58 protein-coding genes and 5 tRNA genes (1 of these 63 only partly in view) are annotated in these 57,091 nt (G+C 63.6%); 46 read left to right on the top strand and 17 right to left on the bottom strand.

The genetic code is table 11. From position 1 onward, the window contains the following. Positions 1-64 precede the first annotated feature (64 nt). On the bottom strand, positions 65-349 hold the full coding sequence (locus QXK92_RS29745; protein WP_306247861.1) for a GlsB/YeaQ/YmgE family stress response membrane protein: 285 nt from the start codon (positions 347-349) through the stop codon (positions 65-67). Between the two features lie 651 nt (positions 350-1,000). Between QXK92_RS29745 and QXK92_RS29740 the strand changes: the two genes are divergently transcribed. After that, positions 1,001-2,689, top strand: a complete 1,689-nt coding sequence (locus QXK92_RS29740; protein WP_306247859.1) for a PE-PPE domain-containing protein — start codon at positions 1,001-1,003, stop codon at positions 2,687-2,689. 62 nt (positions 2,690-2,751) lie between these two features. Here QXK92_RS29740 and fetB read toward each other — a convergent pair whose 3' ends face one another. The 5 genes from fetB to QXK92_RS29715 all read right to left on the bottom strand — a co-directional run bounded on the left by fetB (position 2,752) and on the right by QXK92_RS29715 (position 7,789). Then, the gene (fetB, locus tag QXK92_RS29735; protein WP_306247857.1) at positions 2,752-3,570 is read right to left on the bottom strand and encodes an iron export ABC transporter permease subunit FetB; all 819 of its coding nucleotides are present in this window, start codon (positions 3,568-3,570) and stop codon (positions 2,752-2,754) included. Then, positions 3,567-4,247, bottom strand: a complete 681-nt coding sequence (locus QXK92_RS29730; protein ID WP_306247855.1) for a phosphate ABC transporter ATP-binding protein — start codon at positions 4,245-4,247, stop codon at positions 3,567-3,569. Before QXK92_RS29730 ends, fetB begins: the two co-directional genes overlap by 4 nt. Before the next feature lie 15 nt (positions 4,248-4,262). Beyond that, a complete protein-coding gene (locus tag QXK92_RS29725; protein WP_306247852.1) occupies positions 4,263-5,753 on the bottom strand; it encodes a multicopper oxidase family protein in 1,491 nt (496 codons plus the stop codon). 109 nt (positions 5,754-5,862) lie between these two features. Then, positions 5,863-6,639: a MarR family transcriptional regulator gene (locus QXK92_RS29720; protein ID WP_306247850.1), complete on the bottom strand. Its 777-nt coding sequence runs from the start codon at positions 6,637-6,639 to the stop codon at positions 5,863-5,865. A 1,082-nt stretch (positions 6,640-7,721) separates the two neighbouring features. Next, positions 7,722-7,789, bottom strand: a tRNA-Phe gene (locus QXK92_RS29715). A 174-nt stretch (positions 7,790-7,963) separates the two neighbouring features. Here QXK92_RS29715 and QXK92_RS34185 point away from each other — a divergent pair. After that, on the top strand, positions 7,964-9,511 hold the full coding sequence (locus QXK92_RS34185; RefSeq protein ID WP_371934614.1) for a hypothetical protein: 1,548 nt from the start codon (positions 7,964-7,966) through the stop codon (positions 9,509-9,511). A 665-nt stretch (positions 9,512-10,176) separates the two neighbouring features. Here QXK92_RS34185 and QXK92_RS29705 read toward each other — a convergent pair. The 5 genes from QXK92_RS29705 to QXK92_RS29685 all read right to left on the bottom strand — a co-directional run bounded on the left by QXK92_RS29705 (position 10,177) and on the right by QXK92_RS29685 (position 14,506). Beyond that, positions 10,177-10,962 (bottom strand): DUF1883 domain-containing protein, encoded by a 786-nt coding sequence (locus tag QXK92_RS29705; RefSeq protein WP_306247847.1) that lies wholly within the window; start codon positions 10,960-10,962, stop codon positions 10,177-10,179. A 14-nt stretch (positions 10,963-10,976) separates the two neighbouring features. Beyond that, complete coding sequence (locus QXK92_RS29700; protein ID WP_306247845.1) at positions 10,977-11,666, bottom strand: hypothetical protein; 690 nt, start codon at positions 11,664-11,666, stop codon at positions 10,977-10,979. A 15-nt stretch (positions 11,667-11,681) separates the two neighbouring features. Beyond that, entirely contained in the window at positions 11,682-12,323 is a 642-nt protein-coding gene (locus tag QXK92_RS29695) for a helix-turn-helix transcriptional regulator (RefSeq protein ID WP_306247844.1), read from the bottom strand. Next, entirely contained in the window at positions 12,320-13,135 is an 816-nt protein-coding gene (locus QXK92_RS29690) for a TIGR04255 family protein (RefSeq protein ID WP_306247842.1), read from the bottom strand. The genes QXK92_RS29695 and QXK92_RS29690 overlap by 4 nt, the downstream gene beginning before the upstream one ends. 84 nt (positions 13,136-13,219) lie before the next feature. Further along, positions 13,220-14,506 (bottom strand): hypothetical protein, encoded by a 1,287-nt coding sequence (locus QXK92_RS29685; protein ID WP_306247841.1) that lies wholly within the window; start codon positions 14,504-14,506, stop codon positions 13,220-13,222. 323 nt (positions 14,507-14,829) lie between these two features. Here QXK92_RS29685 and QXK92_RS29680 point away from each other — a divergent pair, with 323 nt between their 5' ends. The 7 genes from QXK92_RS29680 to QXK92_RS29650 all read left to right on the top strand — a co-directional run bounded on the left by QXK92_RS29680 (position 14,830) and on the right by QXK92_RS29650 (position 27,858). Further along, complete coding sequence (locus tag QXK92_RS29680; RefSeq protein ID WP_306248020.1) at positions 14,830-15,855, top strand: serine protease; 1,026 nt, start codon at positions 14,830-14,832, stop codon at positions 15,853-15,855. 80 nt (positions 15,856-15,935) lie between these two features. Further along, positions 15,936-19,346, top strand: coding sequence for a helicase-related protein (locus tag QXK92_RS29675; RefSeq protein ID WP_306247839.1), 3,411 nt, complete (start codon positions 15,936-15,938; stop codon positions 19,344-19,346). A gap of 56 nt (positions 19,347-19,402) precedes the next feature. Then, the gene (locus tag QXK92_RS29670; protein ID WP_306247838.1) at positions 19,403-20,209 is read left to right on the top strand and encodes a hypothetical protein; all 807 of its coding nucleotides are present in this window, start codon (positions 19,403-19,405) and stop codon (positions 20,207-20,209) included. Between the two features lie 49 nt (positions 20,210-20,258). After that, positions 20,259-23,048 carry a DUF1156 domain-containing protein gene (locus QXK92_RS29665; RefSeq protein ID WP_306247835.1) on the top strand — a complete coding sequence of 930 codons (2,790 nt, stop codon included), beginning with the start codon at positions 20,259-20,261 and terminating at the stop codon, positions 23,046-23,048. A gap of 1 nt (position 23,049) precedes the next feature. Further along, entirely contained in the window at positions 23,050-26,376 is a 3,327-nt protein-coding gene (locus QXK92_RS29660; protein ID WP_306247834.1) for a Swt1 family HEPN domain-containing protein, read from the top strand. Positions 26,377-26,443: 67 nt separating this feature from the next. Beyond that, positions 26,444-27,241 (top strand): nucleotidyltransferase domain-containing protein, encoded by a 798-nt coding sequence (locus QXK92_RS29655; RefSeq protein ID WP_306247831.1) that lies wholly within the window; start codon positions 26,444-26,446, stop codon positions 27,239-27,241. Then, on the top strand, positions 27,238-27,858 hold the full coding sequence (locus tag QXK92_RS29650; protein WP_306247829.1) for a metallophosphoesterase: 621 nt from the start codon (positions 27,238-27,240) through the stop codon (positions 27,856-27,858). Before QXK92_RS29655 ends, QXK92_RS29650 begins: the two co-directional genes overlap by 4 nt. Positions 27,859-27,870: 12 nt before the next feature. Here the strand turns inward: QXK92_RS29650 and QXK92_RS29645 are convergent, their stop codons facing one another. Further along, positions 27,871-29,301, bottom strand: coding sequence for a tetratricopeptide repeat protein (locus QXK92_RS29645; RefSeq protein WP_306247827.1), 1,431 nt, complete (start codon positions 29,299-29,301; stop codon positions 27,871-27,873). A 97-nt stretch (positions 29,302-29,398) separates the two neighbouring features. Beyond that, positions 29,399-29,827: an NUDIX hydrolase gene (locus tag QXK92_RS29640; RefSeq protein ID WP_306247825.1), complete on the bottom strand. Its 429-nt coding sequence runs from the start codon at positions 29,825-29,827 to the stop codon at positions 29,399-29,401. 94 nt (positions 29,828-29,921) lie between these two features. On the opposite strand from QXK92_RS29640, the gene QXK92_RS29635 reads away from it, so the two are divergent. The 5 genes from QXK92_RS29635 to xerC all read left to right on the top strand — a co-directional run bounded on the left by QXK92_RS29635 (position 29,922) and on the right by xerC (position 34,306). Then, positions 29,922-30,701 carry a GntR family transcriptional regulator gene (locus tag QXK92_RS29635; protein ID WP_306247823.1) on the top strand — a complete coding sequence of 260 codons (780 nt, stop codon included), beginning with the start codon at positions 29,922-29,924 and terminating at the stop codon, positions 30,699-30,701. A 100-nt stretch (positions 30,702-30,801) separates the two neighbouring features. Continuing rightward, positions 30,802-31,224 (top strand): plasmid replication, integration and excision activator, encoded by a 423-nt coding sequence (locus QXK92_RS29630; protein WP_306247821.1) that lies wholly within the window; start codon positions 30,802-30,804, stop codon positions 31,222-31,224. Beyond that, complete coding sequence (locus QXK92_RS29625) at positions 31,221-32,543, top strand: FtsK/SpoIIIE domain-containing protein (RefSeq protein WP_306247819.1); 1,323 nt, start codon at positions 31,221-31,223, stop codon at positions 32,541-32,543. Before QXK92_RS29630 ends, QXK92_RS29625 begins: the two co-directional genes overlap by 4 nt. A 357-nt stretch (positions 32,544-32,900) precedes the next feature. Further along, positions 32,901-33,137 carry an AlpA family transcriptional regulator gene (locus QXK92_RS29620; RefSeq protein ID WP_306247816.1) on the top strand — a complete coding sequence of 79 codons (237 nt, stop codon included), beginning with the start codon at positions 32,901-32,903 and terminating at the stop codon, positions 33,135-33,137. Then, positions 33,137-34,306, top strand: a complete 1,170-nt coding sequence (gene xerC / locus QXK92_RS29615) for a tyrosine recombinase XerC (RefSeq protein WP_306247815.1) — start codon at positions 33,137-33,139, stop codon at positions 34,304-34,306. The genes QXK92_RS29620 and xerC overlap by 1 nt, the downstream gene beginning before the upstream one ends. 23 nt (positions 34,307-34,329) lie before the next feature. On the opposite strand, the gene QXK92_RS29610 is transcribed toward xerC, so the two are convergent. The 3 genes from QXK92_RS29610 to QXK92_RS29600 form a co-directional block, all read right to left on the bottom strand. Continuing rightward, positions 34,330-34,406: transfer RNA gene (locus QXK92_RS29610), tRNA-Phe, on the bottom strand. Between the two features lie 33 nt (positions 34,407-34,439). Next, positions 34,440-34,516: transfer RNA gene (locus QXK92_RS29605), tRNA-Asp, on the bottom strand. Between the two features lie 39 nt (positions 34,517-34,555). After that, a tRNA-Glu gene (locus QXK92_RS29600) sits at positions 34,556-34,628 on the bottom strand. Between the two features lie 125 nt (positions 34,629-34,753). Between QXK92_RS29600 and QXK92_RS29595 the strand changes: the two genes are divergently transcribed. Both QXK92_RS29595 and QXK92_RS34180 read left to right on the top strand, forming a co-directional pair. After that, positions 34,754-34,826: transfer RNA gene (locus QXK92_RS29595), tRNA-Lys, on the top strand. A gap of 336 nt (positions 34,827-35,162) precedes the next feature. Continuing rightward, on the top strand, positions 35,163-35,372 hold the full coding sequence (locus QXK92_RS34180) for a helix-turn-helix domain-containing protein (RefSeq protein WP_371934613.1): 210 nt from the start codon (positions 35,163-35,165) through the stop codon (positions 35,370-35,372). Positions 35,373-35,395: 23 nt separating this feature from the next. Here the strand turns inward: QXK92_RS34180 and QXK92_RS29590 are convergent, their stop codons facing one another. Next, positions 35,396-35,650, bottom strand: coding sequence for a hypothetical protein (locus QXK92_RS29590; RefSeq protein WP_306247813.1), 255 nt, complete (start codon positions 35,648-35,650; stop codon positions 35,396-35,398). A 215-nt stretch (positions 35,651-35,865) separates the two neighbouring features. On the opposite strand from QXK92_RS29590, the gene QXK92_RS29585 reads away from it, so the two are divergent. From QXK92_RS29585 to QXK92_RS29440, 30 genes are all read left to right on the top strand, one after another. Further along, complete coding sequence (locus tag QXK92_RS29585; protein ID WP_306247811.1) at positions 35,866-36,183, top strand: hypothetical protein; 318 nt, start codon at positions 35,866-35,868, stop codon at positions 36,181-36,183. Further along, positions 36,180-36,530, top strand: a complete 351-nt coding sequence (locus QXK92_RS29580; protein ID WP_306247808.1) for a hypothetical protein — start codon at positions 36,180-36,182, stop codon at positions 36,528-36,530. Before QXK92_RS29585 ends, QXK92_RS29580 begins: the two co-directional genes overlap by 4 nt. A gap of 193 nt (positions 36,531-36,723) precedes the next feature. Next, positions 36,724-36,978 carry a hypothetical protein gene (locus QXK92_RS29575; RefSeq protein ID WP_306247806.1) on the top strand — a complete coding sequence of 85 codons (255 nt, stop codon included), beginning with the start codon at positions 36,724-36,726 and terminating at the stop codon, positions 36,976-36,978. Between the two features lie 76 nt (positions 36,979-37,054). Next, on the top strand, positions 37,055-37,282 hold the full coding sequence (locus QXK92_RS29570; RefSeq protein ID WP_306247804.1) for a hypothetical protein: 228 nt from the start codon (positions 37,055-37,057) through the stop codon (positions 37,280-37,282). Continuing rightward, entirely contained in the window at positions 37,279-37,854 is a 576-nt protein-coding gene (locus tag QXK92_RS29565; protein WP_306247802.1) for a DUF6283 family protein, read from the top strand. The genes QXK92_RS29570 and QXK92_RS29565 overlap by 4 nt, the downstream gene beginning before the upstream one ends. Further along, complete coding sequence (locus QXK92_RS29560; RefSeq protein WP_306247800.1) at positions 37,851-38,756, top strand: PD-(D/E)XK nuclease-like domain-containing protein; 906 nt, start codon at positions 37,851-37,853, stop codon at positions 38,754-38,756. The genes QXK92_RS29565 and QXK92_RS29560 overlap by 4 nt, the downstream gene beginning before the upstream one ends. Continuing rightward, complete coding sequence (locus tag QXK92_RS29555) at positions 38,753-40,054, top strand: hypothetical protein (RefSeq protein WP_306247799.1); 1,302 nt, start codon at positions 38,753-38,755, stop codon at positions 40,052-40,054. The genes QXK92_RS29560 and QXK92_RS29555 overlap by 4 nt, the downstream gene beginning before the upstream one ends. Then, entirely contained in the window at positions 40,051-40,449 is a 399-nt protein-coding gene (locus QXK92_RS29550; protein ID WP_306247797.1) for a hypothetical protein, read from the top strand. Before QXK92_RS29555 ends, QXK92_RS29550 begins: the two co-directional genes overlap by 4 nt. After that, on the top strand, positions 40,449-41,381 hold the full coding sequence (locus QXK92_RS29545; protein WP_306247795.1) for a hypothetical protein: 933 nt from the start codon (positions 40,449-40,451) through the stop codon (positions 41,379-41,381). Before QXK92_RS29550 ends, QXK92_RS29545 begins: the two co-directional genes overlap by 1 nt. Then, complete coding sequence (locus tag QXK92_RS29540) at positions 41,381-41,731, top strand: hypothetical protein (protein WP_306247793.1); 351 nt, start codon at positions 41,381-41,383, stop codon at positions 41,729-41,731. Before QXK92_RS29545 ends, QXK92_RS29540 begins: the two co-directional genes overlap by 1 nt. Next, on the top strand, positions 41,728-42,144 hold the full coding sequence (locus QXK92_RS29535; protein WP_306247791.1) for a hypothetical protein: 417 nt from the start codon (positions 41,728-41,730) through the stop codon (positions 42,142-42,144). The genes QXK92_RS29540 and QXK92_RS29535 overlap by 4 nt, the downstream gene beginning before the upstream one ends. Further along, complete coding sequence (locus QXK92_RS29530) at positions 42,141-42,338, top strand: DUF1778 domain-containing protein (RefSeq protein ID WP_306247781.1); 198 nt, start codon at positions 42,141-42,143, stop codon at positions 42,336-42,338. The genes QXK92_RS29535 and QXK92_RS29530 overlap by 4 nt, the downstream gene beginning before the upstream one ends. Next, on the top strand, positions 42,335-42,739 hold the full coding sequence (locus QXK92_RS29525) for a RusA family crossover junction endodeoxyribonuclease (protein ID WP_306247780.1): 405 nt from the start codon (positions 42,335-42,337) through the stop codon (positions 42,737-42,739). Before QXK92_RS29530 ends, QXK92_RS29525 begins: the two co-directional genes overlap by 4 nt. A gap of 145 nt (positions 42,740-42,884) precedes the next feature. Further along, positions 42,885-43,079: a hypothetical protein gene (locus QXK92_RS29520; RefSeq protein WP_306247778.1), complete on the top strand. Its 195-nt coding sequence runs from the start codon at positions 42,885-42,887 to the stop codon at positions 43,077-43,079. Next, positions 43,072-44,730, top strand: coding sequence for an AAA family ATPase (locus QXK92_RS29515; protein ID WP_306247776.1), 1,659 nt, complete (start codon positions 43,072-43,074; stop codon positions 44,728-44,730). Before QXK92_RS29520 ends, QXK92_RS29515 begins: the two co-directional genes overlap by 8 nt. 31 nt (positions 44,731-44,761) lie before the next feature. Next, complete coding sequence (locus tag QXK92_RS29510) at positions 44,762-45,646, top strand: hypothetical protein (RefSeq protein WP_306247775.1); 885 nt, start codon at positions 44,762-44,764, stop codon at positions 45,644-45,646. A 3-nt stretch (positions 45,647-45,649) separates the two neighbouring features. Continuing rightward, on the top strand, positions 45,650-46,078 hold the full coding sequence (locus tag QXK92_RS29505; RefSeq protein ID WP_306247773.1) for a hypothetical protein: 429 nt from the start codon (positions 45,650-45,652) through the stop codon (positions 46,076-46,078). Position 46,079: 1 nt separating this feature from the next. Then, positions 46,080-46,403: a hypothetical protein gene (locus QXK92_RS29500; RefSeq protein ID WP_306247772.1), complete on the top strand. Its 324-nt coding sequence runs from the start codon at positions 46,080-46,082 to the stop codon at positions 46,401-46,403. A 160-nt stretch (positions 46,404-46,563) separates the two neighbouring features. Then, positions 46,564-47,412 carry a DUF1922 domain-containing protein gene (locus tag QXK92_RS29495; RefSeq protein ID WP_306247770.1) on the top strand — a complete coding sequence of 283 codons (849 nt, stop codon included), beginning with the start codon at positions 46,564-46,566 and terminating at the stop codon, positions 47,410-47,412. A gap of 41 nt (positions 47,413-47,453) precedes the next feature. After that, positions 47,454-47,720: a hypothetical protein gene (locus tag QXK92_RS29490; protein WP_306247769.1), complete on the top strand. Its 267-nt coding sequence runs from the start codon at positions 47,454-47,456 to the stop codon at positions 47,718-47,720. Between the two features lie 286 nt (positions 47,721-48,006). Further along, positions 48,007-48,306 carry a hypothetical protein gene (locus QXK92_RS29485; protein ID WP_306247767.1) on the top strand — a complete coding sequence of 100 codons (300 nt, stop codon included), beginning with the start codon at positions 48,007-48,009 and terminating at the stop codon, positions 48,304-48,306. Positions 48,307-48,936: 630 nt separating this feature from the next. Continuing rightward, positions 48,937-49,281, top strand: a complete 345-nt coding sequence (locus QXK92_RS29480; RefSeq protein ID WP_306247765.1) for an HNH endonuclease signature motif containing protein — start codon at positions 48,937-48,939, stop codon at positions 49,279-49,281. A gap of 4 nt (positions 49,282-49,285) precedes the next feature. Then, positions 49,286-49,612 carry a hypothetical protein gene (locus QXK92_RS29475; protein WP_306247763.1) on the top strand — a complete coding sequence of 109 codons (327 nt, stop codon included), beginning with the start codon at positions 49,286-49,288 and terminating at the stop codon, positions 49,610-49,612. Continuing rightward, positions 49,609-49,845, top strand: coding sequence for a hypothetical protein (locus QXK92_RS29470; protein ID WP_306247761.1), 237 nt, complete (start codon positions 49,609-49,611; stop codon positions 49,843-49,845). The genes QXK92_RS29475 and QXK92_RS29470 overlap by 4 nt, the downstream gene beginning before the upstream one ends. A 558-nt stretch (positions 49,846-50,403) precedes the next feature. Then, positions 50,404-50,778: a phage terminase small subunit P27 family gene (locus tag QXK92_RS29465; RefSeq protein WP_371934612.1), complete on the top strand. Its 375-nt coding sequence runs from the start codon at positions 50,404-50,406 to the stop codon at positions 50,776-50,778. A 37-nt stretch (positions 50,779-50,815) separates the two neighbouring features. Next, on the top strand, positions 50,816-53,578 hold the full coding sequence (locus QXK92_RS29460) for a terminase TerL endonuclease subunit (RefSeq protein WP_306247756.1): 2,763 nt from the start codon (positions 50,816-50,818) through the stop codon (positions 53,576-53,578). Positions 53,579-53,594: 16 nt separating this feature from the next. Then, complete coding sequence (locus tag QXK92_RS29455; protein WP_306247754.1) at positions 53,595-53,789, top strand: hypothetical protein; 195 nt, start codon at positions 53,595-53,597, stop codon at positions 53,787-53,789. Continuing rightward, positions 53,789-55,078 (top strand): phage portal protein, encoded by a 1,290-nt coding sequence (locus tag QXK92_RS29450; protein WP_306247752.1) that lies wholly within the window; start codon positions 53,789-53,791, stop codon positions 55,076-55,078. Before QXK92_RS29455 ends, QXK92_RS29450 begins: the two co-directional genes overlap by 1 nt. Continuing rightward, positions 55,078-55,857: an HK97 family phage prohead protease gene (locus QXK92_RS29445; RefSeq protein WP_306247750.1), complete on the top strand. Its 780-nt coding sequence runs from the start codon at positions 55,078-55,080 to the stop codon at positions 55,855-55,857. Before QXK92_RS29450 ends, QXK92_RS29445 begins: the two co-directional genes overlap by 1 nt. A 7-nt stretch (positions 55,858-55,864) precedes the next feature. Beyond that, positions 55,865-57,091: the 5' portion of a phage major capsid protein gene (locus tag QXK92_RS29440; protein ID WP_306247748.1), read on the top strand. Its footprint extends 102 nt past the window's final position; the window shows 1,227 of its 1,329 coding nt (coding positions 1-1,227); its start codon is at positions 55,865-55,867; the stop codon falls past the right edge of the window.

Here is a 57,091-nt window from a genome sequence, read left to right as displayed (position 1 = left end):
GCGCAGGGCAGTGTTGTGCAGACCTGCCGGCCTGGTTGCACTGACCTGGTGGTGCAGCCCGGCCTCAGCGGAAGGTGCCGGTCCGGGTGCGGCGCCCGGTGACCGCCTCGTAAGCGGCAATGAAGAGGACCGCAAGCCCCACTCCGATGAAGAAGGGGATCCAGGCGATTCCACCGTTGGCGTTGGCGTATCCGAAATGGCTGGCGATAGCCGATCCGAGTAACCCGCCCGCAGCGCCGAGAAGGACCGTCATGATCATGCCCACGTTTTGCTTACCCGGCATGACAACACGCGCCACGACACCAATGATTGCGCCGACAACAAGAGCCAAGACAATTGTTCCGACCATTTCAGACTCCTGACCTGAGGGCGCCCCTGGCGGGCACCACTGCGTTGCGGGTTCCCGGATTCTGCAGGCTTATAACCACCCCTTTGGGTGTATTCGCGCGGACTCTTTGATGCGCGCCACAGCTGGTTTACCCGCCACCGGCCCGGGGTAGACCGCGCTTGGTCCGGCACACATCTCTCGAGGAGTCGCAGCACATGGTCACCAATATCTGCCCCGCGTGCGGCTACCCCACCCTGCACCCCACGCTGTGTGCCTTCTGCTGCCCCAGCGACTCACCGTCGACCGGCAATCACGGAATCGGGCGGATGTCCTTCACCCGAAACTTCGAACCGTCCTGGATCACGTGGCGCGACTCGGACTCCTATTCGCCCGCACGTGTTCGCGCATGGCCCGGCCCGATTGCCAGCTGACTGGTCTGTTGCAAACCCCGCCGACAAACTGCTGCAAAAATCAGGCATTTTCCGTGTGATTGAATGCCGGGATCCGAATCCACTGTCGCGAATCCGAAAAGACACAAAGCAGCGATATCCGGCGCAGCGGGTTGCTTTGTGCCAGCTGAGAATTGGCTGGACACAGCTTAAGTAACGGACAATCCCGCCGTCCCCTCCCGGTCTCACGTGGCAGTGTGTTTGTGGTGGGGGAGATGAGCGAGTGACATACGTGCTGACGCATCCGCAGCTCTTGGCGACCGCGGCAATGGATGTGACGTCCATTCAGACGTCGCTCAACGCGGCCACCGCGGCGGCAGTGCCCGCGACAACGGACCTGGCTGCCATGGCCGCCGACGAGGTATCCGAAGCGGTCGCCAGTCTGTTCAACACCTTTGCCCGCCAGGGTCAGGCGGCCATGGCGCAGGTCGCAGCCTTTCCGGACGACCTCACCAGGGCGCTGGCCGCGGCGGCATACTCCTACGAAAGTGCGGAGGCCGCCAATCTGAGCGGGCTCGCCGCTCCCCTGACCGGCGGCACGACTGCGCTGACCCAAGCCGTCGCGGCTGGGCCCTACGTCACCCTGGTGATGGGCGGCAGCGGAACACCCATCCCGCCAGCAGATTTCGTCGCCAACGTGGTGAGCCGGTACGTCACACCGAATCTCCCGGCCGGGCTCGTGCAAGCCCTCTACCTGCCTGCCGGCGAGTATCCGGACAGCGGCATCAAAGATCTGACTTCGGATGTGTCGATAGCCCGCGGCGTCGAAATTCTCACCACCACAATCCAACAGCAGCTCGCCGCCGGGAACACCGTCAACGTCGTCGGTTACTCGCAGAGCGCCAATATCGCCGCACTGGCGATGCAGCAGCTGAACCCGACCGGAACGCCGAGCTCACTGCCGATAAACTTTGTGCTGCTGGGGAATTCGATGAATCCCAATGGCGGCTGGGACGCCCGTTTTCCCGGTCTGAGTTTCCCGAGCCTGGGGTTCACAGCCCTGGGTGCGGCACCGAGCAATTCATTCCCCACGACCTCGTACACGATCGAATACGACGGCTGGGCCGACTTTCCTCGATACCCGATCAATATCCTGTCCGACCTGAACGCTCTTTTCGGCATGGTGACCGTGCACGGCGGCTACGACACTCTCACTGCAGCACAACTTGATTCCGCGATCCTCCTGCCCACCCAAGGACCGACCACCAGCACCTACTACATGATCCCGACCCAGGATCTGCCACTACTGGAGCCGCTGCGCTTCATCCCCTACATCGGCGACCCGGCCGCCGATGTCCTGCAACCGATCCTGAGACCCTTGATCAACTGGGGGTACGGCGACCCGAACTACGGTTGGTCTACCGGCCCCGCCAATGTGCCGACGCCGTTCGGATTCCTGCCGCCCCCTGAGGCCACCATCGCCCTGGGGCCGGCACTGCTCAACGGATTTCAGCAGGGGATCCTCGCCGGGACCACCCACCTGTCCACCATGACATCGCCGACTTTCCCACCGCTGCCGTCACTTTCGGATGCTGTCACGTCGATGTCCGCGGGCCCCGGCACCTTCACTCTGCCCAGCGTCACCGATCTACTGCGCAATATTCAGGCGGCGAACACACAGCTCGTCGGGTCGTCGACGATGGCCCTCTCTACCGCGTACTCGACACTGCTGCCTACTGCGGATATCGCCACTGCCGCGCTGATCTCGTTACCGTCCTATGACTACAACCTGTTCCTGGACGGGATGATTCAGATGTTCAACGGGCAGCCCGTCGAAGGACTGGTGAACGCGATCGGCAATCCGATCGCCGCGAACATGGGGTTGCTGCCATTCCTGTTGGGTCTGGAATTGGCCAGTGTCGCGCTGGCGGGCGATTCGATTCTGACGGGAACGCCTTTCCCGAGCACCTGATCGGAAAGTGGCGCAGCATGTTCCGCGGACGGCGCAACAGCGCACCTTGGGCACCGGTGAATTCAGGCCGCCGATCGGTTGTTTCGTTTGCGCGGCGGGGCGACTTCCGGCCGCCGGGGCAGCGGACGCAACCGGTGGTCCGGCGTGAAGATCTGGCGCAGCAGCCCGAGGGCGATGACCACGGTGGTGGTGGCCGTCGAGCCGAGCACGAGAAACATCACCACGGCTTGCACCAGAACGGCCTGCAGCGGTGGCACACCGGCCAGGATGAGTCCCGTCATCGCGCCGGGCAGGAAGACGAGCCCGGTGGCCTTGGTCGACTCGATCTGCGGCGTGAGCGCCGAGCGCAGGGCCGTTCGCACGTAAGGTGTGGCGGCTTGGCGGGAAGGCTGGCCGAGCGCGAGCCTGGCTTCGACCTCGTCGCGTTTGTCGCGCAGCTCATCGACAAGCCGGCGGGCCACCAGTACCACGGCGGTCATGGAGTTGCCGATCATCATGCCGACGATCGGTACCAGGGTGCGGCTCTGCAGCGGGAAGACCCGCAGTCCGAACACCACACCGAGGGTGACCACCGCGGCGGCCGCGAAGGCGACGACGGCCAGTCTGCCGAGCCGGGGCACCTCAGGAACGCGGCGGCGCGCGACGTCGCCGGCGTAGAGCACCATGCCTGCGGTCCAGGCCCATGACCACCACAGGGAACGGCCCGGCTGCAGGAGCCAGGCCAGCACCACCCCGACGATCAGCAGTTGCGTCAGGGCGCGCGCCGCGGCCCAGAGCACCTGCCGCTCCAGGCCCAGCCGCTGCCACAACGAGATCCCGGCGGCGAAGCCGACCAGCGCCAGTGACATGGCCAACCCGGCCCACGACACCGGCCCGTTCACTGCGACACCTGCCCGGGACCGGCGTGCACGGGCGTGATTCCCAGGCAGCGCCCGCGCTCGATACGCAGCACCCGGTCGGCGATCCGGGCCACCTGTTCGGCATCGTGGCTGACCCACAGCGCCGACAGCCCCGTCTCGGCCAAGTCCCGTACAGCCTGCTCGATCACCCGCGCGGCCACGGCGTCATCCGACGACGTGGGCTCATCCAACAGCAACACGTGTGGTCGGGCAATCAAGGTGCGGGCCAGGCACATTCGTTGCGCCTCTCCGCCCGACAGCGCGGTCGCGTCGCGGTCCAGCCACGAGCCGGTCAACGCCACCCGGGCCAGCATTTCTTTCATCTGCGCCTCGCTCGCGTCCGGCTCTGCGACGCGCAGGTTGTCGGCCACCGTGCCGGGAAACGGGGTCGGGCGCTGAAAACACATGCCGACCTCGCGGCGCAGCCGCAACGGATCGAGATCGGCGATGTCCGTTCCCCGGAACAGCACCCGTCCACCGGTGGGCACCTCGAGTCGATTACACAGCCGCAGCATCGTCGACTTGCCCGACCCTGACGGCCCGAAAACTGCAGTCACCCCACCGTCAGGCACCACGGCATCGAACCCATCGAGGGCTCGCACGCCGTCGCGCTCCACCACAACGCCCTCAAAGGCGAACAGGGCACCTTCGCGTCCCACCCACGTCACCTCCGTTCAGTTGACCTTCAGCAGTGTCATGAGGCCGTAGTCCATGTGGATCTGCTGGTGACAATGCAGTAGCGACAGGCCCGGCTGGTCGGCGACGAAGTCAACCTCCATGGTCTGGTAGCCGCCCAGCATGACCACGTCCTTGCACACGCCGCTCGTCGGGGTCCCGGCGAAGCGCGTGATCTCAAACGTGTGCCGGTGCAGGTGCATCGGGTGCATGTCGTCGGTGGCGTTACGAAAGCGCAGTCGGTACCGCTTGTTCATCTGCAGGTCCAACACCGGACCGTCCATGGAGAACGGCGTGCCGTTGAACGTCCAGACGTTGAAGCCGCTGTCGGCGGCGTTGCGTTTCTCGATCAGCAGGTCGAGGGTCTGATCCGGTGGCGCCACCGGCGCCGGGCGGGGCGGGGCGAAGAGTCGGTAGTCCCAGGTGAACTCGGGGGGTGGCAGCCACCGCGGATCCCCGCTCTGTCCGGCATACTCCACGACGATGCCCATTCCATGGCCGCGGTCGTCGTCGGACAGGTCACCGAGCACCCATACTCCGGGATTGGTCATCGTGACGATTGCCGAAATCCGCTCGGCCGCACCGAGCCACAGCACCGGCACCGTCGCGGGGTGGGGAACCGGGTTGCCGTCCAGGGCAATCACCTCGAAGCCGTGTCCGGGCAGCGCGAGGCTGCGGGTCTCGGTGGCGCTGCCATTGAGCACGTGCAACAGCACTCGCTGGCCGGTCCGCACCCGGATGGGGTCGCCGTGGCCGAGCATGCGTCCGTTGATAGCGAACGCGCCGTAGCTGACCTCGTATCCGTGCGGGTCACCGCGGTTCAGCGACGCGTTCATGGCGGATTCGCCTTTTTCATTGAGGTCGGGGTCTTCGTCACCGGCCAGAAATGAGGCGGCCATGTCGCCTCCGCGGCTGAAGACGGGCTGAAATTCCTTGAGTGTCAGAAAGATTTCCTGGTCGTAGCGTCCCGGGTTCTCTTTGGGTTCGATAAAGACCGGGCCGACCAGCCCGCTGTACTGCCCCCGCGAGAGATCGGCGCGCGGCACGACGTGGGTGTGATAGAAGCGGAAACCGGCCGGTCCTGGGATGAAGGAAATCCGCCGCATACCATGCGCGGGAATGTCCGGCGTCCCCTCCTCGGCGGCACCGTCGACATCGACCCCGACGTGCTGGCCGTGCCAGTGCAACTGCTCGGGAGTGCCGGTGTCGTTGTAGATGTCCACCCAGGTCCGTTGGCCCTCTTTGAATCGCACGAGCGGGCCGGGGAACTGGCCGTTGTAGAGCACGGTGGACACGATCTGATCGGGCGCCAATTCCACCGTGCCGGTGCCGATTCGCAGCGTGTAGTCCGGTTTACCGCCAGGCGGGGACGGTGGCGCAGGCCGAGAGCAGCCCGATGCGACGCCGGCCAACCCGGCCGCACCGCCCGCGGCGAGCACGGCGGCGGTACCGCTGAACTTCAGGAAGTCGCGCCGGGTGCCGCTGCTCATTTCGCCCCGGCGGAGGTGAACAGTTCGTCCGGGTTGCTGGACGGGTCATCGAGCACGATCTGGCGCCGCCCGGGTCCGGCGAGGTGGGTGGTGGAGAAGTCGGTGGCAGTCACAATGCTTCTCCCCCAATGTTTTTCGGGCACGACGTCATGGCTTGAGCGAGGTAGCGGATGCGACTGTGCAAGTCGGTCGTCACCGCACGAAAGGCCGCATAACCCGCCCGTCCGGCGCCCGCAGCAGCCGGATCCGGGACGCTCCAGTGAATGGCTTGCCCACCGGGAAACTCGGGGCAGATCTCGCGAGCCTTGTCACACACGGTGATGACGTAGTCGAACCGACGCCTGCGTAGCTCCTCGAGGTGCTTACTGCGCCGGCCGGTCACATCGATCCCGTACTCGCGCAACACTCGGAATGTATTGGGGTGGATCGGTTTTGGACTGGACCCTGCACTTGCCACCCGTGCCCGCCGACCGACGGCCTGCTGCAGCAATGCCTCGGCAATCTGCGAGCGGCTGCTGTTGCCGGTGCACACGAACAACACACGCACCGGAGTTGACCCGCGAGCGGGAACCGTCGGGGATGCAGTCGCCAACCCGGGGTGCAGCGCTGCACCCGTTGCGGCAAGCAGCTGTGCGCAGTGGACCAGCTCGATTCGGTAGTAGCTGTCGCGGCCGTCGGCCGAGCTGCGCCGCATCGACACCAACCCGCCGGCGCGCAGCCGGCCCAGGTGGTACGAGACCGCGTTCTGAGGTTGTCCGACCAACTCGGTCAATTCGCCCACACGCCGGTCGCTGCGCGCGAGTTCGGACAGCAGTCGCCAGCGCAGCGGCTCGCCGGCCAGCCGCAGAAATTCCGGGGGCGAGGCGTCTGCCGGCGACGTTTGCATCGACCCAAATTACATCAAGCTGGATTGATGCATACTGTCCAGGTGCGTTGACGAATGTGAAGCCGACGCTTCGGCCTGACTCTCCCCTGCCCGCGGCCGTTCACCCACCGGAACATGGTCGACGAGAAGCCCAAATGACGCATGCTGCCGGACCGGTCCGACGCCGAGGCTGGTGATGGACAACCTCGGCGGCTGTCCGCCCGGCATCACCGAGTTGCTGGTGCACGCGACCACTGTGGCTGGCCATCCCTAGGATGACTGGTTTGCGGGGACGAGGGCGCATTGCGGCGCTTGACGCCCCATCACCCCAACGCTGCGCCCGCGCGGAAGCAGCTAGGCACCGTCACGCGCGCAGCGGGTTGTGCAATCCGTCCGGCGCCGATGCACAGAGCTGGCAACCGCACCTGAAGTCACTCGCAAATCAGTCTTGTGACAAGGGGTATGCAAGGCGGCCCTGGCGGGTACGGTGGCGGAAACCCTTCGATGATGGTCGAGTTGGTCAGCGGGCTGTTTTGGTCGAAATACCAAGGGTGGCAGACGTTCATGTCCCAATTGGGCATGTTCTTCAGGATCGGGGAGCCCGGACACCATTGGTAGGTGCAGCTGTTGGTCGGGGTGGCTAACGTGCTTCCGTCCTGGCAGACCATCGGAGCGGGATCAGCGTGGGCGGTGCCTGTCGCCAGTCCCGAACCGACGAGCAGAGAGCCGACTGTAGTCAGACCCAAAACAGTTAATCGCAACATGCGATTAGTTCTAGTTGCCGCCACTTGCCAGAGGTTTGCAAAATTCTTGCGAAATTCCTGTCCCGCACCGCAATCGGCGGTCTTGCAGCCGAAGATGAACGCGTGGCCGCCGATACAGACCCGGTCGGCGTCGTCAGGGGGTGGCACTGCCCGCAATGAGCCCGCCTCGACACCAGGCGCTCGAAGACCTGACCTGGCCCCGCCGACTTACCGTGATCTACATCACACTTACGCAAGCATGGCCCGAAAGTCGGGAGCTGAGGCCGAAACGCGAACACCCGAGACCGGACACATAACCCGACAACCGTGTCCATGAACCGGGTCTACACAGGCAGAACCTGGTGGCCAGGGGCGGGATCGAACCGCCGACCTTCCGCTTTTCAGGCGGACGGATTAGCCGCTGACCTGCGGTTTATCTGCTGTTGTGCGTCGTATGCGCCGCATTGAGCAGGGCTGACGTACTCAGCCTGTCCGACGAACGGACATAAACCGGACACGGATCCTGCACTCCCTATCAGGAGCTTCCGTATTGCCGCTTGCGTTGTGGGCGGCTGCGCGGGCTCCGGGGAGCAGGCATCCCGATGCCCAGCATCGCATCGTCAGCCGCCATTTCGACATCCTCAACGCAGGGCTCGACATCGGCATCACAACACCCGTCTTCGCGGCACGGTTCTGCCGATGCCTCGGTTGACGGTAGGTCGCGAGCGCCCGAGGCCGCCCAGGCCGCAGGGCGCGAGAGCGACAGTGGTCGGCCGGACGTCGACCGAGGCGCCGGCCTCAACCCGGCCCCGGCCGGCGGGCTTGTTATATGTGCCGAAAATGTCCGGGAGCCGGTTGACGACGGTATCGCGACGGGCGAGCTGCGGGCGATCGACGCATTGGGGCTGCGGTTCCCAAGTCCCGAGATGGTCACCGCGGCTGCGGCACTGTTCGAACCGGCAGCGCCGTGGGCATCTGGTCCTGACCGTCGAGGCACCGAACCCGAATCGGGACGTTTTCATATCACCGTCGGTCCCGGCGTAGTGCGACTCGGGTGGACCAATCCCGTCCGCGTCGAGAAAGCCGCCGAGCGGGCCGTTGGTCATCACCAACGTGACGTTGACGACGCGAAGCTGCAAGTCAGAAGCGACCCCGCCCTCGCTGCCGGGAACGATGATCAGGCCGTCGTGTCTTCGACACGACGGAGCAGTACGGCACTCCACCACCGCGGCCCTAGTGGTGTCATCAACGAGTGGTCCCGCAAGTCACGCTCGGCGATGTGCCGCACTTTTGCCGAACTCGACTACAGCCCACTTGTGGAGTCCGGTCGTGTCCCAGCGATGGTCACACTCACCTACCCGGGCGACTGGGAAACCGTCGCCCCCGGCGGAGCCAGTGTGAAGCGACACATGGTGTTGTGGCGCAAGCGCTTTCAACGCGAGTATTGCGAATCAGCCTGCTACATATGGAAGTTGGAGTTTCAGCGGCGCGGCGCCCCGCACATTCATCTCTGGATGGCACCACCCATGTCACCGGGCCGCTCGGGCCGGGGCTTCGCACAGTGGCTGTCCGAGACTTGGGCACAGATCGTCGACCACCCCGACCCGGTGCAGAAAGCTCGCCACCGGCTCGCCGGAACCGCCATCGACGTGCGCAACGGACTGAAAGCCTGCGACCCCAAACGGCTGGCCATCTACTTCACCAAGCACTCATCGCCAAACATGCACGGCGACAAGGAGTATCAGCACATCGTTCCCGACCTATGGCGGCAACCCGGGCGCGGCCCCGGCAGATTCTGGGGCGTGTACGGACTCAAGAAGGCCATCGCCGTGGTCGATGTCGCTCAGGACGCGTACCTCACGGCTCGCCGCATCGTCCGGCGCTGGTCACGCAGCCAAGCGGTATACGGCAATCCCGATAGCAGTTTCCCGAGTGCCGTCGTGCCGCGAACGGCTACGCGGCTGGTCCCCCGTGTTGTTCAGAACACCGGCGCCATGACCCATCGGCGGGTACGACGACGGCGAGCCGTCTGCAATCAGGGCGGCCTCGCGGGCGGATACGCGCTAGTGAATAACGGCCCGGGCTTCGCCACTCAACTAGCCGCAGCATTGTCGCTGCGAACCGCGCGGACCGAAACACGACCATTCTGAACATGTTCCACGGTGCGCAAGCCTGACTGGTTGGCCGAAAAAACTTTGCTTCGACCGTCGCGTAAGCCGGATTCAGCTCTTAGGGTTATAAGCATGGTCAATCCTCCCGCCCTTGTCGGGACGCCAGCGCGACGCCCACCGGCTTGGCAACGCTGGTTGCTCAACGCGATGTACAACTTCGACCGATACACGATCGATGACTGGCTGGGTCTCATGAGAGACCATCTTCAGCGACCCGGTGGTGCCACCCCGATGCAGACGGCTCGCTACACCGTTGATGTGTTGCGCCACGTTAGTAGGCTCACATCGGCAACCGCGAGCCTTGCCTCACACGGTGATCGGGCAGCCCGCTCCCAATTGGCTGACGCCGCTCTGGACTTGAAGAGCGCTCTCGACCGCCTTCACGAAGCGCGCGATCAGCTACTGAAAGCCGCTGGCGCTGAGCGTGTTACGGATATGGGTTAGGGAATTTTCCACCGACTCGCCAAATGGCGCGGCGGCAACGAGTCGAAGCAAACGACGGGCTCGTCGTCGGGCACTTGGCGTTTGCCGTGCTGGCGCGCAGGTCAGATGACGTGACGGGCATCGACCCCAAAGGGTGCGGCTGGGGTAGCGAGACCGGTAAGTAGGCCGACAGCCCTTCCGCTTCCCTCACCGAAGCTGGGTCAATCCGGCTCGTTGACGACGTCGGCGATCTGCTGGGCGATGTCGTCGATGCTGTTCTGATCGGTGCTCAGCGCAACCTTGTCGGCCAGCGAGGGACTGTACGTACGCACCTGCTCAGCGGTGAGATCGTGCCAGATCGGGAGCAGCGACTGCTCGCCGGCGACCGTGCGGGTGACTAGACCGTCGAGCTCGTGGTTCGTCCAACCCTTCCGAAAGAAGGCCTCGGAGAGGACCACAACCCCGAAGCGACTCGACCGGATCCCCTCGTCGATCTTGCGACGCAGACTGTGACCGATTCTCATCTGGGCTTCATCGAGCCAGACAGTCACGCCCCTTCTGGTAAGCGCTTCACGCAGCGGACGTGCGACAGCATCTTTGTCCTCACTGGCGTGGCTGATGAACACATCCCATGTCTGCCCACCGAGCACGCCGCCTTCGGGCTCCTGGGGGGCGTCACGAACCTGGACCTGCGACAGCAGATGCTCTTCCGCAGATCTGGCTGTCGGAAGGAATCCTCGCGGCGGTGGTTCTACTGCGACGCTCGCCGAGACGCGGCCTGCGTACCCGCCGAGGTCAACAGCGACCACCCAGTGGCCACTAGACGGAACGATGATCCGAAATGGTGACCGGGTCACCCGACCGCCGTGGTAGCGGTACCTGCGGCCAGCCTTGTAGTTGTTGTACTCGCTGCTGGTCATCAACTGCACATTGGCCTGGCTGTTGAGAGAGACCACGGCGGTGGCGCCCTTCTCGAGTTGTCCCAGGTCGTAGCGCAGATGCTGCATTTGTTCTGTACCGCCTACTTCTCGGCCTGGCGCGTCCGCGCCCGCTCAACCGCCGCGCGCTGGGCATCTCGACGTATATCGGCGTGGTTGGTCTCGGCGCGCAGACGTTCTTGGCGTGAGGGGGACCCGCTGCGCATCCACTCTTCGAACACTTCTGCCTCGACGGCGAGAAGGTCGTCATCGTCGATCTCCAGGTCGGAGAGCACCGTCTCAAGCCAGTCCCAAAGAAGCTCCGCCTCTGTAAGGACGGGTGCAGACTGGCTTCTCAGGACCTCTAGCTCCGTCTCGGCTCGTGTGTAGTGCTTTATGAGCCGCTGCTGGAGTACGAATATCCCTCGGTTCGATAACGTGGCGATCCGTCGCTCCTTGGTCAGTAGTTCGACCGGACAAGCCGTGATGTCCACGAACATCGCGGCGAAGTGCTTGCCCGAAACGAGTTCGGCAAGCGGCATCACCCGGGGGTGGCCATGCCACGCTTTTCCGGTTATCGCCCGGTACGGCTCGATTGGCGCGACGGTGATCCTCGGCGACAAAGAAGCACCCGTCCTCATCGCACATGGGTGGGCGACGATCTGAACCTTCCTCGGATTCTCACCGAAGCCGGGTAGCACGATGCCATCGAAAACGTCACCCTGCAGCAACGGGCGCGCTCTACTGATGTCTTCGCGCTCGTCATAGAGCTCGTCCGGATCGATCTGGTCCATTTTGTCTGGCAAGCCCTAGTCGTTTCGACGCCGAATGGCTCGCTCACCTGTGGCGTCGACATAGACCTCAAAGTCACTGCGGCTTTGCCGCCAATTCGGTCTGACCCGGTCGAGGACTTGAGTGATTGTCTGCCGTTGATCGGCAAGCTCAATCAATTCGGTCACATGCCCCTCAAGGTAAAGGTCCAAGGGCCGAATAAAGTATCCGGGCTCCAACGAGAAGTCCATTTCCATCCACGCCGCCGGGTCCTCAACAAGCCCCTTTTCTTCAAGCACATCAAGAAGTGCGGCGATCCGGGCAAGTTTCGATCGACTCTGAGGGCTCGCGACGCCACCCTTCCGCCACTTCCGAACAGCTGAGACACTCACACCGACGACCTCTGCGATGTCGGACCACCCCATGCCACGGGCGACCGCGAGCTCTTCTAGCAGTCCAGCAACGGATTTCTTGCTCTTCTCAAGAGCACGGTCAGCGAGGTCGCGTTCACGGATCTCTCCGTGCATTTCCTGCATCTCGCCCCCGAGCATATCGACCTCGGTACGCAGGTAATCGGCGCGAAGCGACAGCGCGCGTGTCTCGCTCAAAGTCGGCAGCGGGTATTCAGAAACAGCACCCACGGATGTACCGGTAGCTCCGCTACCTTTGTTCACAGTCATGCCAATTCTCCTCGAAAGAGTTCACGGGCTCTATTGGTAATGGACCGCTGGAACGTGGCACCGCAGGGAGTGTGGACGGCGGTCAGCGTGTCGCGAACGACGTCAGCACTCATGGTGGTGAACTCGTCGCTGGGAAAATCACGGAAGCCATCGAAGTCGAGCACAAAGAACGGCCCCGATGGAACCGCACGCCGCCGGAGATACTGCGGGACGACGACTGAGCCTTGGTCCAGGGCGGCGAACCGGAAGGTCAAGCCTTTTCCTTCCCCCAGGTCATAGGTGCTGATGCCCTGCGTCCCCGCCACAGGTACGTCATCTGGGCCAACGGCAAGATGGGCGATGAGACGTTCATCGATCCAAGCACTCCATTGCCGCACATCGTTGACAGTCTCAGGCACCCGTACCTCATCGATGTACCGCAGACCGATCCGCCGCACCGCGGGATGGACCTTGGCGGCGTCGAGTGCCTCACACGCAGCGACTACGGCATCCCGTAGATCCTCAAAGCTTGTGTAATTGGTCGTCTCGTAGGTCAGCGACTCCGACAGGATAGTCATCGTCTCTGTGCTGTCGACATTCTTGAGAACGACGCCACGCCGTTCACGGATCTGCGGCTGTCCTCCGCTTGGAACATGAGCCAAATCAACTTCGGCCTGTTGTAGTTGCTCAGCGAAGGGGAAACGTTGCTCAAGGGCAATCGTCACTTCGTCTTTCGTCTGCTGTTGCCGTAAGCGGGCTGCGTCGGTGAAACGCACCTCAGCTGCGACGAGCGCTAACGGCGGGTTCGGGAAGATCTCGCGGTTGGGATACACGATTAGGAAACCTACTTTCCTGATATCCGAACTGTACCTAAACGCGCACTCAGAACGGTACCGATTCTCGCACCTACGGTTGCCTCACTTGCGCCGGAAAAAAGTTCGGGCAACGTCTTTTAGTTCGGCGGTCTTGTCCTTGGCCGCGTCGGTCAGATCGGTTGCTCTGTCCTTGGCCGCGTCGGCCAGATCCGCGGCCTTGTCTTTGGCTACCGTGGCGCCCTCTGTCCCAGCTGCCAGCGCTTTGTTCACCACCTCGCCCGCGGCCTGGCCCCATCGCTTCGCGTCGCTGGTCGCGTGACCGGACTCGATGCCGAGGCAGTCACGAAAAGCCACCACACCCGTGGCGATCTGATTGCTCGACCGGACGGCCGCCGGCGCGTCGCGCGGATTGAGCAGCACTCTGGAGTTCGCGTTGCGGACCGTCGCGTGCATTTGGGCGAGCAAACGGGCAGTGCTGCTTGAGATGACGTTCAGCCGTTTCTGGCGGGCGTTGGCCAGGCCTAGTCGGTGGCTGTCGAGATCCTCGGGCGCGGAGTCGAGTACCCTGTCGAGCTCCAGCATGGCCACCCCGTCCTGGAGCTGGAAGCAGCGCGCTATTACCGCTAGCCACTCGCGCACCTTGGGCTCGGCGGCCTTGGCGGCCTTGGCGGCCTTGCCCAGGTCAGCCATCTTTGCCAGTTCTCCGGCGATGTTCTCAAGTTGACATATGGCGTACGCCTGCGTCTCCGCGAGCACCAGAGAGCCCGACTGAATCTTCGACCAGGTGATCTCCGAGACTCGCCCGACCTGGTCACGGACGCTCAGCGCGTCCTCAACAACCAGTTCGACACCGATCATCTTCGCGAGAACGGCGTCTTTCTGGTTGCGCAGGATGTTATCGACCTTCGCGTTGATCTCCTGGAGATACTCAACAATCTGATCCATCTGCTGTTGCATCGCCTGCTGCTGCATCAACGTCGACAGCGCGGACAGCGCCAGCGGGCCCTTTAAAAGGGCCGTCGGGGCCTTTGCGACCTGAAGCCATTGCTTGACCTCACCAGGCTTCCCGATCATCGCGTGACTGACACCGGGTGTCTTGGTCGGCATCAGCCCGTATTGCTTGACGGCCTGCGCCGACTCGGCAGTCAGCTTGACCCAGCGTCCCGAATTCGCGGCCACTTCAGAGCCGACTTGCAGAGCCGCCCCACCGGTGCCCGCGAACGACGAAAGACGGCGGACATCCAGGACCTTCGATGGCGCCCTGTCGAGTCCTTGGTCGAGCAGGAAGCGCTCAACATCGGCCGTGTCACCGATGACGGCCAAGCCGTCGCCGTCGCTGACCAGTTCGATCTCGTTGCCCATCTTTTTTCTCCGCTGGATGGAGTCCATCGACCGGCCTCCCGGTTCGCCTCGCCACCAGACGCTACCCGTGTGCACCGACGCCCGGCGCACGCTTCGGCTGACGGTTTGTCCAGGGAAACACGAAGTCCGCGGCAGGCCGACGATCGGGACCCATCCCCCTTCCGGCTGTGGTGTCTGATCGAAGCGAACACGGCCTCGGCATGTCGGATCACAGTGACCGTCCCCACCACCGCTAGCGTCGATGGACTATGACAGAGGTTGGCGCTGGCGACGATAAATCCACGTCGCCGCGGCAGCTCACACCTGGTGACCTAAAGCCGGGCACTCCTGCGTGGCGTGTGAACGTGGCGATGTTTGCTCACCAATTCTTCGATCTGGTCCACAACCCGGAGATCGCAACGGCGATCGGGAAACCTGATCCTCCGCCCGCTGACTCGAACGGCGGGCCACCCAAGACAGTCCCCTTCGAACCGTGGTCGGTCGCCGACTTCTCGAAATACCTGCACAGCCTCGGCCTCCCCGCCGCCGGCGAGGCCGTCACTCTCCATCGCATCCTCAGCGCGATGGAACGTGCCGGGCTTCTGCTGCCACTCGGTTGGAACCCGCAGCTTCCAGTCATGGGCCAGCAGTACATCTCTCAGGGTGGCGCTTCCAAGGGGCAAGTCGGTGGCAACCTGTGGTTGTCCGAGGTATTTGGTGCCGAGCTCATCATCCCGAGCTACAACGCAGTGACAATTCAGCTTGCTGGCCACGACGACGAGGGCAGCCCAGTCGACAGCTGGGGCACCGGCCTCGTCATCGACCACAACCACGTCATCACCAACAAGCACGTCGTAGCGGGACTCGCAGGAAACAGCGCGGGTCTGTCCATCTACCCGTCGCGCAACCATGCCGACGCGGAACAAGTCAACTGCACCGGAACCGCTCATCCGCACCCGACGCTCGACGTCGCCGTGATCAAGTTCGACATGCCCGACGGCAAATACATACCGCGACTCGCTGGCATGGCATTCCGCGACCCCGACTGGGCCGATGAGGTCTACGTGTTCGGCTACCCGCGGGTGCCGATGACTGCCGAGATGGCAATCACGGTCCAGCGCGGAGAGGTGGTCAATCCCGCGGCCACGACCATCCCCGACCGCCAGAGGATTTTCCTGTATTCGGCCATCGCGCGGCCCGGCAACAGCGGCGGCCCGATCGTTGCGCAAGACGGCCGCGTGATCGGCCTGGTGGTCGAGGACTCCGCGGAAGCAGCATCGACTGATGCCGGACAGGCCGCGGCGCCCTTCTATCGTGGTATCCCTTCGGGCGAAGTGATTCGGGCGATCGGCGAACTCGGCTTTGGCGGCATCATCGAGCTGGACGCACCGCGGTAGCTGCTTTCACCGGTGCCATACTCACCACTTGTCACCCCCTTCGATTAGCGTCATTAGGCTGCCAAACTGGGAGGTCGAAGGTGCTGTTGGAGGAGCTCAAGCCGGGGCTTCGTATTGATGGGCTGATCCCCTCGGAAGTCGTGACGGTTCTTGCCGCCCAGCAGCACGGCCCGGACGCCGTCGAACTCACCTATAAGACCTCGGCAGGACACCTCGGCCAACAGGTCGTGTTCCGCAAAGACCAGGATGCGCTGACGATCGCCCAGTCCGGCAGCCGAGCCTTCGACGCCCCAGCAACTGACTTCAAGCTCGTCGCCGAGGCCCAGCGCATCCAGCTGGCCGGCCTGTTCGACCCGATGCTCGCAGTGGCTACTAGCGACGTGCGTCCGCTGCCCCATCAAATCCGCGCGGTCTACGGCGAACTACTCCCCCGTACACCGCTGAGGTTCCTGCTCGCTGACGATCCGGGCGCCGGAAAAACCATCATGGCCGGCCTCTACATCAAAGAGCTGATTCTCCGCGACGACGTCAAGCAGTGCCTCATCGTCGCACCGGGCGGACTGGTCGAGCAGTGGCAGGACGAGCTGTTCTTCAAATTCGGGCTGCGCTTCGACCTGCTGACCAATCAGCTGATCGACGCCAACGTGAACCTCAACGTGTTCGAGACCAACCCGCTGCTGATCGCCCGCATGGACCAGCTGTCCCGCAACGAGGAGCTGCAGAAGCAGCTCAAGGACACCGAGTGGGACTTGGTGATCGTTGATGAGGCCCACCGCATGGGCGCCCACTACTTCGGCGCCAAGTTGGAAAAGACGAAGCGCTTCCTGCTCGGCGAGCTGCTTGGCTCCATCACCCGCCACCTGCTGCTGATGACGGCCACCCCGCACTCAGGTAAGGAAGAAGACTTCCAGCTCTTCCTCACCCTGCTGGACCGCGACCGCTTCGAAGGCAAGCATAAGAAGACGGCCGACACCAGCGGCATCATGCGCCGAATGGTCAAGGAAGACCTGCTCACCTTTGAGGGCAAGAAACTTTTCCCCGAACGCATCGCCGAGACCGTCCCCTACGAGCTCACCGCGCTGGAATACGACCTGTACGAACAGGTCACCGCCTACGTCCGCGAGGGCATGAACCGCGCCGACCGGGTCGGCGGCAAGCGCAAGAACACCGTCGGCTTCGCCCTCACCGTGCTGCAACGCCGACTTGCTTCGAGCCCCGAGGCCATCTACCGCAGCCTCGTCCGCCGCACCGAGCGGCTGGAACGCAAGAAGCAAGAGATCCTCAACGGCACCTACGTCGAGAAGGACCCCAGCATCGACGTCAGCGCCCTAGACGCTGACGACTACAACGCCGAGGAAATCGAAGAGCTTGAGGAAGAGCTGCTCGACGCTGCCACCGCCGCCCAGACCGTCGAGGAACTCGACGCCGAGCTGCTCGAACTGGCCGAGCTGGCGAACGTCGCCAAGCAGGTTCGCGACTCGGGCACCGACCGCAAATGGACCGAGCTGAGCACGATCCTGCAGGACAATGCGCTGACCAACGATAAGGACGGGGTGCCGCGCAAGTTCATCATCTTCACCGAGCACCGCGACACGTTGGACTACCTGACCGCGAGGATCCGCTCGCTGCTCGGCAAGCCAGATGCGGTGCAGGCCATCCACGGCGGTGTTCGCCGGCTGGAACGCCGAGTGATTACCGAAGAGTTCACCAAGAATCGCGGCTGTCAGATCCTGCTGGCCACTGACGCCGCCGGCGAGGGTCTGAACCTGCAGGCCGCGCATCTGATGGTCAACTACGACCTGCCGTGGAACCCCAACCGCATCGAGCAACGCTTCGGACGCATCCACCGCATCGGCCAGGAAGAAGTGTGCCGATTGTGGAACCTCGTGGCGAGCAACACCCGCGAAGGCGACGTGTTCGTCCGCCTCCTGGTCAAGGTCGAAGAGCAGCGAAAGGCGTACGGCGGCAAAGTGTTCGATGTGCTCGGCGAGGCGTTCACCGAAACGTCGCTGCGAGACCTGCTGCTGGAAGCCATCCGCTACGGTGATCAACCCGAAGTGAAGGCCAAGATGCACGAGGTCATCGACGGCCAGGTGTCCGACGGCTTGGCGCAACTGCTCGAAGAACGCTCCCTCGCCGCCGAGCACCTCGCCGAGGCCGACTTGTCCAAGCTGCGCGCGGCGATGGACGAGGCGCGGGCCCGACGCTTGCAGCCGCACTACATCGAGTTGGCGTTCAAGGCGGCGTTCACCCGGCTGGGCGGGCGTATCGCCAGACGTGAGCAGGGCCGCTACGAGATCGCCAATGTCCCGGCACAAATCCGGTCCGGCAGGTTCGGGCCGATCGCCACCAGGTACGACCGAGTCACCTTCGACCTCGGCCAAGTTCAACCCGACGGCCTGGTCCGCGCTGATCTGCTCGCGCCCGGACATCCGCTGCACGATGCGGTGATGGATGAGGCGATCCGCCGCCACGGCGGTGTCCTGAACAGCGGCACCGTGTTGGTGTCCTCCACGCTGGAGGAACCGCACCTGCTGGTCGGTGTAGTCGAGGAGGTTGCCGACGCGACCGGGGCGACCGTATCGCGTCGGTTCGGGTACGCCTACGTCGACAGCATGGGCACGGTGAGTGCGGCCGGCCCGGCGCCATACCTCGACTGTGTGGCCGCCCCCGACGTGCCGGTGGTGACAGCAGCGCGGCAACTGCCATGGTTGGCCGAGGCGGAGGATCGTGCGATCAGTTGGATCATCGCCAACCAGCTTCCGGAATACCTTGCCGAGGTGCAGCCCCGGCGCGCTGCCGAACTGGCCAAGACCCGTGATCTGGTCACGAAACGCCTTGAGCACGAACGGGATCGGCTGCTTCTTGACGCGGCCGTCGCCGCCGAGAAGGAACAGGCCGGCGAGAAGCCCAAGGAGTCCGCTGAGAGCCTAAGCCGTAAAGCCGTCGAGTTGGACGCCCGGCTGCGCAGGCGGTTGGCGACAGTCGATCAGCAGGCGCTGATGTCGAACAAGCCGCCGCGCATCCTCACTGCGGCGCTCGTTCTGCCGGTCGGGATGCTCGAAGCAGATCTCCCGGCGTCGGCGCCGATCCATGCGAAGGAAACAAAAGAAGTCGAACGCCGCGGGGTGGACCTGGTACTTGCCTGCGAACGCCAGCTCGGCCGCACTCCGGTGGAACAGGCCTTCAACAACAAAGGATTTGACGTCCTCTCGTACGCTCCAAACGGCGCCACCTACCGAATCGAAGTCAAGGCGCGTATCGACGGCGCGAAGGACTTCTTCGTCACTCACAACGAGGTGATCGTCGGGAAAAACGCGGTGCCCCGCTACCGACTCGCCCTGGTGACCGTTAACCGCCGCGGGGCACAGCACGATGAGGTGCGGTATCTGGACAATCCGTTCGCAACAACCGATCTGGGTAATTTCGACTCGACCGGTATCCGCGGCGACTGGAACAAGATGTGGAACAAGGGATCGGAGCCGTTTTGAGCGCCTTAGTTCCAGCACATTTGACCGGCGCAACGGGTGATCCATCGCGCCGTGACTTGAGCGACTACCTGATTCACCTCACCGGGTCGCTTGAAAACCTCACAGCGATATTGTCCGAAGGCTTCATCCGACCTACTCGGCCATGCAGCTGGCAACGCAAGATTGCGGAGCACGCTCCTATCCCAAGGCTGGCGTGTCTGTCGGAGATTCCGCTTGAGTTCATCGATCGTCTGACCCGTCGATGTGGCCTGTATGGCGTTGCGTTCACTCGCCCGTTTGTGGCCAAGGCGGGCGGCACCCGGGTTTGGTATCTCGACGGCGAAAATCCACTGTCCAACAGATACTTTGACCAGATTCTCAGGCTCATTGACGAGCGCGACTTCCAAGACGATTTGTGGCAACTTGCACCATTTGTAGATCCGACTGGTGCCGGATACCGCTTCGACTGGGAGCGTGAGTGGCGAGTTCCGAATGGCCTTCGATTTGCCTTGCGAGACGTCGCATTCGTCCTGACTCCCGACGAAGACGGCCAGCAGCAAATCACGGAAGAGGTCGAGTTTCACGGAGCGTTTCTCGTTCCCGGCGATATTGGCGTCTCGTGGGACAGCACCCTTGAATCACTAGGCCGTGCCGTCGAAGCGAAGGTTATCGAATTCCGACGTGCATATTCGACGCCGGTCGAATACTTGCCCTGGGACGAGGGTGGGTTCGTTTGGATCGTGGAAAAGCTGTCAACCGACGACGCGATGGCCGAGTTTTTCGATTCTCTTGAGCCGTCGATCTTCGATGCGATCTACGACCACCTCGACGGTGAAAGCACGGAGTGGCTGCGAATGTCGGACCTTGACTCGCTCAGAGATTAGCGCGTATGCCAATACATTTCTTAAGGACACGTTTTGACTGGAGACAGGCATGCATAAGCGCAAGTTGATCGAGGTGGCATTACCGCTGGAGGTAATCAACCGGGAGTCTGCGCGCGAGAAGTCAATCCGCCACGGCCACCCGTCCACACTGCATCTATGGTGGGCACGGCGTCCTCTTGCCGCTGCCCGTGCGGTGCTCTTCGCGCAGCTCGTCGATGACCCGTCATCGAATCCCGACGAGTTCCCGACAGAGGAGTTGCAACGCAAGGAACGCGAGCGGTTACACAAGCTCATCGAACGCCTCGTCGTCTGGGAAAACATCCAGGACGAGAAGCTGCTCGCCGAGGCGCACGCCGAGATCCTCACGTCCACCGACGGCAATCCCCCATCGATCCTCGACCCGTTCGCCGGCGGTGGAACAATCCCGCTCGAAGCCCAGCGCCTCGGACTAGAAGCACACGCGTCAGACCTGAATCCCGTTGCTGTGCTCATCAACAAGGCACTCATCGAAATCCCACCGAAGTTCGCCGGGCGACCCCCCGTGTCCCCGGATGTCGCCAGAGATGAGCTCGCCCACCCGTGGCCGCACGCCACCGGCCTGGCAGAAGACGTGCGCCGCTACGGCCAATGGATGCGCGACGAAGCCGAGAAACGCATCGGGCGTCTCTACCCGAAGGCCACCCTGCCCGACGGGTCGCAGGCAACCGTAATCGCGTGGATCTGGGCCCGCACCGTCACCTGCCCCAACCCGGCCTGCGGCATTGCGATGCCGTTGGTGCGCTCGTGGTGGCTCGGCAAGAAGAAGGGCAAAGAGGCCTACGTTGTCCCATCCGCATTTAACGGCAAGGTCCACTTCACCATCGGCCACGATCCCAAAAGTGCCCCCGCCAAGGACAACGACGGCACAGTCAGCCGGACAGGAGCCGTCTGTATCGGGTGCGGGACAGCGGTCGAACGTGAACACATCAAGACCGAAGGCCGCGCTGGCCACATGGGCGCCCAACTCATGGCTACCGTCGCCGAAGGCAACCGCACCCGCATCTACCTGGAACCAACACCCGAACACGAAGCCGCCGCCCAAATTCGACGTCCGATGGACGTTCCGGATCAAGAACTTGGCTATCACCCGAAAGACATTTGGACACCGCCATACGGGCTTACCACGTTCGCCGACCTATTCACGCCAAGGCAGCTCACCGCACTCACCACATTCAGCGACCTCGTCACCGAAGCGCGCGAACACGTCCTCGCCGACGCCCTCGCCGCAGGCATGCGGCAAGGCGACCGCATCGAAGCCGGCGGTACCGACGCCGCCGCCTACGCCGACGCTGTCGCGACATACCTCGGGCTGGGAGTCAGCAAGATCGCCGACATGAACAATTCGATTGCCCGCTGGAAATCAACGATGGATCAGGCGATTGCACTCTTCTCGCGACAGGCAATCCCGATGGCATGGGACTACGCCGAAACCTCGCCGCTTGCCAAGACACATGCGGGAGGATTCGTTACAAGCATCGGCGGGATAACCAAAGCGCTTGACAGACTTGTGCCGTCAACGGCAGCTACTGCAATCCAAGCATCGGCCGCAGAATGCTCGCCCCGTGGATCACTGATCTCCACTGATCCGCCGTACTACGACAACATCGGCTACTCGGATCTATCCGACTTCTTCTACGTGTGGTTGCGCCGCTCACTCCGCACAACCCATCCGGATCTGCTGAGCACCATGCTGGTACCTAAGACCGAGGAACTGGTAGCCAACCCCTACCGCCACGGCGGCAAAGACGGCGCACATAAGTTCTTTGAAGACGGATTCCGAGAAGTGTTCCGCCGCGCGCGTGAATCTGCGTTGCGAGATTTCCCGATCACCGTGTACTACGCGTTCAAGCAATCCGAAACCACCGACGCCGGCGAGGCTTCGACGGGTTGGGAAACCTTGCTAGAGGGCATGATCCACTCCGGATGGGCAGTAACAGCAACTTGGCCACTACGCAGCGAGCTGGGCAATCGCATGCTCTCGCACGGGACCAATGCATTAGCGTCGTCGATCGTATTGGCGCTGCGCCCACGCCCCGATGATGCCCCCCGAACTGACCGCCGCCAATTCGTCGAGACCCTCAAGTGTGAGCTCCCTCCAGCCCTGAAGGACTTGCAGCAGGGGGCGATTGCACCAGTTGACCTGCCGCAGGCCGCGATTGGTCCGGGCATGGCGGTGTTCTCCCGGTATTCAGGTGTGCTGGAACCAGACGGAACGACGATGTCGGTTCGATCCGCTTTGGCGCGAATCAATGAAATCCTTGACCAGGTACTCAACGAGCAGGAAGGCGACTTCGACGCGACGAGCCGGTTCGCGATCGCCTGGTATCGGCAACATGGTTATGGCACTGGAACTTTCGGCGACGCAAACAACCTCGCCAACGCACGCAACACTACCGTGGAAGCGATGGATCGCGGGGGGATCGTGTCCAGTCGAGCTGGCAAAGTTCACCTGATAAAGCCGTCTGACTTGGGGGCGGATTACGACGTCCTCGCCGATACCCATACCAGTAACTGGGAAGCACTGCACCACCTAATCAAGCTGCTTGAAGATGACGGCATTACCCCCGCCGGTGACTTCCTTCGCACCGCACTGTCCCGCCGAGACGGTGCGATCGATGCCGACCTGGTCAAGGAACTCGCACACCTACTGTTCCGGGTCGCTGAGGCCAACGGCTGGACCAAGGATGCACTGAGCTTCAACAGCCTGGTCACCAGCTGGCCCGAGATCATTGACGCCGCCCGCTCGGACAAGCCGGCAACCTCCCAGGGCTCATTCGATTTCGAGGAAGACGCAGACTGACATGGCACTAAGCAACCGTGACCGCATCAACAAGATGTTCGAGATCATCGCTCCACCTCTGGATGACTTCATCTCCTTAGTGATTGGACAGGGCGACCCAGCGGTCGGCGCAGCCTGGCCAAAGCTCGTGCAGGCCAAAGACGGGGCATCCAGCACAAAAATGTACAGCGCTCACGACCCTCAGGTGCAGTTCCGCATCCTGACCGAGTCGAATATCACTTCGGGGTTCAAGAAGGGCTGGTATCCGTTCAGCAAGACACTGGGCAAGGCCGGCGAGTCATTCGCCATTGAGCTCCGCGAGGTCCGAAACAACTGGGCACACAACGGAACTTTCACCGACGACGACGCTTACCGGGCCCTCGACACCGGCGAGCGGCTGCTCAAACTGATCAACGCCACCGATGAGGCCGCTGAGTTGCAGACCATCCGGCTCAACCTACGCCGGGTGACCGCCGATAAGGACGACAAGAAGGTCCTCAAAGCCGCCGTCGACAATCCCGAGTCCACCGGCCTCAAACCATGGCGCGAAGTTCTGCCGCCCCACGATGACGTCGCCACCGGAAACTTCGCCGCATCCGAGTTCGCCGCCGACCTCTACAAGGTCGCTTTCGGCGGAGAGCAGGATATCGACTATGCGGATGCGGTCGAGTTTTTCCGCCGCACCTACCTCACGGAGGGATTAACCGATCTGGTCGGGCGAGCGGTACGACGCCTCTCCGGCGATGACAACGCTCCCCCGGTCATCAACTTGCAAACCAACTTCGGCGGCGGCAAGACCCACTCCATGCTGGCACTGTGGCACGTCGCAGCTGGGCTGCCGGTCGGAGAGTTTCCGCAGGAAACGCAGGAACTGCTCACCAAGAACGGCTACACCGGCAACAAGGTCAATCGCGTCGCTATCGTCGGCAATCACTTCAGCCCTTCGGGGGTAACCAAAGACGATGGCACCCAAGTCAACACCATCTGGGGCGAACTGGCCTGGCAGCTCGGCGGCCCCGAGGCGTTCGCGCTAGTCGCCAAGGCCGACGCTGACCGCACCACGCCAGGTGAAGCGCTACACGATCTGCTGGCGGAGTACGCCCCCGCCGTCATCCTCGTTGACGAGTGGGTGGCCTATGCCCGATCACTGCTTGGCCGCGATGACCTCGCCGGAGGTACGTTCGACGACCAGTTCACATTCGCTCAGTCGCTGACCGAAGCCACCAAAGGCACCTCCGGGGTCTTGCTGGTGATCTCCATTCCCGCATCCGAGTCCGGCGACGACTTCGATGTCGTGCCAGGCAACGCCGAAGAGGTCGGCGGTGCAAACGGTTTGGAAGCGCTGAAACGGCTGCAGAATGTGGTACGTCGTGTCGCTGATCAGTGGCGTCCTGCATCCTCGGCAGAGGCGTATCAGATTGTGCGGCAACGATTATTCAAACAACCCGATGCGGCAGCACTTGCCTCAATCGGCGCGACCGCCCGCGCGTATGTCGACATGTACCGCAAGTACACCGATGACTTCCCCCGGGACTCCCGAGACACCGCATACGAGGACCGAATCAGACGGACGTACCCGATTCATCCTGAGTTGTTCGACCGGCTCTACGAGGAATGGTCATCGCTGGAGCGCTTTCAGCGTACTCGTGGTGTCCTGCGACTGATGAGCACGGTGATTCATGCACTCTGGACCGGTGAAGACGCCTCACCGTTGATCATGCCCGGATCAATTCCCCTGGCGACAGCCAACGTCAACGCAGAACTCACTCAGTACCTACAGGATTCGTGGAAAGCGATCATCGACGCTGACGTCGACGGCCCGAACTCTGAACCGTCGCGCATCGACAAGGACAAGCCACTGTTTGGTCAGCGCTCGCTAACCAAACGCTTGGCCCGCACGGTGTTCTTCGGCGCCGCACCCACGATCGGCTCAGCCCACAAGGGCCTGGAGACGCAGCGGGTCTTCCTCGGCACCGCAGTGCCCGGTGATGTGCCGGGCAACTTCCACTCCGCTCTCACGCAGCTCGGCGACCGGGCGACATACTTCTACTCGGGCTCCGGCAAGTATTGGTATGACCTGCAGGCCAACATCACCCGCACTGCCAAAGACCAGGCCGAGCGTCTGCACAAAGAGGACGTGTGGGCAGAGATCACACGGCGCTTGCAGAGTCAGGCCAAGACCCGCGGCGATTTCGCCGGCGTGCACGTATGCCCGGAATCCAACGCTGATATCCCAGACACCGATGAGGCCCGCCTGGTCATCCTGCACCCCAAGGTCGCTCACAAGCGGGGATCCGATTCGCCCGCCAAAGAATTCGCCAAGCATGCCACCGAATACCGCGGAACCTCCCATCGGACCAACCGCAACATGCTCGTCTATCTGGCCGCCGACGACGCGCGCCTTGATGAACTCGGCTCCGCCGTCCGTGAGTACCTGGGCTGGGTGCATGTGCTGGACAACGAAGTCGACCTCGACCTGACGCAGAACCAGAGAAACCAAGCAACCCAGCGACAGTCCCAGGCCGACGGCACAGTGAATTCCCGCCTGCTGCAGACGTTCACGTGGGCGCTTGTGCCGTCGCAACCCGACGCCGGTGCGCCGTTCATCGTGCGTGAGACCAAAGTCGAAGGGCAGTCGGAGTCGTTGGCCCAGCGGGTGTCCCGGCGACTGGGCAACGACGGCGACCTGTCGGTCCGCCAGGCCGCGGCGACCATCCGGCTCGCGATCGGCAAGGTGCTCCAGATTTGGAAGGACGGCCACGTCTCCCTCGGAGCGCTGTGGCGACTGTACAGCCAGTACCCGTACATGCCACGTCTGCGCGACCGGCGTGTGCTTGATGAGGGCATCGTCGACATGCCGATGCTCTGGGAGACAGACGCCTTCGCACTGGCGACCGGCTTCGACGAGGCGGCTGGTCGCTACATCGGGCTGTGGACCCCCAACGACACGGGCGCCGCCCCGGCCGCAACGGATTCGCTACTGCTGGTGCGCCCCAACGTCGCGGTGAAGCAGCGCGAAACCGAAGTGAAGCCGCCAACAGATCCGGATGACGAGACGACGCCGGCCGTGGTGGACAAGACAACGAAGCCACCAGTCGACATCGCGTTTCCCCCACCGAAGACCCGTTTCTACGGGGTCAAGACCCTCAGCTCCGACAAGATCGCCCTGGAATTCAAGAACATCGCCGAGGAAGTCCTTGCCCAGCTCCGTGACACCGGCGCGACACTCGTTGTGAAGATCGAGATCGAAGCCACTGACGCGGGCGGCTTCGACGAAGGCAAGATCCGCACGGTGTCCGAGAACGCACAGACACTGAAGTTCGATCAGTCGGGGTTCGAGGAGACGTGAGCTTCAAGAAAACCCCGGCGCTCCAGGCCAGTTTCCTTGGGCTTCGCGGCCGGCGCTTGAAGATGCGATGACAACGCACGTTCTTGTTCGGGAATCCATACTCGCCGAGCTCACCGCGCTCGGCGTCCCGAAGGAAGTTTCGACGGATTTTCCGGCTCTGCCCGGAGATGTGTCTGCGCTGCTCATCTACGGCAGTCGTGCTAGGGGCGACGCGATCGCTGATTCGGACCTCGACGTCCTCGCGCTGGTCAAGCACTCATCCCCGAGCGCATATTCGGGAGTTGTTAATGTTAGCTTTTACACGAGAGACCAATTGGAAAGTGGAATAGGCACGCTTTTCGGTGCACATCTACAACGCGACGCCAAAATTATTTGGGATCCCGAAGGGGAGCTGTCGGAAATTGTTAACACTCTCGGCAACGTCGATACGGAGAGACTTTTCAATCGGGTGAAGACCATGTCCCAAGTATTTGGTTCTCCTCAATTGGACCTACCGAAGTACCTCGCCGGCCTCTTGCGCGAAGCACGTTACCTCCTCAGAAGCACCTTATACGCGCAAGCTATCGCCGCGAATGACCCTTGTTTTTCAGTCAGGGAGCTCGCCGTTCGACATTCTGATCCCGTCCTGGCGGAACTACTCGCCTCCCGCCAATCCGGGGATTCACGCCGCGAGGAATATGACGAATGCCTAAAGCGGCTCGAATCAATGTTGGGACGAATTCCCGAAAACCCTCACGGGTCCCTCGAAGCGCTGATAGTTAACGAGTGGGAAAACAGAGGCGACGTTCTTTCGATCGCTTTTATGGCACTGGGCATCGTCGGCAGTGGCGGCGATTACGCGGAGATAGAAAAAATCTTGCTATGACTCTTGCCGGTACTGCCTTCGTGGGTGATATTCACGGAAATATAGCAGCGCTGCGTGGGATCCTGGAACTTCTTGACCAGATCGACGGTATCGACCGAATTGTTTTCTTGGGTGATTATATAAACAAAGGTAAAAATTCGGTGGCGGTAGTTCAAACGCTACTAGAGAAATCAACAGGTGAGCGAATTACGGCGCTGCGCGGCAATCACGAAACCGAAATGTTGAAAGCTCTTGAGACGGGCGACCTCGCCAGTTTCTTAAAGATGGGGGGTGCCAGCACAATTCGCTCCTACGTCAAACGTGACGTAGGCCCTGATGTTATCAGCGACTTCCGCGCTCGCGTTCCTACTGAGCACATCAATTTTCTGCGAAGCATGCCCCAGGTTTACGAGACTCAATACGTAGTTGCATCCCATTACCCTGCGGCCACCAACAAAACTCGGTTTCAGATTTCCGCACACATACCCGTTGGCAACCTGCCTAAGGTCGGCGTAAATTTCGCCCACATCGATACTGGCTGCGGCTCTCCGGAAGGGCGACTGACAGCATTCGCATGGCCAGGCCTCGACTACGTTCAGGTTGATTCCGACGGCCACCCGATCGGATCCGACACCTAGTCGCGCTCACGATTATTCCCGGAGCCTGTCAAGCAGCCAGCGCGCTCGGCCTTGGCCGAACGTATTTCCCATGGCCTCGTTCAATGCCAAAGCCTTCTCGGCATCCGCTATCGCTCCAGGCACGTCACCCGATGCCCGTAGGCACTGAGCTGACACAAGCAATGAGATCGCCTCACCCCGAGCATTCCCAATCTGCCGATTGATTGAAATCGCCCGAGCCGTATTCTCGAGCGCATCAACTGCCGACCCAAGCCGCAAAAGCACCTGAGCACGCAAGATTTCGGCATTCGCCAGGAGCGCACTGGGAGGGAACTTGCCCAACTTTGATAACGCTTCTTCTGCAAAGTCACGGGCGGAGTCCAGGTCGTCCGTTGCAACGTGAAGGCGCGCGAGATTCACCAGGGATTGACAGATACCTACTTCATCTTCTGCTTCTCTGCGCTTGTCGAGCGCGAGTTGGAAACTACGGTGTGCACTGTCCGATTCCCCGACCTGTTGATGAGCCAATCCAAGTTCGTCAAGTATTCGACACCTCACGACCGCCGCGAACGGGTCATCTTGCTTGAGAAGAGTGAGTGCCTGCTGCAGTCGACCGATGGCGTCCCTATCAGAGCCCTTGCGGCGCAGTAGCCCCGCCAGAGCGGCAAACGCCTCGGCCGCGGCGGTAGTGTGTAAGGTGCCCGGCTCCTTGCCGAAATAGTCGATCGCTGACTCGATTACGCCTTGAGCTGCGTCTAGGTCGCCGCTGTGCTCCAGATACTTGGCATAGGCCAGTTGCTCGGGCGGTCCGCCGAGGACCGCTGCCTCCTTGAGATTCTTGCCCCCATTTTCCGGTAGCCCAAGCTCCACCAGCTTCTCGCCATCCCGGCGAAGCGTCGCTGCGCGAATAAGATCCTTTCCGGTCGAAGGAAGCAAATTTATATGACGCGCAATCTTTGGTCCAGCTATTGACGCCCAGGCCTCCAGTCGCTGCGTTAGCTTTGTTTTTAGATCGCGAATATCAGACACAGGTTCGTACATAACCGAGTGTTGATTGGACATTTGATCACGCAATTTGACTATCTCCGACGCTGGCGATGCGTCATGCAAGAACGCGACCCAGACATCGCGCATGGGTCGATCCTCTTGACCCAACTGCAAGAGAGCTGTGAAGAGCTCCTCTTCAGTACCTGAGGTGTAGCCCCAGGGACTTCCGGGCGCACTACCCCACGACTTCTTAAAGAGAGCGACCAAATAGTGGCATTCGCCAAGAAGTTCGTTGATCGCCTCTTGCGGCCGCCGCGCCGTTCCTCTGACGCTTTCCCAACCAACCATCTCAAAGCGGGTTGCGTCGCTCCCCTGTCTTGCGTTGTGCTCCGCGATGATCGTATCGACGACCTTGCGCTCGCTCGCCAGGTCACCCGGCGTTGCAACAAATACGCGAAGAGGATTACCGTCGGCCATGGCGGCACCTTACTCGACTGCACCGCTCCTAACTTCGAACGAGCCGCCCGTCGCGGAGGACATTGCCTGCGTGTACAGCTTCCGGCAGATTTGGCTGTCAGCCGGATATGAGATTGACACCATCATGTGCCCGCGAATGGACGTCCTCGTCGAGAGCATCCAATACGCGAACCGCGAATGCGGGACTCATCGCCGACTGAACCTGTTCCCTCGTCATCCAACGGATTTCACGAGCTTCCTCGGTCGCATGCGGTTTACCCCCAGCTGGCCGACAGCGGTACACCAAGGCGACGATTCCGTGGGTCAGATTCTTGTAGACACCCGCGAGTCGCTCTACAGCGACCTCAAGTCCAGTCTCTTCCAGCACTTCGCGTTGAACGCCAGCCTCGAATGATTCGTCGAGCTCCAGGACGCCTCCAGGGGCTTCCCAGTGGCCGTTATCATTGCGCCTAATGACCAGGACGCGGCCGTCGTCGCGGACCACGATGCCGGCGACGCTGACCGAGTGTTTCGGCGTGGTTGCCATGCGCGACTCCATCCTCTTGGCTGGACGCCAGTAGTGACATGTACGTGTCGTTTTCCTAGACTAGTCGTCTAGACGTGCATGGAAAGGCCCGCAGGTGCTGCAACTCGGTCAGATCGATCGCGCGGACGACAAGCCGCCGTATCGGCAGATCGCGGGCATGCTGCGCGAAGCCATTGCCTCGGGCCAGCTAACCGCAGGCGAACGCCTGCCATCCGAGGCAGCGTTGATCGACCACTTCGGAGTCGCGCGAATGACAGTCCGCCAGGCAGTACAGGAGCTGCGTTCCGAAGGCCTGGCCGTTTCGGAGCACGGCCGCGGAGTGTTCGTTCGCCCCGCTCCTCAGATTCGACGACTCGCATCCGATCGCTTCGCACGGCGACATCGCGCAAGCGGCAAGGCCGCGTTCACCGTCGAGGCGGAAAAGTCGGGTTACACGCCACAAGTCGACAACATCACCGTGACACTCACGAAGCCGAATTCGACTGTTGCCGAACGCCTTCGCTTGACACCAGACGACGAGGTCGTGGTTCGATCACGGCGTTACCTCGTCGATGGACGGCCGATTGAGACAGCGACTTCCTACATCCCTGCGGCATTTGCCCAAAACACCAAGATCGACCAAGTCGACACCGGACCTGGCGGCATTTACGCGCGACTCGAAGATGCCGGCCACATACTCGCCCGATTCACCGAAGAAGTCGGTGCACGGATGCCCACCCCCGAGGAGCGCCGCGCCCTGCGGCTCGCGACGGGGGCACCCGTCCTAACTGTGGTTCGGACGGCCTACGACACCAATGACGTCGCCGTAGAAGTGTGCGACACGGTGAAGGTGGCATCCGCCTATCTGCTCGAATACGACTTCTCAGCGCGCTGAGACTTCCCGAAATGACCAAGTCGCACGCAATGCTTGACTCACTCCTCTAGACGACTAGACTAGATAATCATCTAGTCCAATCCTCTCGAAAGGTTCTGCAATGTCCATCCCCAAATGGCTTCAGGTCGGCCATGACCAGGTGTTTTCGTTCGGTGCGTTTCTCGTGTCCGAGGTGACGCCGATGATCGACTTCGACCGGTCCTCGGGCGACAACCGAGTACAAGCAACCGACCGTGAAACCGGCTTGCCAATGTGGCAGGTCGAGGTGCTCGACGGTGATCCGGCCGCACCAAAGCGCAGCCGCACGGTGACCGTCAAGTTCGCCGCGCAAACTCAACCCACTGCACCCACCAATTCCAGCGGAACCCCCTTTACCCCTGTAATTTTCGAGGGCCTGACAGCTCTGGCGTACGTCGAGAAGGCGGGCGATTTCTCTCGGATCGCGTGGTCGTTTCGGGCGGCAGGCATGGCAGCACCTGGCAAGTCGACCGCAGCATCGGCTTCTGGTCGGGTGTCGGCGTGAATCCCGACCCGTACGAACTCACCGACCCCGACACCCCACTACGGTTTGACCACCTCTTTGACTTCTTGCTTACCGGCATAGCCTGGGTTGCGGTAGCCGCCGGAATCATCGCTGCCGTTCTCATTGCCTGGAGGCTGCAGTCACCGGCGACCTACGAACTGCACTTCGCCGTCCCCGTCCGGCGCATGCGCTGGAGGCTGTGGGCATACATCTCATGGGAGCGGCTGTCTAGACGGTGCGGCCTGTCCGCCTCCGAGCAAGTCACCCGCAAGGACCGCGAAGGTCGGCCGGTCACACAGACGCGATGGACTCATCCAAAGCTGTTACAGGTCAATGTATCTGACAATTGCCTCCTTCTGACAGTGCAGACGCGGATGGGACTGACGGTCGAAGACCTGGAGCGTGCCGTCCCGGCCATCCGCGACGCCGCACGAGCACACGCCGCCCGGTCGGTCGTAGTCGCCCCCGGTACCGTGCGGATGGAACTGGTCATGCGCGAGCAACTCTCGTCAGTGGGTCACGCCGCTTCACCCAGCGCACTCGCCACCACCCGAATCACACTGGGGCGTTGCGAAAACGGCGCTCCGTGGACGCTGCCCGTCGCAGGACGCCACACCCTGACCGTGGGCAGCTCGGGCGCAGGCAAAGGGTCGGTGTTTTGGGGCATTGCCGGCGGCTTCGGTCCTGCGATCGCGGCCGGCCTGGTCCACCTGATCGGCATCGACCTCAAGTACGGCATCGAACTATCGGTCGGCGCGGGCTTGTTCACCAAGATCGCCACGACCGAGGCCGATGCAGTGAAAACCCTTGCCGCGCTGGAACAGTTGATGGACAAACGCGGAGCGCGAATGGCAGGCAGAACTCGACAACATACCCCCACCACATCGGCGCCCTTGATCGTGCTGCTGATCGACGAGCTGGCCGGAATGACCGCATACATGAGCGACCCCGCACTGCGCAAAGAAGCCGCCGCCTCATTGTCTCGAATCCTGACCAAAGGCCGCGCACTGGGAATCGTCGTGGTGGCATTCCTGCAGGATCCCCGCAAAGAAGTCCTACCGATGCGGGGCCTGTTCACTCAGACGATCGCACTCCGCCTTCGTTCCCGCGACGAGGTGACGATGGTTCTGGGCGACGGATTGGCCGATTCCGCACCCGCACATCGGATCAGCCCTGACGCTCCGGGCACCGGCTACGTCATTGCCGAGGACGGCCAAGTGACCAGGGTGCGCGCTGATTTCTGGACCGATGATCAAATCCGCTCCACTGCAAAGCAATACGGACGGACCGCGGGAGCTACCGCGAAAGAGCAGCAATGACTAACCGCGGACATCTCTTCGAATTGCCCGGTCAAGACCAATTGGCCCGGCAAGCAAACGATTTGATCCACCGCGCCAACCTGGTCCGCAGATACGGTTTCGATGAGTACCGGCATATATGGTCCTCCGGCGAGATCCTCGGTACCGCATTGGTCATGCACGACGAGGCGGAACTCCAACGATGCAGTGAGACGCAAGTGTCCGCACTGGATCGTTGGGCATACAGCCTATGGGGAATCACGGCGGGAGGAGCCGACAGTGCCGCCGGATTGCCGCGCACCCGCGCGTGGTTCGACGCTATCCGGGCCGGCATGCACGCGCCGTCCACACACCAACGACCCGTGACTGGGTGACGCGATGGTCACTCACGGCATTAGGGAGTCTCTCGTCACTACGGGCAACTTCCCAGAATTGCTTACCGCCGAACAGGTTTCAACGCTGTTAGGTGTTTCCGCTGCAACACTCAACCGCTGGGCCGCACTCCGCGAAACAACCGGCGAGCAGGTCGGACCACCCTGCTACACGTTGTCAGAGCGCGTGCGCCGCTGGGATTGCGCGGAAGTTCGGTCCTGGCTGAAGCAGGTGCGCCGGTAATGGCGGGCAACACCCCTCGCGGCATCCGAAAGCGCCTCAACGCAGCCGGCCAACCCCGCTACCAAGTCCGGTACCTGATCCGAGATCCGGACGCGCCATCGGGCTGGGTCGAAACTTCGGCCACGTTTCCGACCTTGCGCGAGGCGAAGGCGTTCAAATCCGAACGCGACAACGAAGCCGCGCTCGGTGCGCGTCGATTCGACCCACGCCTAGGGCGCACACCGCTGAACCGGATTTGGACGCAGTTCTCCGATTCCAAGAAGCCCGCGGTGTCGCCGAAGACCTGGAGCGGATACACCCAACACTGGGAACTGCGCATCGCGCCCCGATTCGGCCACATCCCCGTCGACGAGATCACTCGCGCCGACGTTCAGGCGTTCGTTGACGGCCTGACGGTGGGCCCGTGGGCGAAAGTGTCCACGCTGCGTCTCATGCGCTCGATTCTCGACGTCGCCCACCAGGACGGCCGCATCCACCGCAACCCGGCCTTTGGTGTCTCAGCGGGCCGCATTCCCGAGCGGGATCGTCATCGCTACCTGACCGCGCAGGAGGTCCAGACACTGGCCGATGCCTGCGGTGACCAGGGCGACGTCGTGACAATCCTCGCCTACACGGGCCTGCGCTGGTCCGAACTCGTCGGCCTCCGCGTCAAGGACATCAACCTTGCCGCCCGCCGCCTCTTCGTCCGACGGGCCGCACCCGAGGTTGAGGGCCGCATTGTTATCGGGCCTCCGAAGACCCGCGCCGGCATCCGAACCATCCCGCTCCCGCGAGTAGTGGTCGACATCTTCGCCCGGCGCATCAACGGCCGCGATCCGGACGAACCAGCCGTTACCTCACCGAACGGAACAATGCTGCGATCCAACAACTGGCGCCGCCATACTCACTGGAATCAAGCCCTTGAGAAGACCGACCTGGCTCCCCTAACTATCCATGAGCTACGCCACACTTATGCCAGCCTGGCCCGTAAATCGGGGGCAGACCTGCGTTATGTCCAGAAAACCATGGGTCATTCCACGCCCACCGTCACCGCGAATATTTATAGCGATCTCTACGCCGACGAACTAGACCAAGTGGCAACCAACCTCGATCAGCTTCACGCAAAAGAGATTCACCTACCGAAGACCGGACAAGAACCGGACGAATCAAACCAACCATCGAGTGCATAATCCGTGTCTAAGCAGGTCAAACCTGGTGGCCAGGGGCGGGATCGAACCGCCGACCTTCCGCTTTTCAGGCGGACGCTCGTACCGACTGAGCTACCTGGCCGGAAGCCGGCAGGCAGCGTGTGCCTCGCCGTGCTGGCGACCCTGACGGGACTCGAACCCGCGACCTCCGCCGTGACAGGGCGGCGCGCTAACCAACTGCGCCACAGGGCCTTGCTGTACTGCTGTGCTCCGCGGTGCCCGCGTAGCCAGTACCCCCTACGGGATTCGAACCCGCGCTACCGCCTTGAAAGGGCGGCGTCCTAGGCCGCTAGACGAAGGGGGCCAGAACCGAATCTCTCCGGGGCACTGCCAACGCGATTACTGTTGGGAGCCAAGTCAGCTTAGGTCACCCCGGCCCCAATCCTCAAACGAGCCCTCCTCCGGGACCCAGTATTGTGATTCTCCGCCGCCCCTATAGCTCAGTTGGTAGAGCTACGGACTTTTAATCCGCAGGTCGTAGGTTCGAGTCCTACTGGGGGCACCGCCGGTTCCGTCGTCGTCGGGAAACAGCTCGACCTCGGGGATTAACTCGGTGGCCGGAACACCTAGCCACGCTGCGGTTACGGCCACCTCGATCGCGGTCCAGTCGGTCTTGCCGTGGAGCCGCTTCGAGATCGAGCCTTGGTCGACTCCGAGCAGTCGACCTAGTTGCTTCTGCGTGCGACCAGCACGCCACATGAGTTGATGTACCCGCTCGCCGATCAGCGCATTGCTGCGCCGTCGAGGGTCTATCGCGAGTTCTGACTGAACGGTCATGAGCGACACCATACGACATGAAGCGACATATGCGCCATATGCATGGCGCGCTTGACACTGCATGTCACTCCGCCATACCGTCAAGAGCATGGCCGAATCGCATATAGATTCCCTCCTGACACCTTCTCAAGTCGCCAAAAACTGGGGCATATCGCTGCGCACCGTTCAGCGGTACATCGCAGACGGCCGACTCAAAGCGGTAAAGCTGCCGGGGGGCTACTACCGAGTCCACCCAGCCGACGCGAGGGCCGCACTTGAGGCCAGCGCATGATCGCCGCTGTGGGCGACCGGCCGCTACCGTTGCTGCCCAGTAATCCGATTCAGGGTTGCGGTGTGCCCGTTGACTGCATCGATAAGCATCTGAAGTTTCTCTTCGATACTCGCGACCGCGGCGATGACGTCGAGGTCCGACCCGATCATCATCATCGTCGTCTGCCCTCGCCTGCTCTCCGCCTCTTCCAGCGTCTGCGGAAGCTCGCCTCGTTCGACGTTCTCGATCAGGAAGTCGACGAAGGCCCGGCTGAGAGCCAAGTTCTGGGGAACTTTCACGCTCCGCAGAAGCGCGACAAAGTTGGGATCGATCGAATTCGGATCGGTTTTGATCTCCTTGCGTTTGCACGGGCTGGAACCCGTTATGTAACCGGCGCGATCCTTGCCGCGTCTCGGTGGTTGCAGCGTAGGGCGTGGGTCCGACGCGCCGCGGACACCGCGCCGCGGCCGTCGGGCGCCACAGCCGGCCGTGATCAGCAGCGTGGGGGCCGGTCGTGACTACCGCCAACACCGACGACTGTTTCGCCGTCGTGCCACGTAGCCTCGCCGCGTACTTCGCTGCTGTTGGTCTCCTCCCGGGTCCTCAAGCCGTCGGGGATTCGGGAGAGCCCGCGCCCGGTACTGAGCCGCCGGGCGCGGGCATCCAAACCTCCGACAGGGCTGCCGCAGCCTCCCGGGTGGGGGTGCCGGCACCGCAGCCGCTGCCCACTCCTCACTGGCCCCTGTGGGCCTTGACTTCCCTGGCCGCTGTCGTCGTGGTCAGCGGGGTGTGCTTCGTGGCGTTGCTGGTGGCGGCGGTGGCGGGGTCATGATCTTCGCCGCCATCCGCACCCTCGCCACGCTGGCCCAGCAGATCTACCACGTCGGCCAACTGCTACTCGCAGGCCCCGATCACCCTTTCGCCACCCGCGAGCTCGCTTTCGACTCGGCCGAGTCACTGACCGAGCTGGTTCACGAACAAGGCGCGACGAACGCGCTCCTGCAGGACATCCGAAACCTGCTGCAACACATAGCTTCCGCTGCGCCATTCCTCCCCCAGAGTGGTGCGGCGGAAGGCCCGGCCGCGCCTATCCCCCCGGGCGTGGCCGGGTCACTCAAACCGCCGACCTACGCGCAGTCAGTAGAGGACTGGTCCGCCGTCCGTGGCGGTGCCCGGTGATCGACCTCGACGCGCAAGAGCCCGATCGGCGCTGGGCGCCGCCACTGCTGTGTGGCGACGTGTTCGGCCATGCAAGCCGCTCCGGACACCCCTGCGCCCGCGCATTCAATCACCCCGCCGACCAGCTCGGCCACATCTGCCGGTGCGCCGCCGAAGCGTTCTGTGAGCAGCGTTCAGTGTGCGGAGTGCGCGCATGACCGCCGAGCCGGCTTGGCCGCCTTTAATGTGCGCCGTCTGCATGTGGTGTGAGTACCTCGACGGCGAATTCGAAACCCCGAGCTATCTGCGTAGCGACCCGAAGCCGGCAATGACTGCGGTGGCCGGCACCGCGCTGTGCCGGCTGCACCTTGAGGACTTCCAGCGGGCCCGAGACCCGTTCACCGCCGCCGCATCAATCGTCGGCATCCACAACCCCAAAGCTTTCCCGCGCGAACCGCACGGGAAATAGCAACCCGGCCCCACCCGCCCCAACCTCGAAGGGGAATCAACTGATCGTGATCAAGCGCAAAAATCAGCGTCCGCGGATGCAAATGGTTTGGAGCCCAGAGGATTTCCGGGAAACCGAAGACGCTCTATTTGAGCGTCACGCCGCGGATGCGGTCGCACTGACCAAGACCATCGAGCACGCCAAGGCGATACACCCGGCAACGGTGTCCAAGCAGCTGCGCGCCGAGGCGTGCACCCCCGAGCCCGCCCTGGACCGCGCGTCGTGCACTGTGACCGACCTTTTCACGCGGACACGGGTGCGATGAACACCGGCCACGGCAACGCCCACCGGCAACGCGCCATCGCGTCCCTGCTGACCCGCCACACCCGCGTCACCGAATCGGACGGCACCTGTTTGGGATGCCTGTGCGGCGCGCCCATGGGCCGCCTCGACCACACCAAGCACCTGGCCAAGCTGGTCGACGCGCTGGTGGACGGCCGCGCTGGACGCGGCGTTCGCCAACCACGCCAAAGGCCGCAGCGCATGACCCAGCTACCACACCGCGACGCGCCGTGCGCGAACTGCCCGTGGCGCCGCGACTCTCCGGCCGGGGAGTTCCCGCCGGAGCGCTACGCGGCACTGGCCAACACGGCTGGCAGCCCGGGCGCAGAGGCGCCAATAGGCGCCCCAATGTTCGCGTGCCACAAGTCCACCGAAGGCCACGACCGAGCCTGCGCCGGTTGGCTGGCGCGCTGCGGCCACAACCACCTAGGAATCCGGCTGGCCATTGTCCAAGGTCGACTGCCTGGTGAGGTCACTTGGGCGCCGCCGCCGTCCTGGCCTCCACTGTTCAACTCCTACGCCGAAATGGCCGCCCGCAACGGGGTCCAACTGTGACGGTCCCACGACAGGACGGGCTTTACCCAGGCGTCAGTGAGCAGGAATATCACGGCGACAAGGACTCGTTGTCGAGTAGCGGGGCTCGGCTGCTGCTGTCTACGAGCCCGGCGGAATTCCGCTACCAGATGGATCACGCACCTAGGCCGAAGAAGGTCTACGACTACGGAAGTGTCTGCCACGCGCTGGTTTTGGGTGAAGGTGTCCAGTTTGAGGTGTTGGACCCCGCGGTTGTGGGGTTGACCGCCGACGGGAAGCAATCCCAGAAGCCCACGGCCACAACCATGTGGAAGCAGGCCGACGCCCAGGCGCGTGTGGCGGGCAAAGTTCCAATCGCCAAGTGGGACATGGACCAGGCCGAGCTGATGGCCGCGGAGGTCTGCAAGCACCCCCTGGCGTCGGCGCTGCTCGCCGAGGGCTACGCGGAGCTGTCGGGGTGGTGGACCGACCAGGAGACCGGAGTTCGTTGTCGGCTGCGCCCCGACTACCTGCCGATCGATAAGCCCCGCCGGCGGCCGCTGATCGTCGACTATAAGACGACCGACGACGCCAACCCGGAGAAGTTCGCCAAGTCGATGCGTGACTACGGATACCACTGCCAAGGCGACTGGTATTTGGACGGGTTCTTCGTCATCACGGGAATCGACGCCGATTTTGTGCTGATCGCCCAGTCGAAGAAAGCGCCATATTCGGTGTCGGTTCACTACATCGATCCCGAAGACATGGTTCGCGCGCAAGGCCAGAACCGCAGAGCCCGGCGGCTGTACGCGCAGTGCCGCGAAACCGGCAGGTGGCCGGGATACGAGGAACTCAACATCTTGAGCTTGCCCACCTGGCTACGCAAAGAGATCGACTTGGCCAACGCCATCGAGGAAAACACTATGGAAGGTGAAATACATTGAGCAGCAACGCAATAGCCCGCCCCGACGACACCAGCACCGGCTTGGAGGTGTTGCCGCCGGCCCGCCCAGCGATGTCCACCGCGCGGCAGGTACTGATGGAACACGCGGAATTGACCGATATGGCCTACCAGTTCGCCAGGAAGCTGGTTGGCAGGCAAATCGTCCCTCTCAGCCTTCGGGGCAATGCGGAGGAAATGACCGCCGTGATTCTGTACGGCGCCGAGATCGGCTTGAGTCCGATTGCGGCGTTGCAGAACGTGTTCGCTGTCCACGGAACGCCGGGCATCTATGCGCGGACTGCGCAAGCCCTGTTGGAAGCCAAAGGGTTCCGGTTCAAGACGATGGAGGACACCGACGCGGCATGCACCGTCCATGGCATGAGGCCGGGCACAGTCGCCGACTGGGATCACCCAGACGAGTCGTCCCGGTTCACCATTGAAGACGCCGACCGCGCGGGCTGGATACCGCAGGTATTGGACAGCGACAAGGGCGGCAAGGTCATCCGGGGTGTCCGTTACGAGGTCAACGAGCGCGGCAAGCTGGTGGGCAACGAAAAATACCTGACTCAGCCACGCCAAATGCTGTGGGCCAAAGCGATGATGGAGGTCTGCCGACGGCTGTCCCCGGCAACCCTGCTCGGTATCGCCTACAGCGTCGAGGAACTGGAATCCGAGCCGCCCGCCCCAGCGCTGTCACCATCTCCGGCGGCCGGGCCAGGCGCCGTAGCGAACACGCTGACGGTGGAGGAAATCCTAGCGGCAACCCCCGACAGCCCGACCAACATGGCCGCCGAGGGTAAACCCAAGGGGCACACCAGCCGGATGGAGGCCGCGCTTGCCAAGTCCCAGGCCAAAGCCTCCGCGCCGGAACCAGCGCCCCCGGCGCAGGACGACGTAGACACGCCCCCAGCCCCGCCGGCGGAACCTGAGCCGGAGCCAACCCCAGACCCCAGCGCGCCGGAACCCACGGGCGACGACGACCCGCCCCCGCCGCTGGACACGGGAGACGCCCCAGACGGCGACCTAGACAGGCAGGCCGATGTGCCGCCGGAACCGGAGCCGGAACCGGTGCCCGACGATCGCCCGGCGACGAAAGAGCAGCTGCAAGATCTCACGCAGCTGATCGCCGCGGCCGGATTCCAGCCCACCGACGCCGGCCGCACCCAGTGGTTCGCGTTTGTCTCCCAGACGGTGGGCCGCGACATCACCGCCAACAACCAACTGACCCGCTACGAAATCGGCCTCGTCGGCAGGGAACTCGTGATGCCGGCGCCGTCCGCGCCCGACAGCCAACCATGACCACCACAGACCCGCAGGGATTCGACTACGACACGGGGCTTTTCGACGTGCCGGACAGCGCCCGCACCGTTCCGGAACCAAAAGAGAAGCTGTCACGCACAGCCCAGCAGCACCGCAAGGTCGCGCGCCGCATCGGCGCCGGCATCCACCCGCTGGGCGAACCGATCCGGCTACACCCCGACGCGCCGCGAGACCTGGACTACCAGGAAGCCAAGCGGTCCACCGCGGGCGGCCCGCGCTGCGGCAGCTGCCGGTTCCGGGAGATCCAGGGGTGGCCCAAATGCATGCTTCCCACTGTCATAGGGGGCCGTACCATCTTTCCCCGCAACACCGGCAGTGATGCCAGCGATGTGGCCGCCTGGTGGCCCGCCTGCACCAACTGGGAGCCGCGCTGATGGCCGACGAGCGCTTGTACGGAAAGTTCACGCTGGAGTTCCCCCGGAACTCGAAAATCGCGATCCTGTCCGACGCTGCGTTCCGGTGTCTGGTGGAAGCCACGCTGTATTCACGCGACGAGTTGACGGACGGATTTCTAGCGCGTCGCTACGCGGTTGCTCGGTGGTCGCTTGAAGTTCTGCAAGAGCTGGCCACCAACCACGACGAAAAGCCATCACTGATCGAGTGCGACAAGGGTTGGTACATCCACGATTACGCCGAGCATCAGGATACGAAGGCTGAGGTGGAGGCCCGCCGGGAGCGCAACAAACGCGCAGGCCAGAGGGGCGGTCAAGCGAGCGCCAGGCAACGCGCTAAGCACGCCGCTCAGCAAGTTGCCGAGCAACTTGCTGAGCATCACGCTGAGCAAGTCGGTGAGCAAGTCGGTGAGCGAAGTACTGAGCGAACCGTCAACGATTTTCAACCAGAGACAGAGACAGAGACAGAGACAGAGACATCTCTTCTGGTTACTTCTGGTGGGGGGGTTGCGTCTCGTAACGCGCACGCGCGCAACGGCGCTGACGCGCCGCCCCCCCAAGAAATCAGGGATTCACGGAAAACCGCAAACGAGCCGCCTGCTGCGTGTCGCAAGCACCCCGCCGGGTGGAACCACGACGAGGCCTGTACGGCCTGTGGGCGGCTCCGCAAGCACGCCGAGGCGCAACGGGACACCGAAGCCGAAATCGAGCGGCAGCGGGCACGTGAGCGCGCCGAATGGGAACGCGGCATCCACCGCTGCCCCATCCCCTGCCCCGACAGCGGAATGATCTTCCGGCCCGGCCCCCACCCCGACGACCCCAAACGCGACTCGCTGTACGTCCGCTGCCCCCACGACCGGCGCGCACTGGACCAGTTGCTCCACGAACACCAGCTGACAGTGGGCGGCCAGTGATGGACGAGGCAAACATCCCCCAGGGTGAGTTCATCGCGGGGCCGGAGATCGCCCCCTACCCCCGGGAGTGGACCGCCGAGCAGCGTCTAGCCGCCTACTGGTGGGCGCTGGCCAACCGCTGGACCGTCGAGGTCAATCCCCGCGCCGACGACGAAGGCGCATCCGGCTGGTACCGGGTCGCCGAGGCGATGAACCGCGACCAGCGTCGGCAACGCCCCCCGGAACTGGGCGGCCCGGCCCCGACGCCTGTATCTGATGACGAGCAGCCGGCGGACCCCTCCGAGCCCCGCTACCCCAACCCCGCAGACCTGGTGGCCGCGGCCACCACCAACCCCATGGAGTCCTGGTGACCACGAATATCGAACCCGACCCCCGCGGGACAACGCCCGAACAAGCACTACAGCTGATCGACGCGCTGGGCATCCGCAAGCGGCTAGGCCGCGGCACGTGGCTGCCGCCGGTTCAGGGCGGCGAATGCTGGCTGTTCGACAGCAAGGACGGTCGCCGAATAATCGTCGGCTACTGGCCATTTGAAGACCAGCCCTGGATTCACGCCAGCATCTCACGCCACGACCCCAACGACATGCCGTCCTACGACGACCTGAAGGAAATGCACGCAGCCGTATTCCCGGACGGTCACGCCTACCAGTGCTTCGTCCCGCCATCGGAGCACATCAGCATCCGCAACAACGTGCTCCACCTGTGGGGCCGCGCAGACGGGCAACCCCACCTGCCCACCTTCGGAAGGTTCGGGACGATATGAGCACGGCAACGGCAACGGCGCCGAGCCGCAACCGCCGCGGGTCAGAGACCCGGCAGCGGACCGTGATGCAGGCGGTGCGGATGCTGCCGGAGGAGAAACAGGCACTCGAAACGGCCGCGAAGTCTGCCGGCGTCACCGTGTGCCAGTTCATCCGCGACGCCGCACTCAACAAGGCCTGGGAGACCGGCAGATGAGCGTGCTGGAGTTCTTCGTGCCGGGCGTGCCTAGACCTCAAGGCAGCAAGAACCATGTGGGCGCCGGCCGCCTGGTTGAAAGTTCAAAGGGCTTGGCGGAGTGGCGGTGGCGGGTCGGCCTAGCCGCGAATCAGGCCCGGCGCGGAGCGCCGCTGCACGCGGGAGCGGTGCGCGCCACGCTGATATTCGTCATGCCCCGCCCGACGTACATGGCGCGCACCACAACACCGCCGCACACCAGCCCGCCGGATGTTGACAAGTTGGTACGCGGAGTTTTGGACGCCCTCTCCGGAACTCTGATTGTCGATGACGCGCAGGTCACCAGCCTCGGAGACACCCACAAGCGGTACGCCGACCCGGCCGAACCACCCGGGGTGCACATCACCGTGGAGGCGTTGTGACCGGCACCCCGGCCCAAATTCGCTGCGAGATGTGTCACGAACCCGTCCACATGGTCAACGGGGTCTTGGTGCACGACTTCACCAGTAGCGAGAAATGTACGTTACAAATCCCATCTCTGAGTATCGAATAGGAAAAGGAGACAAAATGTTTCGCGAGATCGCCGAACGCGCCGTCGAAGCGCTGAAATCCATCGCCGAATCTCTCGGCACGCTGGCCACTACCGCCGACCTGCAGGCCGAAGTGCTCACCCAACACCAGCATCACGTCCACCACCCTCGACCCGAGCCGGCCGCCCAGCCGCTGCGGTCCGTTACGACAGAGGACCGTCTCCGTGGGTAACCCGCCGACCAAAGTCCAGGCGTTTGAAACCGACGTCGCCGCGCTGCTGCGTGCCCGTAACCCACTGCTGCTGGTGGTTACCGCCGAAGAGTCCCGCGCCGAGCAGAACCTGTTCAACGCGATCGGCCGCGCCGGGTTCATCCCCCACACCTGGGACATGGCCGCCGGGGCGCAAGCCATGGACGGCACCCCGGAAACCGACATCGCCCCGAAGGGCGACCCGGACGCCATCCTCGACGCGATCAAGGACCGCACCGGCAGCCGCGACGTGTGGATTCTGCGGGACTTCCCCGAGTGGTACACCGGCGGCGGCGCGGGCGCGATCACGCTGCGCCGCCTGCGGAACCTGGCGCGCCCCGACGCGCTGCCCACCAAGGCCCGCGACGACGCCCAAGCCATCATCATCCTGACGCCCACTGTGAACGTGCCGCCGCAGCTGACCAACCACACCACCGTCCTGGAATTCCCCCTGCCCGAGCGCGCAGAGATCGCGGAACTGCTCGACGCCGCAGTGGAATCCGCTACCCAAGGGATGCTGGCCAGCCCCAACAACAAGCTGAACTACCAGCAGCTGGTGGACCGCATCCGCGACGGCTCCCGCGAAGCAGCCATCGATGCGGCAGTCGGCTTGTCCGGGGAAGAAGCCCAAGCCACATTCGCGAAATCGCTGGTCCAGCACCGCAAACTGCACCCGCCGACGATCGCGGCGGAGAAGAAACGCATCATCGCCCGCGACGGCCTGTTGGAGTGGATCGACCCGCCGGCCGGCGGCCTGGCCAACGTCGGCGGCCTCGACGAATTCAAAGCCCACGTGATGGCCTCCGCCATGGCCTACACCCCCGAAGCCCGCGACTACGGCCTACCCACCCCGAAGGGCGTGTTCCTGATGGGCATCTCCGGCTGCGGCAAATCCGAACTGGCCAAAGCGATCCCCGGCGAGCTGGGGATGCCGCTGATCCGCATGGATCTCGGTGCGCTGAAGTCGAAGTTCGTCGGGGACAGCGAAGGGAACCTGCGCAAAGCACTGGCCACCATCGACGCGATCGGCCGCTGCGAGGTGTGGCTTGACGAGGTGGAAAAAGCTATGCAGGGCGCCACTTCCGGGTCCGCGGACGGCGGGGTATCCGCGGACGCGCTGGGAGCGATCCTGACGTGGATGCAGGAACGCTCCGGGGAGGCGTACGTGGTGGCCACCGCCAACGACGTGACCGCGCTGCCGCCGGAGCTGATGCGCAAGGGCCGCTTCGACGAGACGTTCTGGGTCGATTTGCCGACCGCGCCGGAGCGCGCCGCGATCGTCACCGCGACGCTGCCGAAGTACCCGCGCGCCGACGGCACCCCCCGCACCGCCGAGACCTTGGGGATTGACCTGGACGCGGTAGCGGAGGTCACCGACACGTTCACCGGCGCCGAGGTGGCCAGCCTGATACCGGACGCGCTGAAGGCGGCGTTCGCGGACGGGCAGCGTGAACCCACCACCGAGGACCTGATCCAGGCCGCGAAACGGATCGTGCCGATGGCCACCACCCAGGAACGGAAAATCACCGCGCTCCGCAGCGAGTGGGCGGCCCGCACCCGGCCCGCCAGCAGCGCAGCACCAACCAAACGCGCCGCCGCCAAAGCGGGCCGCCAAATCGACATCGACAACTGAATACCGAACCCCAACGCACGGAGATACGACCATGACAACTACGACGGCAACCACCGAAGCCATGGAAGCCCGCACACTGCGCCCCGGGCTGCTAGTCAGCCTCCGTACCAGCATCGCCGGCGGCGTCAAGTACCAGCGCGTCGACCTGGAAAACCAGTGCATCGACGAAGACGGACAAGAACGGTCCCGGTGGGAAACGACCCGCATCGTCGTCGACCCCGACGAGCACGCCAACGCCGTCAAGGTCCGCGGCAAAGTCCGGGCGCTGGTGACCGGGGTGTGCGCCCAGTCGGACTTCGGCCTGTTATGCCCCAACAGCCGCCAGGGCGACCTGCGGGCCCGCATCCAGGAGGCCCGCGCGCTGGCCACCCAGTTCAACAATCAAGCCGCCACCACCCGAATCAACGTCCGCGTGGTCGCCGGCACCATCGCCCAAGACGACGTCGAAGCCGTGCGCGCCATCTCCGGGGAGCTGCGCGACCTGATGGCCACCATGGAAACCGGCCTGGCGAACATGGACGTCAAAGCGGTCCGCGAAGCCGCAAAGAAAGCCAAGTCCGTCGGCCAAATGCTCAGCGCCGACGCGAAACTGAGGCTCGACGAAGCGATCAACGCCGCCCGCGCCGCCGCCACCAAGGTCGTCAAGGCCGGCGAACAGGCCGCCGTGGAAATCGACCAGGACACCCTGGCAACCCTCAAAGCGGCCCGCACCAGCTTCCTGGACCTCGACCTCGACGACACCGACCTCGGTGCGGGCGCCGGCGACACCGAGACCGCCGCCCCGGCCGCACCGCAGGCCCGCGCCATGGACCTGTACTCGATGTGGGAAGACGAACCCGAACCGGCGCCGCAGACGCCGGATACCCCGGCCGCGCCGGAGCTGGAAATGGACGACGACCAGCCGGAAGGGCAGTGAATCATGGTCGACGACATCATTCGCCGCAAGCGAGTCCAAGCGCAGACGGGCTGGCCGCTGCATGACTACCCCTGCCCGCAGGGATGCTACTTCTGCCGCACCCCCGGCCAACACAAGCCGCCGTGCTGCCACGGAGGCTTATGCAAAGGGCAGGACGACACCCCGGAAGCCCGCGCCGCCAAGGCGTTAGCGGAAGCCTTGGAGAAGCGCATCGCGCAACGCACAGTGCGGATCGGCATGGACCGCACCGGCAAGGTGACGCTCGAAGGGCTGACAGACGAGGAACTGCGCTACGGCCAGGGCAACCTCGTGGTGTACCTGGCCGAGTACGGCACCGCCGCCACCAAGGCAGAGATCGCACGCGCCCAGCAGCTGGCCAGCCGAACCACCACCACCGCAGCCGGCCGCACCGCCCGAGTGATTGGACGCTGAAATGAGTCAACCCAGCGCGAGAGAGATCATCGCCGAGGCGATCCACCACCAGATCGACACGACGGAGTCGTTCGAGGAAATCGCAGACACGGCGATCGGCGACCTCCGAACGGCTGGCTACGCCATCGTGCGCGTCCCGGACATCGCGTGTAGAGGCCCGCATGACACCAACGGCACCATGCTCCTCACCGCCGCCGAAAAGGCCGAGTCAGCACGGTATCCGGTCGGCGGAAGCAACGTAGGTCGAGCAGTCGCGCAAGTGCTGCGTGAAGTCGCGGCGGCCTCTGACCAGCAAACCTACCTACCTGAAGGAGTAGACGGGTGATCTGCATAAACGCGCAAATTGCAGGATGGGTGATGCTGCCGGTATTGGGAGCCATCATCGCGCTGCTGATTGTGAATCACCACCAATGACCGATTGCCAAAGTTGCACGCGCCCAACCGATCTGTACCTCTGCTCCGACTGCACCAAGGTACTCGGCGACATGATCCAGCAGCTGCCCTGGCTCCTGGCCGAACTCGACGCCCGCATTCAACGACTCGACCGCACCAGCGTCGGCACCATCGGCCGCCAACGCCGACCCGACGAACTCAACGTCATGGACTTCGGCGCCGCCGAAACCGCCCGCAAGACCGAGAAAACCATTCGCGGCCTCGTCGCCACCATCAACGGACCCGGCCCGATCCGCCTGCAGTGCACCGTCGCCCACGACTTCATCGGCCCCCTACGGCCCGCCTGGCGGCGCCTCCTACGCAGCTACCGGCCCACCATCACCGAACTGATCGACTGGCTCACCCGGCACGTCAACACCATCGCGCGGCACCCCCAAGCCGGCCACGTCTACCGCGAACTGCGCCGCCTCGTCGGCACCGACCACCGCGGCGGCCAACTCCTGCGCGCCATCAATCCCGTCGAACGCCACCTCGTCGGACCGTGCCCCACCATCACCGGCCGCGACCACCAAGGCCACCCCCGCCACTGCGGACACGTCCTGTTCGCCGACACCTACGACCGCACCGTCACCTGCCCCACCTGCCACCAAGACATCGACGTCGAACGCAACCGCACACGGGCCGCAGCGGAACGCGACCTCCACACCGAAGACCAACTACTCGAAGTCCTCACCAACTGCGGCGAACCCGTCGACCCCGACACCTTCAAAGCGTGGATCAAGACCCGCCGCATCCGCCCCGCCGGCCGACTCCACAACGGCCTCATCGTCCCGACCCACACCCACGACCAAGACCCATACGTCTACAGCGTCAAACGCGCCCGCAAACTGCGCCGCCGGGACCAGCAGCTCGCCGCGATGCGCACCAAGGTCAGAAGCTGACCGTCCGTTATCGGCCTGCTTTCACAGCGAAAAGGAGCAAAGTGAAATCCATCTACAAGTACCGGCTCGAACCTGCCGACGAAACCATCCTGTCTCTGCGCGGCAACGTGCTAAGCGCCGGGGCGGCCCAAGGCGGCGACATCATGGTTTGGGCTGTTCACGATGACCTCGCCCCTGAACGCAAGGTCAGAGTCAATGTGATGGGCACGGGGCACATGTTCGTTGACGCGCCCGAAAGCAGCTTCGTGGGAACGGTGTTCTTGGGTTCGCTGGTGTTCCACGTTTTTGCCACCACTGACCCGACATAAGAGAGGCTGATCGGCATGAGCGATGAACCGAGCCGTTGGTGTCATGCTGCCCCGAGTCCGTGCGTGACTCTGGACTGTGACGCGATCAATTGCCTGTGCGCTGCTATGGGTGAAGTACCGGACGACTACGCCGCTCGGCGCCATTTCGTCCCCGATGATCCCACTGAGGACCCTGATTTCGATCCGACGAAATGGACAGGAACCGTCCTATATCAGGACTCATCAGCAGCCGCGCCGAATGCCGCGAATGCGCCGCAGTGTGGTCCGACGACCACCAGTGCGAACGATGAGCGACGAAGCGAAGTGCTGCGAGTGTGGCCGCACGGTGTCCCACGAGACCGGGTTCACCATGAGCGGCACCCTGGCCGAAGGCTCGCCAACCCACATCCACTGCCCTGACTGCACACCCAACCAGAGCAAGGGCTACACCATCGCCGACCTGCAACAGATGTGCGAAGACGGCAAGGTCGAACTGGCCCGCTACCAAATGGACCAGATGGAACAACTTGGCCCAGACGCATACTTCTTCGTGGCCGGGCCGCCACCGAACGCTGAAGGAATCGAGGACGCACTCGGCGATGAGTGACACCCTCAGACACTCCCGCAACGCGACAGTTCCCGTTTCTGACGTGTTGACCTGCTACATTAGCTTTTGTTGGGGGAAGAAGTGTGTCCACCCCCCGAAATCAAGCCCCGGTCAGCGACTGCTGCCGGGGCTAATTCATCCCCGTTGAATGAAAGCCCCCGGCGACCGCGCCAACTGGGTATGGCCGACCTTCCAAGGAGATCGACATGCCAGATACTACGACTGATCAGCCGACCTACGAAGCAATGCACTCGCGCTTGAACTACCGCCAGGGACTCGCCCGCCGACACCCCTGCGTCGACTGCGGCGCACCAGCGCGGCACTGGTCCTACGACCACCAAGACCCGAACGAACTCACCAGTCCAAAAGGACTGGAATACAGCACCAACCCCAAGCACTACCAACCGCGTTGCAGGACATGCCATCACGACCTCGACAAGAGGTACCGAAGGTCAGGTATCCCCCGACTCCACTCCCTAGCGAAAGAACTAGAGCCGCAAATCCGGACCGCCGTTTACGAACGCGAACGAGCACGGAAATTCGGCGACTTCGCGAAGATGGTTCGCTGGGACGAGGAACTGGACAAGCTCATTGACCAGCTTCAGACAGCTCGCGCGGACATGAAGCGCCGTGCCTAGCGCCCCGCCCCGGGTCTGTAGCCGGTGCCGCAAGCCCGCTCTAAAGGGCCGCCCGTGCGACTGCCGGCCCGCCTACGAAGGCTCCACCCACATCGGCGGCAAGACCGACATGCGGATGCGCCGCAGCATGGACACCTACCGGGCCCAGAACCCCTACTGCGAACACCCCGGCTGCCACCGAGTCATGCATCAGGTGGACCACATCGTGCCGCTCGCAGAGCTGACAGCCGACGACCCGCGACGGTACGACTGGGACAACTACCAGTCCCTCTGCAAGCCACACCACGACCAGAAGACCGTTCAGGATGCACTGCGCGGCAAGACGAGAGCGAGGTGAACCAGTGGCACTGACAAGCGACCCCAACGATCCACGCCTGACGCGCGGCATCGACACCGAGGCCAAGGGCCAAGCCGACACCTACCTCACGCTGTCGGACGCTGAGCGCGCCAAGGGATTCGTCAGGCCCGTCCGCCGCACCTACGTCCACGCGCGCGGCACCACGCAGCAGAAGCCAGCATGTGGCCAAGCCACCACCATGAGCTTGGCCATTGCCGAGACCTACGCTCGCGACCCATCGTTTTACGGTGCGACGTTCTGCGTCGGATGCCAGATGCACCTTCCCGTCAACGAGTTCGACTGGGACGACGGCAGCCAGGTCGGGTCATGAGCGCATCCGTGGCTGTCATCGCAGCTAACGTGCCCCGAGCCACGATGCTCGCCACCACCCTCGGTGTCTCATGCGCGGTATTCAGCGCCTCTGACGTCGGTGATGTCATCCGCGGCTGCGCGTTCGATGTGATCATCATCGACAGCGAAGCCGCCATCGACGATGACACCATGGCCGACATCCGACCCGCACTCCGAAGCGGCGGATCACTGCTGAACGCAGTTACCAGCTGATGTGCCAGATCTGCGCCGATCTGGCTGAGTACGACGCCATCGTCGACACGGTGACCGCCCGCGAATTGCAGTCCGTCGCGCCAGCAAACACCGCAGCGCCCAGCAAACACGGCCGCCCCCAGGGCAACCCCCCAGCAAACACGCCAACCTGGCCAGCAAACACCCCGACCCGTGGCAGCGAACGGCCAACGGCCACCAGCGCATCGCCGCAGGCCCCCGACGTGCCCCGTAGGGGGGTTCACATCGCTGACCAGCACAAATGCAACCCTCGCCGCGGTGGCTTCGCATTTTTCTGCACAAAACTGCTGGTAGGGGGGGTATCGCGGGCAAGGCGGGGTTTTCTGCAGCAAACTTGCCCCCCGGTGCAGTTAATTTGGTGCCCTCCGCAGCAAACTCGGCTCCGGCGCCAGCAAACATTGGCAGCAAACGGTGGGTAGGCCACCTCAACCAGCAAACTTGCTTCTGCTGAACGGCCGAGGCGAGGGCAAGGACTCGGCGGGCCGCCCGGTCGCACCGCCGCCCGCGTTCAAGCGCCTGGCACCGAACCCTCCCACGTGGATGAGCCGCGAAGCGAAGGCCGAGTGGAAGCGCATCGTGCCTGGTCTGACGCGTTTGGACCTGGTCAAGCCGGAGGATCGGGCCACGCTGACGACGTACTGCGAACTGTGGTCGCGGTGGGTGACGGCTGTACGTGACATCGCGGCCAACGGCCAGGTGGTCCGCAACACCTCGGTGAAGAAGGACGGCACCGAGTCAGTCTGGTTCACCAAGAATCCGTCCGTTGCTGTGGCGGAGCAGGCTGAGACGCGGCTGCGTCAGTATGCGAATGACTTCGGGTTGACGCCGGCGGGTGAGCGGAACGTGTCGAAGCGGGACGACGATCGTGGCGACAACGAGGCGAACCCGTTCGCGGCCGCCGTCGGCGACGACTGACCCGGATAATCCCTGGTCAGACGCTGATCTCGATGAGTTGAAGCTCAGCCCGGAGGTCGCCTGGTATTTGCAGGACCGCGGGTATGCGCCGCCGGACTGTCCGCCGCTGATCAAGACCCCGGAGCCTCGGGAGGTTCCGGGTGCGCGGTTCGATCCGGCGCGGGTCGACAAGGTGATCGCGGCGTTCCGGCAGCTGCGGCACACGAAGGGCCGGTTCGCTGGCCAGCGGTTCGACCCGGATGTGTGGCAGGTCGCGTACATGATCGCGCCGGTCGCCGGGTGGGTGCACCGATCGCCTGACTCGGGCCGCTGGGTGCGGATCATCACGATCCTGTACGTCGATGTGCCGAGGAAGAACGGCAAAGGGATCGGAGTCGACACCCCGATCCTGACTGGTCGCGGGTGGATCAAGTTCGGCGATCTACGGGTCGGAGACTTGGTACACACTGTGGACGGATCGCTCACTCCGGTGACCTTCGTCTCCGACGAGCACCAACGTCCGTGCTACGAGGTTGAGTTCGGTGACGGCCAGGTCGTCGTCTGCGACGATCAGCACCTCTGGACCGTCTGGGATCGCTTCGGACACGATCCGCAACGTTGGACGGAAGGGCGGGGCAAGGGCGCGGCGGTCACGATCGACACGCCCACGCTCTACGCGCAGCACCGTTGCGGCGCGCGCGGAGACGCACGGTACTCGGTACGCGCTGACCGAGTGTTACGGCGCCCGGCGTCTGACCTGCCCGTAGATCCGTACCTACTCGGCGCATGGCTGGGCGACGGGGCGACCGACGCGGCCAGGATCACGACCGTTGACGCGGAGGTTTTAGCGCACTTCGGCGAGCACTACGACGTGCGGACGCCGCCGGGCTCGATCACGCACTCGATCAACGGCGGGTTCCGGGTCGCGCTGCGAGCACTCGGAGTGCTTGGCAACAAGCACGTTCCGGACGCCTACCTGACCGGATCGGCCGAGCAGCGCATGGAGCTGCTGCGGGGCCTGATGGACACCGACGGCGGCGTGAACCAAGGGCGGAACACGCCGCGGGTGGAGTTCACGTCCACACGTCGCGAACTCGCCGACGCGGCGCTGTTTTTGGCCCGGTCGTTGGGGTGGAAGGCAACCATCCGCGAGGGTCGCGCGGCCTTTGAGGGCCGGGACTGTGGACCGAAGTGGCGTGTGACATGGACGGCGTACCGCGAGAGGTCACCGTTCGCCTTGGCCCGCAAGACGGATCGGCTCGCCATCGCGCCGGAGCGGGCTACAAGGGCGGTCACGAACGCGATTGTCGCGGTCCGGCCGACTGACTCGGTGCGCACACGGTGCATCCAGGTCGCAGACGCATCGAAACAGTTCCTCATTGGCGAGGGCCTGGTGCCGACGCACAACACGACGACGGCCGCCGGGTGGGGTATCTACTTGACGGCGGCTGACGGCGAGTTCGGCGCCCAGGTGGTCGCGGCGGCGACGACGAAGGAGCAGGCCGGGTTCGTTTTCGAGCCGATCCGGCAGCTGGTCAATAAGTCGCCGGGGCTGAAGCGGCACCTGCGGGCGCTGAAGCACCGGATCACGCACGCGGCCAGCGGAAGTTACTTCCAGCCGATCGCGAATGCGGGTGATGCGCAGCACGGCGCCGATGTGCATGGCGCGATCGTCGATGAGCTGCACCTGCACAAGCAGATGGATCTGATCGAGGCGCTGGAAACCGGCACAGGTTCTCGCGAGCAGCCGCTGATCATCTACATCACGACGGCGGATGCCGGGAAGCGGCACACACCGTATGACGAGAAGCGGTCGCTGATCGAGAAGCTCGCCCGGGATGTGTTGAAGCGGCCGACGACGTACGGTGTGGTGTTCGCGGCGGAGAAACCCGAGTACCTCGACGGGAAGTTGGTTAAGGGCGACGACCCGTTCGCGGAATTGACGTGGCGGAAGGCGAATCCGGGCTACGGGGTTAGCCCGACGAAGCGGTCGATGGTTGAGGCGGCGGAGAAGGCGAAGGACTCGCCGGCGGAGCTTGCGTCGTTCCTGCGGCTGCGCTTGGGGATCCGCACGAAGCAGGAGACGCGGTATCTCGACGTCGACGAGTGGGATATGAACGCGTCGATCGTTGACCTGTCGCGGTTGAAGGGCCGCGAGTGCTGGGGCGGGCTGGACTTGGGGTCGACGTCGGACCTGTGTGCGTTGGCGTGGGTGTTCTCGGCCGAGGGCGGCGCGTTCGATGTGCTGTTGCGGTGCTGGGCGCCGGAGGACTCGATTGAGGCTTTGGATGCGCGGACGGCGGATGCGGCGTCGGGGTGGGTGGAGAAGGGGTGGCTGACGGCGACGCCGGGTGATGTCACCGATTACGACTTCATCAAGGCGCAGATCGGGCGGGACCGTGACGAGTTCCTGGTGCAGGAGATCGCGTACGACCGGTGGAACGCGACGCAGATCGTCAACGATCTGACGACTGATGGCGCGCCGATGATCACTTTCGGTCAGGGGTTCGCGTCGATGTCGGCGCCGACGAAGGATTTGCAGCGGCTGATCAAGGTGGGTGCACGGGCCGACGAGCGCGGCGCGCCGGTGAAACCGATGATCCGGCACGGCGGCAACCCGCTGTGGCGGTGGATGGTGGATAACTTCGCGGTGACGATGGACCCGGCGGGAAATGTGAAGCCGGACAAGAAGAACGCCGGCGACAAGATCGACGGTGTGGTGGCGCTGATCATGGCGCTGGCGCGGGCGGTAGCGGCGCGCGAGGCGGAATCCACCTCGGCGTACGAGGACGACGACGGCGAAGGGCTGATGATTGTTTAGACGACAGCACCCGGGCTTGAACCGGCAAGTGCTGGTGTCGCTGTTCTCGGGCAACGCCGTGTCGGGTGTCCTGGTCGCGACGCCGGGCACGTTCTTGGTGCTCAAGGCATGCGAGGTTTTCGACGAGGGCGCTTCGGCGCCGTCTCCGGCCGACGGTGAGATCATCGTCGACACGATCAACGTCGACTACGTGCAGGTCGTCGCGCGCTGATGACGTTCGTTGTGTCTGAAGGCGCGGTGCGCGCATTGTCTCGGCCGAGCTTCGTGTCGTCGAGTCGGCTGCCCACGGTGGTGTCGCTGTCGATGGACTACGACAAGATCTGGCGCACGCAGCCCGCGGTGCGCACGGTGGTGACGTTCCTGGCCCGCAACATTGCGCAGCTCGGATTGCCGCTGTACCGCCGCGACAGCGACACCGAGCGGGAGCGGTTGAACGATCATCCGTTGGCGATGTTGTTGCGTCAGCCGAATCCGTGGACAACGCGGTACCGGTTCATCAATGCGCTGGTGCATGACTTCGCGATCTACGACGTGGCCTACTGGCTGAAGATGAAGGTCGACGGCCAGACGTCGGGCCTGGTGCGGTTGCCTCCGAAGCTGGTGGCGCCCAAGGGCGACAACTGGCTCACTCCTGATGAGTTCGAGCTAGCTGGTTCCAAGCAGCGCAAGGTTTTTCCCGCAGATCAGGTCGTGTACTTCCGCGGCTACAGCGCCGATGGGGATGTCGGAGTGTCGCCGCTGGAATCGTTGCGGCAGATCTTGTTGGAGGACTGGGCCGGTTCGCAGATGCGCGAGCAGGTCATGCGCAACGGCGCCCGAGTCTCGGGTTACATCAAGCGGCCGCCGCCGTCGACGTCGGGGGTAAAAGAATGGTCGAGGGAAGCCCGCGAGCGGTTCCGGCAGCAGTGGCAACAGCAGTACGTCGCTGATGGACCGCAGGCCGGCGGCACGCCGATCCTTGAGGACGGCATGGAGTTCGTTGCCGCCAGTCAGACTGCGAAGGAGCTGCAGTACGTCGAGGGCCGGAAGTTGACCCGCGGCGAGGTCGCGTCGGCTTACTTCATCCCTCCGCCGATGGTCGGAATCTTGGACGATGCAACGTTTTCCAACATCACCGAGCAGCGGAAGATGCTGTACACGGACGCGCTGGGGCCGTGGCTGACGATGATCCAGGATGAGATCAGTTTGCAGCTGATCCCTGATTTCGAGGGGAAGCCGCAGCAGTTCTACGCGGAGTTCAATCTGCGCGAGAAGCTCTCCGGCGATTTTGTGTCACGCCAGGACGCGATCACCAAGGCGGTGGGCGGCCCGACGATGACGATCAACGAGGCCCGTGCGCTAGACAACCGGCCACCGGTCGAGGGCGGCGACGAGTTGATTCGCCCACTGAACGTGACACAGAACGGTGACCAGCAGCCGATCCTGGCCGAGGGCGGCGGCGGTAATGACGTGAAGCCGACGAACAAGCCGCCGGAACCGGACGACGAGCAGGAGGACTGATGCTCACAAAGAGCGCGGCAATCGACGTGAAAGCCGGACCTGACGACGGGCTGAAGGATGGCGAGTTCACCGCCTACGCAAGCATTTTCGGCAACAAGGATTCCTACGGCGACGTCGTGATGCCGGGTGCTTTCGCGAAGACGCTGGCCGAATGGGTGAAGTCGGGCGACACAATCCCGCTGCTGTTTGGGCACAACATGTCCGATCCCGACTACAACCTCGGGGGTCTGGTCGCTGCGTCCGAGGACAACGTCGGGTTGAAGATTCACGCGCAGCTCGACTTGGAAAACCCGAAGGCACTGCAGACTTACCGGTTGCTCAAGGGCCGGCGGATCCGTCAGATGTCGTTCGCGTACGACGAGATCGACTCCGGGCCGGCAGTGCACGGCGGCGAACACGTCTGGGAGCTGCGCGAGCTGAAGCTCTACGAGGTGTCGATTGTGACGATCGGCGCCAACCAGGAGACCGAGATCCTGGCCGTTAAGTCGATTCCCACCGTCGCTGAGCGCGCGCTGCGCGACGTCAAAGCTGGCCGCGTGCTGTCGGCCAAGAACGAGGGCGAACTACGAGAGGCACACAACGCGATCGGTCGCGTGCTCTCGGCTCTCGACAGCACATCAGGCGAGGAGAAGGCCAGCGGTACCGGCCCGTCTCAAGAGGAATCCGAGGCATCGGATTCCGCTGGGGCCAGCCACAACCCGTCCGTCGACACCTCGGCGCTGGATCTGCTCAGCCTCGAAATTCAGCTGAGCGCAACCACTTCCGAGATAGGAGCATGACATGCCGATGACGGCAACGAAGCTGGCCGACCTTCAGAAGGCCGCGCTGGTGCACACGCAGAAGGCCCGCGAGATCATCGATGCCAACACCGACAAGAATCCGAGCGACTGGTCCGAGGACGACCGCAGGGCGTACGACGAGGCCATGGCCAAGGGTCGGGAAAAGCTTGAAGAGATCAAGGTCGCCAAGGCCGATCTCGCGATCCTGGACGGCGCGAAGGCGTTGGCCGGCGAGATCGGCGACCCGGCAGCAGCGAAGGACGACCTGGACGCGCAGGGCCGCCAGCCCGTGCGTGAGCGGGTGAAGTCGCTGGGCTTGCAGGTCGTCGAGTCGCCCGAATTCAAGTCGATGCTCAAGCCGTTCGGCGGTCTGGAGAACCCGCGGATCCCTGAGAAGGCGCGCATCCAGTCCGACCCGATCAGCATCAAGGGCCTGTTCGTCGGCGGCACCGACACGTCCGCTGGCGTGTTCGTGGTCAATGAGCAGACCGGCATTGTGGAGATGCTGGGCCGCAAGGAGCTGAAGATCCGCGATCTGGTGTCGGTGCGCCGCACCGGTTCGGACACCGTGGAGTACGTCGAGCAGACGTCGCACACCAACGCCGCTGCGGTGGTGCCGGAGGCGACCAGCTCGGCTGCTCCGCAGGCCCCGGCCGGGACCACGCAGGCCCCGTTGGTCCTGGACCCGAACGGCGGCTACAAGCCCGAGGGCTCGTGGGCGTTCGTGCGCCGCACTGCCGTCGTGAAGACGATCGCGGAGTGGGTGCCGGCCACCAAGCGGGCGCTCGCTGACGTCGCCGCACTGGAAGGGCTGATCAACGACGAGCTGCGCGCGGATGTCGCTGAGGCCGAAGAGGGACAGATCCTGGCCGGCGACGGCACCGGTGAGAACTTCACCGGTATCCGTAACTGGTCTGGCATCCAGACTCAGGCGTTCGACACCGACATCTTCCGGACGGCCCGCAAGGCGCTGACGAAGGCGCGGGTCGTCGGGCGGGTGAATCCGACGGCGATCGTGATTTCCCCGGCAACCGCCGAGATCATCGACCTGGACAAGGATCTCAACGGCCAGTACCGGTACGGCGGCCCCCAGGCCATCGGACCGCGGACCCTGTGGGGGGTGCCGACGGTCGTGTCGGAAACTCAGCCCGACACCGACATCCTCGTCGGCGATTTCGGCAAGGCGGTCCTGTGGGACCGGGAACAGACCACGGTCACGATGTCGGATTCGCAC

Origin of the sequence: Mycobacterium sp. TY815 (genome assembly GCF_030755135.1) — a bacterium.
Taxonomy (GTDB): Bacteria; Actinomycetota; Actinomycetes; order Mycobacteriales; family Mycobacteriaceae; genus Mycobacterium.
This window is presented reverse-complemented; position numbering and strand designations above follow the sequence as displayed.

What these genes read in the sequence shown, in the direction of transcription:
- QXK92_RS29505 (WP_306247773.1), top strand. Translation starts at nt 45,650, where the DNA reads ATGGTCGACGACATCATTCGCCGCAAGCGAGTCCAAGCGCAGACGGGC.
- QXK92_RS29640 (WP_306247825.1), bottom strand. Translation starts at nt 29,827, where the DNA reads ATGGCAACCACGCCGAAACACTCGGTCAGCGTCGCCGGCATCGTGGTC.
- QXK92_RS29720 (WP_306247850.1), bottom strand. Translation starts at nt 6,639, where the DNA reads ATGCAAACGTCGCCGGCAGACGCCTCGCCCCCGGAATTTCTGCGGCTG.
- QXK92_RS29540 (WP_306247793.1), top strand. Translation starts at nt 41,381, where the DNA reads ATGGACGAGGCAAACATCCCCCAGGGTGAGTTCATCGCGGGGCCGGAG.
- QXK92_RS29520 (WP_306247778.1), top strand. Translation starts at nt 42,885, where the DNA reads ATGTTTCGCGAGATCGCCGAACGCGCCGTCGAAGCGCTGAAATCCATC.
- QXK92_RS29465 (WP_371934612.1), top strand. Translation starts at nt 50,404, where the DNA reads ATGAGCCGCGAAGCGAAGGCCGAGTGGAAGCGCATCGTGCCTGGTCTG.
- QXK92_RS29665 (WP_306247835.1), top strand. Translation starts at nt 20,259, where the DNA reads ATGCATAAGCGCAAGTTGATCGAGGTGGCATTACCGCTGGAGGTAATC.
- QXK92_RS29680 (WP_306248020.1), top strand. Translation starts at nt 14,830, where the DNA reads ATGTTTGCTCACCAATTCTTCGATCTGGTCCACAACCCGGAGATCGCA.
- QXK92_RS29545 (WP_306247795.1), top strand. Translation starts at nt 40,449, where the DNA reads ATGGCCGACGAGCGCTTGTACGGAAAGTTCACGCTGGAGTTCCCCCGG.
- QXK92_RS29485 (WP_306247767.1), top strand. Translation starts at nt 48,007, where the DNA reads ATGAGCGACGAAGCGAAGTGCTGCGAGTGTGGCCGCACGGTGTCCCAC.
- QXK92_RS29695 (WP_306247844.1), bottom strand. Translation starts at nt 12,323, where the DNA reads ATGACTGTGAACAAAGGTAGCGGAGCTACCGGTACATCCGTGGGTGCT.
- QXK92_RS29650 (WP_306247829.1), top strand. Translation starts at nt 27,238, where the DNA reads ATGACTCTTGCCGGTACTGCCTTCGTGGGTGATATTCACGGAAATATA.
- QXK92_RS29530 (WP_306247781.1), top strand. Translation starts at nt 42,141, where the DNA reads ATGAGCACGGCAACGGCAACGGCGCCGAGCCGCAACCGCCGCGGGTCA.
- QXK92_RS29705 (WP_306247847.1), bottom strand. Translation starts at nt 10,962, where the DNA reads ATGCAGCATCTGCGCTACGACCTGGGACAACTCGAGAAGGGCGCCACC.
- QXK92_RS29500 (WP_306247772.1), top strand. Translation starts at nt 46,080, where the DNA reads ATGAGTCAACCCAGCGCGAGAGAGATCATCGCCGAGGCGATCCACCAC.
- QXK92_RS29745 (WP_306247861.1), bottom strand. Translation starts at nt 349, where the DNA reads ATGGTCGGAACAATTGTCTTGGCTCTTGTTGTCGGCGCAATCATTGGT.
- QXK92_RS29575 (WP_306247806.1), top strand. Translation starts at nt 36,724, where the DNA reads ATGACCGCCGAGCCGGCTTGGCCGCCTTTAATGTGCGCCGTCTGCATG.
- QXK92_RS29525 (WP_306247780.1), top strand. Translation starts at nt 42,335, where the DNA reads ATGAGCGTGCTGGAGTTCTTCGTGCCGGGCGTGCCTAGACCTCAAGGC.
- QXK92_RS29700 (WP_306247845.1), bottom strand. Translation starts at nt 11,666, where the DNA reads ATGGACCAGATCGATCCGGACGAGCTCTATGACGAGCGCGAAGACATC.
- QXK92_RS29550 (WP_306247797.1), top strand. Translation starts at nt 40,051, where the DNA reads ATGACCACCACAGACCCGCAGGGATTCGACTACGACACGGGGCTTTTC.
- QXK92_RS29570 (WP_306247804.1), top strand. Translation starts at nt 37,055, where the DNA reads ATGCAAATGGTTTGGAGCCCAGAGGATTTCCGGGAAACCGAAGACGCT.
- QXK92_RS29510 (WP_306247775.1), top strand. Translation starts at nt 44,762, where the DNA reads ATGACAACTACGACGGCAACCACCGAAGCCATGGAAGCCCGCACACTG.
- QXK92_RS29655 (WP_306247831.1), top strand. Translation starts at nt 26,444, where the DNA reads ATGACAACGCACGTTCTTGTTCGGGAATCCATACTCGCCGAGCTCACC.
- QXK92_RS29630 (WP_306247821.1), top strand. Translation starts at nt 30,802, where the DNA reads ATGTCCATCCCCAAATGGCTTCAGGTCGGCCATGACCAGGTGTTTTCG.
- QXK92_RS29470 (WP_306247761.1), top strand. Translation starts at nt 49,609, where the DNA reads ATGAGCGCATCCGTGGCTGTCATCGCAGCTAACGTGCCCCGAGCCACG.
- QXK92_RS29565 (WP_306247802.1), top strand. Translation starts at nt 37,279, where the DNA reads ATGAACACCGGCCACGGCAACGCCCACCGGCAACGCGCCATCGCGTCC.
- QXK92_RS29685 (WP_306247841.1), bottom strand. Translation starts at nt 14,506, where the DNA reads ATGGACTCCATCCAGCGGAGAAAAAAGATGGGCAACGAGATCGAACTG.
- QXK92_RS29725 (WP_306247852.1), bottom strand. Translation starts at nt 5,753, where the DNA reads ATGAGCAGCGGCACCCGGCGCGACTTCCTGAAGTTCAGCGGTACCGCC.
- xerC (WP_306247815.1), top strand. Translation starts at nt 33,137, where the DNA reads ATGGCGGGCAACACCCCTCGCGGCATCCGAAAGCGCCTCAACGCAGCC.
- QXK92_RS34185 (WP_371934614.1), top strand. Translation starts at nt 7,964, where the DNA reads ATGCCCAGCATCGCATCGTCAGCCGCCATTTCGACATCCTCAACGCAG.
- QXK92_RS29445 (WP_306247750.1), top strand. Translation starts at nt 55,078, where the DNA reads ATGCTCACAAAGAGCGCGGCAATCGACGTGAAAGCCGGACCTGACGAC.
- QXK92_RS29620 (WP_306247816.1), top strand. Translation starts at nt 32,901, where the DNA reads ATGGTCACTCACGGCATTAGGGAGTCTCTCGTCACTACGGGCAACTTC.
- QXK92_RS29660 (WP_306247834.1), top strand. Translation starts at nt 23,050, where the DNA reads ATGGCACTAAGCAACCGTGACCGCATCAACAAGATGTTCGAGATCATC.
- QXK92_RS29495 (WP_306247770.1), top strand. Translation starts at nt 46,564, where the DNA reads ATGATCCAGCAGCTGCCCTGGCTCCTGGCCGAACTCGACGCCCGCATT.
- QXK92_RS29645 (WP_306247827.1), bottom strand. Translation starts at nt 29,301, where the DNA reads ATGGCCGACGGTAATCCTCTTCGCGTATTTGTTGCAACGCCGGGTGAC.
- QXK92_RS34180 (WP_371934613.1), top strand. Translation starts at nt 35,163, where the DNA reads ATGTCACTCCGCCATACCGTCAAGAGCATGGCCGAATCGCATATAGAT.
- QXK92_RS29450 (WP_306247752.1), top strand. Translation starts at nt 53,789, where the DNA reads ATGACGTTCGTTGTGTCTGAAGGCGCGGTGCGCGCATTGTCTCGGCCG.
- QXK92_RS29580 (WP_306247808.1), top strand. Translation starts at nt 36,180, where the DNA reads ATGATCTTCGCCGCCATCCGCACCCTCGCCACGCTGGCCCAGCAGATC.